24 protein-coding genes (2 of these 24 only partly in view) are annotated in these 57,671 nt (G+C 36.8%); all 24 read left to right on the forward strand.

From position 1 onward, the window contains the following. Positions 1–218, forward strand: the 3' portion of a protein-coding gene (locus tag QWY90_RS04935) for a PKD-like domain-containing protein (RefSeq protein ID WP_290284755.1). It extends 4,303 nt beyond the left edge of the window; 218 of the gene's 4,521 nt are visible here — the last part of the coding sequence; its start codon lies beyond the left edge, outside the window; it ends in the stop codon at positions 216–218. Positions 219–814: 596 nt separating this feature from the next. After that, positions 815–7,414 carry a T9SS type A sorting domain-containing protein gene (locus QWY90_RS04940; RefSeq protein ID WP_290284756.1) on the forward strand — a complete coding sequence of 2,200 codons (6,600 nt, stop codon included), beginning with the start codon at positions 815–817 and terminating at the stop codon, positions 7,412–7,414. A 633-nt stretch (positions 7,415–8,047) separates the two neighbouring features. Further along, on the forward strand, positions 8,048–14,569 hold the full coding sequence (locus QWY90_RS04945) for a DUF8693 domain-containing protein (RefSeq protein ID WP_290284757.1): 6,522 nt from the start codon (positions 8,048–8,050) through the stop codon (positions 14,567–14,569). A gap of 478 nt (positions 14,570–15,047) precedes the next feature. Then, the gene (locus QWY90_RS04950; RefSeq protein WP_290284758.1) at positions 15,048–20,162 is read left to right on the forward strand and encodes a beta strand repeat-containing protein; all 5,115 of its coding nucleotides are present in this window, start codon (positions 15,048–15,050) and stop codon (positions 20,160–20,162) included. Positions 20,163–20,370: 208 nt separating this feature from the next. Further along, a complete protein-coding gene (locus QWY90_RS04955) occupies positions 20,371–29,484 on the forward strand; it encodes a YDG domain-containing protein (protein WP_290284759.1) in 9,114 nt (3,037 codons plus the stop codon). A gap of 344 nt (positions 29,485–29,828) precedes the next feature. After that, positions 29,829–40,037: a lamin tail domain-containing protein gene (locus QWY90_RS04960; protein ID WP_290284760.1), complete on the forward strand. Its 10,209-nt coding sequence runs from the start codon at positions 29,829–29,831 to the stop codon at positions 40,035–40,037. Between the two features lie 585 nt (positions 40,038–40,622). Next, positions 40,623–42,998, forward strand: a complete 2,376-nt coding sequence (locus QWY90_RS04965) for a beta strand repeat-containing protein (protein ID WP_290284761.1) — start codon at positions 40,623–40,625, stop codon at positions 42,996–42,998. 303 nt (positions 42,999–43,301) lie between these two features. Then, on the forward strand, positions 43,302–43,760 hold the full coding sequence (locus QWY90_RS04970) for a UpxY family transcription antiterminator (protein WP_290284762.1): 459 nt from the start codon (positions 43,302–43,304) through the stop codon (positions 43,758–43,760). A gap of 139 nt (positions 43,761–43,899) precedes the next feature. Further along, a complete protein-coding gene (locus QWY90_RS04975) occupies positions 43,900–44,433 on the forward strand; it encodes an ArsR family transcriptional regulator (protein ID WP_290284763.1) in 534 nt (177 codons plus the stop codon). A gap of 145 nt (positions 44,434–44,578) precedes the next feature. Then, a complete protein-coding gene (locus QWY90_RS04980; RefSeq protein ID WP_290284764.1) occupies positions 44,579–44,989 on the forward strand; it encodes a sugar 3,4-ketoisomerase in 411 nt (136 codons plus the stop codon). Next, a complete protein-coding gene (locus QWY90_RS04985; RefSeq protein ID WP_290284765.1) occupies positions 44,982–45,404 on the forward strand; it encodes a sugar 3,4-ketoisomerase in 423 nt (140 codons plus the stop codon). The genes QWY90_RS04980 and QWY90_RS04985 overlap by 8 nt, the downstream gene beginning before the upstream one ends. Further along, positions 45,386–46,321, forward strand: coding sequence for a GNAT family N-acetyltransferase (locus QWY90_RS04990; RefSeq protein ID WP_290284767.1), 936 nt, complete (start codon positions 45,386–45,388; stop codon positions 46,319–46,321). Before QWY90_RS04985 ends, QWY90_RS04990 begins: the two co-directional genes overlap by 19 nt. Continuing rightward, entirely contained in the window at positions 46,321–47,241 is a 921-nt protein-coding gene (locus tag QWY90_RS04995; RefSeq protein ID WP_290284768.1) for a DegT/DnrJ/EryC1/StrS family aminotransferase, read from the forward strand. Before QWY90_RS04990 ends, QWY90_RS04995 begins: the two co-directional genes overlap by 1 nt. Then, a complete protein-coding gene (locus QWY90_RS05000; protein ID WP_290284769.1) occupies positions 47,234–48,109 on the forward strand; it encodes a formyltransferase family protein in 876 nt (291 codons plus the stop codon). The genes QWY90_RS04995 and QWY90_RS05000 overlap by 8 nt, the downstream gene beginning before the upstream one ends. Then, positions 48,106–49,224: a DegT/DnrJ/EryC1/StrS family aminotransferase gene (locus QWY90_RS05005; protein WP_290284770.1), complete on the forward strand. Its 1,119-nt coding sequence runs from the start codon at positions 48,106–48,108 to the stop codon at positions 49,222–49,224. The genes QWY90_RS05000 and QWY90_RS05005 overlap by 4 nt, the downstream gene beginning before the upstream one ends. Positions 49,225–49,408: 184 nt before the next feature. After that, a complete protein-coding gene (locus QWY90_RS05010; protein WP_290284772.1) occupies positions 49,409–49,864 on the forward strand; it encodes an acyltransferase in 456 nt (151 codons plus the stop codon). Further along, on the forward strand, positions 49,857–51,344 hold the full coding sequence (locus QWY90_RS05015) for an oligosaccharide flippase family protein (RefSeq protein WP_290284773.1): 1,488 nt from the start codon (positions 49,857–49,859) through the stop codon (positions 51,342–51,344). Before QWY90_RS05010 ends, QWY90_RS05015 begins: the two co-directional genes overlap by 8 nt. Then, complete coding sequence (locus tag QWY90_RS05020) at positions 51,341–52,309, forward strand: glycosyltransferase family 2 protein (protein WP_290284774.1); 969 nt, start codon at positions 51,341–51,343, stop codon at positions 52,307–52,309. Before QWY90_RS05015 ends, QWY90_RS05020 begins: the two co-directional genes overlap by 4 nt. Positions 52,310–52,315: 6 nt before the next feature. After that, positions 52,316–53,305: a glycosyltransferase family 2 protein gene (locus QWY90_RS05025; protein WP_290284775.1), complete on the forward strand. Its 990-nt coding sequence runs from the start codon at positions 52,316–52,318 to the stop codon at positions 53,303–53,305. Between the two features lie 4 nt (positions 53,306–53,309). Continuing rightward, positions 53,310–53,834, forward strand: coding sequence for an acyltransferase (locus QWY90_RS05030; RefSeq protein WP_290284776.1), 525 nt, complete (start codon positions 53,310–53,312; stop codon positions 53,832–53,834). Positions 53,835–53,933: 99 nt separating this feature from the next. Then, on the forward strand, positions 53,934–55,049 hold the full coding sequence (locus tag QWY90_RS05035; RefSeq protein ID WP_290284778.1) for a glycosyltransferase: 1,116 nt from the start codon (positions 53,934–53,936) through the stop codon (positions 55,047–55,049). 9 nt (positions 55,050–55,058) lie between these two features. Next, positions 55,059–56,285: a hypothetical protein gene (locus QWY90_RS05040; RefSeq protein WP_290284779.1), complete on the forward strand. Its 1,227-nt coding sequence runs from the start codon at positions 55,059–55,061 to the stop codon at positions 56,283–56,285. A 5-nt stretch (positions 56,286–56,290) separates the two neighbouring features. Next, a complete protein-coding gene (locus QWY90_RS05045; protein ID WP_290284780.1) occupies positions 56,291–57,424 on the forward strand; it encodes a polysaccharide deacetylase family protein in 1,134 nt (377 codons plus the stop codon). Next, positions 57,421–57,671, forward strand: the beginning of a protein-coding gene (locus tag QWY90_RS05050) for a polysaccharide (de)acetylase (protein ID WP_290284781.1). Its footprint extends 847 nt past the window's final position; only the first 251 of its 1,098 coding nucleotides appear in the window; its start codon is at positions 57,421–57,423; its stop codon lies off the right edge, out of view. The genes QWY90_RS05045 and QWY90_RS05050 overlap by 4 nt, the downstream gene beginning before the upstream one ends.

Here is a 57,671-nt window from a genome sequence, read left to right on the forward strand (position 1 = left end):
CGTTTGCTAATAACTTTATGTTAGATGTTAAAACGTCTAGCCAATCGGCAGTGAACTTAAAGGTTTACGATATGGTTGGTCGTTTGATAGAACAACGTGAGGTTAGGGTATCTGATTTAGAAACAGCAACTATTGGAGACAGCTACCCAAGTGGTGTTTACAATGTAGTTGTTTCACAAGAAGATGATATACAAACAGTACGGGTTGTGAAACGTTAACGGTTTCCAGTTTTCGGTTATCAGTTATCCGTTTTCTGTTAACTTTTATAAAAAAGACCTTCGAGAAATCGAGGGTCTTTTTTTTATAATTGAATTAAAACTGATTTTAATTATTCAACTTGTTATAGTTATTATAAACATGAAAAATAGTTTTGATATTTAGTATTTCTTCTTAAGTAAATGTTGTGTAAAAAGAAAGGAATGCTAATTTCATAATTATTTATTTCTCTTTTTCAGCAATAATTATATAGTAATTCGTAAATAAGTATTATTCTTTTTACTAAATGCGTGGAATTTGATTTTCTATTTTCAAGTCTTTGAATTTATTTTTTCCAAAATAATATAAATTTAATACAACATTACCACAACATTATATTTCTTCATTTATTGAATTAACTACAATAAACTATTTTTATACTATGCTATTATTACGAAATCGTTTTCGTAATAAGGGTTTACAGCTTTTTTTGATTTGTAAATTGCTGTTTGTATGGTTTTTATATAGTTATTTCAAAGTTATTATGGTATATGTTTTTTAAATTTATAATCCCAAGTCTATAAGAACCACAACAACATGTATTTAAAACTATTTTACCATGAAAAAACTATTCTTATTATTTTTCTTACTGACTACTTCACTAAGAAAATCCTTTACTCGATTTGCGTTTCTAGTCATTGGTTTTGTACTCTTTAGCATAAATGCTAATGCTCAGGTAACAAAAACTGTGGGAATCAGCGGTTCTGATTACGCAACATTAAAACTTGCTTTCGATGCGATTAATGCCGGAACCCTAACGGGTGCTATTCAACTACAAATCAAAGACAATACAACTGAAACGGCATCCTCATTAAATGCCAGTGGGGTCGGCAGTGCCAATTATACTTCGGTTCTTATTTACCCTACAGTCACAGGCAAAACTATTACCGCACAAATTTTTGGTACACTCATCGCCTTAAATGGCGCCAACAACGTAACTTTCGATGGACGATTACGGAATTCATCGGGAGTCTTAACTGGCTCCGCAGCTGATTTAATCATTAGTAATACAGCAGCCGATCCAGCGGCTACGACCATCAGGTTAACGGCAAATGCTTCAAATAATACGATAACCTATTGTACAATAAAAGGAAAAGGAAATAGTAATACTTTGGGAACAGTTACTTTAAATGCTCCTACTGTAGCTAGCGCTATAGGATGTGGAAATAATACTATCAGCAACAACACCTTTACTGGTACCGCGACAGGTACAAACAACAGACCCTGGACAGTGATTTACTCGGCAGGTATATCTGGCGCTGAAAATACCGGAAACACAATACAAAACAATGATTTTGTCAATTGCACACAATTGGCATCAACTGGTATTTGTGTTAATTTTGGTACGTTTAATAAAACTACTACTATTTCTGGTAATAGTTTTTTTGAAAATGAAGGCCTTGCTTCAATTACTGGAACACAGCCTTATACATTTATATCAGTTACAGGTGGAAGCGGCTACACCGTGAGCAATAATTACATTGGAGGAACTGCAACCCAATGTGGTGGAACTAATTTTATTAAAACAAGTGGCAACAATCAGGGCAATGTATTTAAAGGGATAGCATTTAGCTCCGCTATAACTTCAGGTTCAGCATCAGTCATTCAAAACAACACCATCAAAAAGATTACCTGGGCAAGTGTTGGAACTGGGAATGCTGCGTGGACAGGTATTGAACTTTCTGGAGCGCATGATGTAAGTGTAATTGGTAATACGATTGGAGATATCATTACAACTAACAATGCTACAGGATCAATAATAGCGGGTGTCGTAAAAGTAGACGGCACAACAAACCAAACCATAAAAAATAATTACATTTATGGAATTACAACGTCTGATAGTACTTCGCAACTATTTGGATTCTATATAACAGGTGGATTAAGTACCATTTCGAATAATATTATAAGTTTGGGTACAACTAATTCGACGGCAATTTTCGGTATATGGGAAGCAGTCACTGTTGCAGGTAAAAATAACTCCTATTACTTTAATACGATACGAATTGGCGGAACTTCTACTTCAGGTACTCCATTGTCGATACCTTTTGCTAGCAATTCAACTGTAAACACACGCATCATTCAAAACAATATTTTTGTCAATGCGCGAACTAACAGTGGAGCAACGGGTACAAATTATGCCTTTTATTTGTCCACTACAACAACAGGTACAAATCTTACCATAGGTTACAACGATTATTTTGTGTCTGGAACTGGAGGTGTTCTAGGGTTTTATGGTGCAAATGTTAGTAGTGGCACTGTAATAGTAACTGGTAAAGATGTTGGCAGTGTGAATGTTGATCCTGTTTTTGCAAATGCTACAGGGACAGCAGCGGTTGATTTCAAAGCTTCAGGAGCTACATTGACAGGAGTTGCAGGTACAGGAATTACAACTGATTATATAGGTACAACACGAAATATCCCAACCATGGGTGCCTGGGAATCAATTGCGGGTCTACCTACACTTGCTGCCACCACTGCTGCTACTGTCATAACTGCTATATCCGCATCAAGTGGTGGTAATGTTACAGCTATAGGCACGAGTGCAGTTACTACCCGTGGTGTTTGCTGGAGTACAACAACAGGACCAACAGACGCTTTGGCTACAAAAACAGTAGATGGGAATGGTTTAGGTTCTTTTACGAGCAGTATAACCGGGCTTACTGCAAATACAACCTATTTTGTACGTGCTTATGCCAGAAATAGTACAGGAGCAGCTTATGGTGCTGAAATTAGTTTCACAACACTTACTAATTTACCTACACTTGCTGCCACCACTGCTGCCACTTCCATAACTGCAACAACTGCATCAAGTGGTGGTAATGTTACGGCTATAGGAGCGAGTCCAGTTGATTTCCGTGGTGTTTGCTGGAGTACAACAACGGGACCAACAGTCGCTTTGGCTACAAAAACAGTAGACGGAAGTGGTTTAGGTTCTTTTACTAGCAATATAACGGGGCTTGCTGCAAGTACAACCTATTTTGTACGTGCTTATGCCACCAATGGTTCAGGAACTGCTTATGGTGCTGAAATTAGTTTTACAACACTTACTAATTTACCTACACTTGCTGCCACTACTGCTGCCACTTCCATAACTGCGACAACCGCATCAAGTGGTGGTAATGTTACAGCTATAGGAGCGAGTGCAGTTAATTTCCGGGGTGTTTGCTGGAGTACAACAACAGGACCAACAGTCGCTTTGACTACAAAAACAGTGGATGGAAGTGGTTTAGGTTCTTTTACGAGCAGTATAACTGGGCTTGCTGGAAATACAACATATTTTGTACGTGCTTATGCCACCAATGGTTCAGGAACTGCTTATGGTGCTGAAATTAGTTTTACAACTTTACTGCCAGCATCTCCAACACCAACTATACTTGCTGCAAATGTAAAATCAATTTATAGTGATACTTATACTCAAGCTGCAACATATACTTCATGGGATAATTGGTATAATACTCCCAATACAGGTGCGATATTAGCAGATGCTGGAAATGCAAGAATGTTTGCTGTAGCTACTGGTGGTGTTAGTGGAACATCTAATTTTATTTCACCTACTTCGCTAGATGTTAGTACTATGTCTTTTTTGCATGTAGATGTTTATCCTACTACTGCAACTAGTGTAGGAGTTACTTTAGTTAAACTTAGTAATGGTGCTGCTTCAACTTATGTTTCTTTGGGAACTCTTATTCCTAATCAATGGAACAGTAAAAATATAGCTATTTCAAACTATGCTGGTTTTTCAAATGATGTAAAACAAGTAGGATTCAACTCACCTAGTACAGGCATTTTTTATATGGATAACCTCTACTTTTATACTGTACCTGCTGCGCCAACGGGAGCATTAACTATTGTCAACAGTACTTGTGCTAGTGCTTGTACGGTTACAGGAGGTTCTATTGCTCTTGGAACTGTTGCTGGTCCCGGAGGGACTTTACAATATTCAACCAATGGTGGTGGTAGCTGGAGTGCAGCTTTACCAAGTTATTCAGGTGGTTTAACGATACTGGCGAGTGTTCTTGATGGAAATGGTAATCGTAGTGGTAACACAACAGTAGGAACCACCGTTGCAGGAGTTTGTACTACACCAACTGCCCCAACAGGAGCATTAACTATTGTCAATAGCACTTGTGCTAGTGCCTGTACTATAAGTGGCGGTTCAATTGCCATTGGAAGTGTAAGTGGTTCAGGCGGTACTTTAGAATACTCAACTAATGGAGGTACAACTTGGAGCTCGACTTTACCAAGTTATGCTGCCCCACAAACTATTATTGCCAGTGTAATTAATGCCAGTGGATGTCGAAGTGGTAATACAACAGTAGGTGCTACAATTGCAGGAACTTGTACTACACCATCAGTCCCAACAGGAAGTTTAACAATAGTAAATAGCACTTGTGCCAGTGCTTGTACGGTTAGTGGTGGTTCAATTGCCATTGGAAACGTAAGTGCAAATGGCGGTGGTACTTTAGAATATTCAACCAATGGAGGTACAAATTGGAGTTCAACATTACCTAGCTATAGCGCCCCACAAACTATTATTGCCAGTGTAATTAATGCCAGTGGCTGTCGAAGTGGTAATACAACTGTAGGTTCTACAATTGCAGGAACTTGTACTACACCATCAGTCCCAACAGGAAGTTTAACAATAGTAAATAGCACTTGTGCCAGTGCTTGTACGGTTAGTGGTGGTTCAATTGCCATTGGAAACGTAAGTGCAAATGGCGGTGGTACTTTAGAATATTCAACCAATGGAGGTACAAATTGGAGTTCAACATTACCTAGCTATAGCGCCCCACAAACTATTATTGCTAGTGTCATTAATGGTGGTGGATGTCGAAGTGGTAATACAACAATAGGTGCTACTGTTGCGGGTACTTGTACCACACCAGCTGCTCCAACAGGAAGTTTAACAATAGTAAATAGTACTTGTGCCAGTGCTTGTACGGTTAGTGGTGGTTCAATTGCCATTGGAAACGTAAGTGCCAATGGCGGTGGTACTTTAGAATATTCAACAGATAGTGGTTCAAATTGGAGTTCAACATTACCTAGCTATAGCGCCCCACAAACTATTATTGCCAGTGTCATTAATAGTGGTGGATGTCGAAGTGGTAATACAACAGTAGGTGCTACAATTGCAGGAACTTGTACCACACCAGCTACCCCAACCATTTCGGCAGGAAGTTCAACCACTTTCTGCTCAGGCGGAAGTGTGGTTTTAACGTCAAGTTCAGGAACGGGTTATTTATGGTCAACCGGAGCAACTACGGCAAGTATTACAGTAAGTACAGCCGGAAGTTATACGGTACAGGTTTCAAACGCTGGAGGATGTCTAAGTTTAGCGTCAGATCCAACAACAGTTGCCGTAACGGCGCAACCAGAATGGTTTGCCGATGTTGATAATGATGGTTATTCAAGCAGTTTAGCGGCATCTATTTTCTCTTGCACACAACCTTCTGGTTATAAACTAGCCAGTCAATTAGTAAATGGCGGCGTAGGAAGCTTAGGAACAGACTGTGTTGATATTCCATCAGATTTAACGGTTAATCCATTAAATGTTTTACCAGTGAATATTCATCCAGGACTTACAGAGGTTTGCTACAACAATGTTGATGACAACTGTAACGGTACTAAATCAGAAGGTTGTGCTGCTGTTCCGGTAACGGTTGTAAACGGAAGCCCTGCTAGTTTTTCTTCGTTTTCTTGTTCATTCTATAGTTATCCGGGAGCTACGATTGTTGGCTATCAAATAGAGATTGAGCGATTTGCAAATGGGGTAAGCGCAGGACCTGCTGTAACTCTTCCTGTACAAACTTCCCGTTTCTTCTCTATTCCAACGAATATGAGAGTGTATACTACTGATACTACTCTTACTACATATAAAATACGTGCTTCTGCCGTTATTAATGGAGAAGTGGTAGGCTATAGTTATGCTCCTGTTACTTTTGGCAGTTATGCAATACCAAAATCTCAGTTGTCTACGTGTCCAACGACACTTACAGGTGTATCAGGAAGTCTTTCGGCTAATGTAGGCTTTAATGCCACAGATTATTCGTTCCGTATCCGCTTGACAAGTGATAATGGTCCTAGTCCGACGTATTACTATATTAATAATTCGGCCTCTAGATTTGTTAACAGCAATTCTTTTGAAGGATTCCAATTGCAGTATGGAGCGAGCTACCAGGTATCCGTAAATTATCGTTTATTGAATAATGGAGTTCAGGAATCATCAGGTTGGGGATCAGATTGTACGGTAACTACACCTTCTATTCCGGTTATTGGATTGAGTGGCCCACTTTGTGGTTCAGAAGTTGCGTCTCTTGGTGCGAGTATTTCAGCTTATACAGCAACGTATGCAGACAGATATCAGTTCCGTATTCGTTTATCTAGTGATAATGGACCAACACCTACTTATTATACTACTGCTGAATTGCTAACCCGTTTTTCACAATTGAATGCTTTCCAGGGAATCATTTTTCAGTACAATACTTCTTATTCTGTTTCGGTTAGATACCGTCTTAGCGGAAGTTTAATATGGTCTGAATATGGAGCAGAATGTGAATTATTTACGCCAAATTACCCTACTGTTCAGATAGTTTGTAATTCCGGAATTACCAGTTTGACACAATCTATTACTTATAATACATTTGGTTCGGCTACCGGCTATAAAATTAAGTTAGAGGAGATTGACAGTAATAATGATATTATTCCAGGTACTGTTCAATACGCTTATCGTCCATCTAACATCTTTAACTTTACGTTGAGTTTGTTTACGACGAATCCACCAACGGTAGGTAAAAGGTATAATGCAAGCGTATTGGTATTGCTCAATGGTATTCCGGAAGTAGATGCTTACGGACGTATTTGTACTATTGAAACAGTAGCACAAGGCTTACGTCCTACGGCAGCCATAAAACAAACGTTTAAAGCCACAGCGTATCCGAATCCGTTTGCTAATAACTTTATGTTAGATGTTAAAACGTCTAGTCAATCGGCAGTGAACTTAAAGGTTTACGATATGGTTGGTCGTTTGATAGAACAACGTGAGGTTAGAGTATCTGATTTAGAAACAGCAACACTTGGAGACAGATATCCTAGTGGTGTTTACAATGTAGTTGTTTCGCAAGAAGATGATTTACAAACGGTACGTGTTGTGAAACGTTAACGGTTTCCAGTTATCGGTTATCCGTTATCTGTTATCCGTTATCTGTTATCCGTTTTCTGTTAACGGTTTATAAAAAAGACCTTCGAGTGATCGAGGGTCTTTTTTATTTACAATTTTGAGATGATGTGTTTAATTTTATCATTTGTATTCTCTGAATCAAGCTTGCCTATCAACTGTAATTAATAATTATTTTTAAAGATTTGTATGGATACATTTTCTATCTGATTAGCAATTTTATAATGTAAATTAAAATAATAGGAATACTACTTTAAAAATCATTAATAAGTGCCTTTCTCCTATACTAGTTTCTTTACTTTTTAATTTGAATTTTGGCACCTGAAAATGGTCAAAAAAGAGCATTATTTAGGCTGAAAAGTAAATATAATCTTGTTTTTTCTGACTTTTTATGTGTATTTCAACGAAGTATATTTACACTTTGTCGGATTTTAAAAACTCTAAAACCTCCTCTTTATCAATATTATACAAATCTTAAGTGTGTTTTTAAGCGTTTATTTTGTCAAAAAAAGTTATAATTTCTGAAGTTTGTCCGATTTATCATACTCTCAACGATTTTTTTTGTTTAAACCTAAAAATCTCAGATAACTTAGAATTAAATTAACACCTACACTTACTATGAAAACATTTGTACACAATCAATTAAATTTTGGTGGTTTGAGAACTTCCGAAATTAACTTCGAAAATGTTTATCAAAACAAAACGAAATTGCAACCAAATTGTTTTAGTGGTTTTAAAATTTCCACTGTACTTTTTATATTGCTGAACTTGTTTGCAATAAACAATGTTGTCGGTCAGACAAAAACATGGAATGGGTCATCAAGCACAAGCTGGACTGATAATGCTAACTGGACACCATCTGGAGTCCCAACTTCGGTAAATGATGTAATTATCCCAAACGTTTCTCAAGACCCAAGATATGATGGTTCCGGATTGACAGTTAAAAGTATTACAGTACAAAATGGAGGGAATTTGGTTTTTCAGAGAAGCAACAATTATTCATTAACAGTTACCAACAATGTTGATGTAAATGCAGGAGGGTTATTTGGTATCAGAACTGGAGGAAATAGTGCAACCAGTACTTTGACAATTGGGGGAAACCTGACTAATGCGGGTACGATGGATTTTACAGATGGCACAACCAGTGTTGTAAATATCACTTTTAACTCAACCAGCCAAACTATCAGTGGAGCTGGAACTTATGATTTAAACAATATTACAACTTCAGGGGCTGGTAGTTTAACGTTAAGCACTTCGAGTATTTTTATTAATAGTTTTTCCTTAAACTCAGGAAAAACATTTGCATTAGGAACTAATACGTTTACTGTTGGTGGCAGCTGGACCAATAATGGCGGAACATTAACCGGAACCGGAATAGTTACGCTTGATGGAACCGGAACTATCGGAGGAACATCTTCAACAACTTTTCCAAACTTAACAATTTCAGGTACAATAGCCCAAGGAATCAACACCATTGTTAGTGGTAATTATAATCAAACAGGAGGAACTTATACTCAAAATGCCGGAGCCACAGCGTATAGCTTAACTGTTTCAGGCGATTTTACATTATCTGGAGTTAGTATTTTTAATATGCAGACAACAAGTAATGGAGCCGGGGCTACTACAACCGTAAACGGAGCAACAGGAACAACAATATCAGGAACTGCAAGTTTAATAATGGATAGCGGAGGAGCAGCTGTTGCTAACGTTTCCATTTTTCAAACCAAAAACTTTACTTCTACAGCTACAACAAGTGGCACCGGTAAAGGTATAATTGATTTTGGTAACAGAAACAATACTAAAAATAATGAATTCAGAGTTTCGGGAAACTTTTCGAAAACAGGAACAACAGGGAGGTTTTATACTAATGCAACACCCGTTAATGGTGGTTTTGTATTCAATGGGTCAGGCACAACGCAAACTGTAAGTATTGTTGCTTCATCAAGTACTGAGTACTATAATGTAACTGTAAATTTTGGGGCAGTTGTTCAATTAACATCTGCATTAACATTAGGGACAGCAAGCAATCCGGCTAGTTCAATGACTGTAATCGGAACGTTGGATGCACAAACATTTTCAATAATAGGAGGAAACTCAGGAGTGTTTACTCTTGCATCAGGTTCTACCTTAAAAACAGCGAATGTTAATGGAGTGGTTTCAGGAACAATAGGAACTATTTCTACTTCAATACCAACCCGAACATTTACATCTCCAAATTATATTTTTAGTGGTTCTGCGAATCAAACCGCTAACTTTGGTAACACTACCATCAATAATTTAACCATTTCTAATACTGGTGGTTCAGTTACATTGAATGCGGCCATTACAGCTAACGATATTACAATTAATAGCGGTGGTGGTTCTTTGACAGTGGGTAGTTTTACTCATTTAGTTGCAGGTAACTGGACTAATGATGGAGGTACTTTCGTTCCGGGAACAGGAACCATAAGTCTTAACGGAACTGCACAAGCTATTGGAGGCACTTCCTCTTCTATTAATTTTAATAATCTTTCATTATCAGGTGGAACTAAAACGTTCAACAAGCTCGTTGCAGTAAGCGGAAACCTTTCTATTGCTTCAGGAGCACTTGCTAATCCTGGTGCACTTACTACACATACAGCCGGAACATTAACACTTGGAGGTATAACTACTGTGGCAGCAAAATTTGGTAGTACCAGTACAGCTGCTACACCAACTGTCTACAAAACCGATACTTATTTTACAGCAGGTACAACCGGTTATATTACAGTAAGTTCAGGAAATTGTACCACTGCGATTACTGTCGCTTCTATTACATCAAATAATGTTACTACTTCATTAGCTAAAAATGGAGATGTCATTACTGTAAGTTTTACGACTTCAGAAATTCCAAGTGCTACACCAACAGCAACTATAAATGGTTCAACTGCTACTGTTAGTGGAAGCGGAACTTCATGGAGTGCTACCAAAACGGTTAGTGGAGACACTAATGGATTGGCGACTTTTTCCATTTCAATCCAGAATGCTTTTGGATGTACAGCATCCCGTACGACAGTTACCAACGGATCAGCTGTTACGGTTGATACAGTTGCACCTACAATTCCATCAATTTCAATTGCATCTAATAACACTAATACTTCATTAGCCAGATCTGGAAATATCATTACGCTAAGTTTTACGACTTCAGAAACTCCAAGTACTTCACCAACAGCTACTATAAACGGAGCTTCGGCTACCGTTAGCGGAAGCGGTACTTCGTATACAGCTACAAGAACAGTGGCAGGAGGTGATACCAATGGCGTAGTGCCTTTTTCAATCAGTATCCGTGATGCAGCCGGAAATACTGCATCAGGAACTGCTACTACCAATAGCTCAGCTGTTACAGTGGATACTGCGGTACCAACCATTCCAACAGGAGCAATAGCTTCAAACAATGCTACTACTACATTGGCTAAATCCGGTGATGTTATTACTGTAAGTTTTACTACTTCAGAAACTCCTGCAGGGACACCATCCGTAACTATAAGTGGCGGTACTGCTACTGTTAGTGGCAGTGGTACTTCGTATACGGCTACAAGAACAGTACTTAGTGGCGATGCCAATGGTGTTGCTCCTTTTTCAATCAGTATTGCAGATGCAGCCGGAAATACAGCCTCTCGTACGACAGTCACCAATGGATCATCTGTTACAGTTGATACTGTTGCTCCAACTATTCCAACGGCCACAATAGCATCAAATAATGCTATAGCAACACTGGCAAAAGCGGGAAATACAATTACGCTAAGCTTTACAACATCTCAGACTCCTGCTGCAACACCTATTGTAACCATAAACGGAGCTTCAGCTACAGTTAGTGGTAGTGGTACTTCCTATTCAGCAACAAGAATAGTGGCGGGTGGCGATACAAATGGTATTGCTCCGTTTTCAATCAGTATTGCAGATGCAGCCGGAAATACAGCCTCTCGTACGACAGTTAGCAGTGGATCATCTGTTACTGTTGATACAGTTGCACCTACAATTCCAACAATTTCAATAGCATCTAATAATGCTAATATTTCATTAGCCAGAACTGGAAATATCATTACGGTAAGTTTTACGACTTCAGAAACTCCAAGTGCTACACCAACAGCAACTATTAGTGGCGGGGCAGCCGTAATTAGCGGAAGTGGTACTTCCTATACAGCTACAAGAACAGTGGCAGGGGGTGATGCCAATGGTATTGCACCGTTTTCAATTAGTATCCGTGATGCAGCTGGAAATACTGCATCAGGAACTGCTACCACCAATAGCTCATCTGTTACAGTTGATACATCGGCACCAACAATTCCAACAGCTTCAATAGCTTCTAATAATGCTTCAATAACACTGGCAAAATCGGGTGATATTATTACAGTAAGTTTTACTACTTCAGAAACCCCAGCAGCTACACCATCAGTAACTATAAGTGGTGGTGCTGCTTCTGTTAGCGGCAGTGGTACTTTCTATACGGCTACAAGAGTAGTGGCGGGAGGAGATACCAATGGTGTGGCGCAGTTTTCTATCAGTATTGCAGATGCAGCCGGAAATACAGCATCACGGACTAGTACTACAGACGGCTCATCGGTAACAGTTGATACTGCGGCACCAACATTTACAACAATTTCAATAGCGTCCAATAATGCAAATACTTCAGCAGCCGGAACAGGTGATGTTATAACGTTGAGTTTTACAACATCGGAGCTAATTGTTACTACACCAGTTGTAATTATTGAAGGTGCTACAGTGGCTGTTAGTGGAAGCGGAACTTCATGGACAGCTACAAAAACAGTGACAAGTTGTTCAGGTAATGTAGTAACATTTTCAATTAACCTAAGCGATCCAGTTGGAAATGGTGCTTCAAGTACTGTAACTACAGATGCTTCACAAGTTACCATAAATCCAACCCCTTCTGCTACTATTGTTAGTAATGGCGGAACAATTTGTTCAGGTTTTAATGCTACATTCATTGTTAATGGATCAAATGGTGCTACTTTGAATTATACTATCACTGGACAGGCCTTAACACAGCAACTTGTTTTGACGGGAAGTAATCAAGTTATAACAGCATCTAATGCTACCTCAGATGTTACTTTAACTCTGATTAGCATTGTTAATGCAAATTGTAGCAGTGCAACTTTTGCAACAGATTCTTCAACAGTGACAGTTAATCCATTGCCAATTGTAACTGCTTCTGATGCAAGTGGTTGTTCAGGTAGTTCTATTGCTTTATCAGGTTCAGGAACACCAATTGGAGGTTCAGGTAGTTATAGTGTTGCTAATCCATATGTAGGAACTGTTAGTACTACATATACTTATACTTATACCGATTTAAATAATTGTTCTGCTACTAGTGCTTTGGCTACTATTACAGTTACAGCACAACCACTATGGTATTTAGATGCTGATGGTGACCATTATTATAGTGTAGGTGTGCCATCATGTGACTCACCTGGTGCAGGATATACACAAACCGGGCTATTAGGTGGCGGTGATTGTGTTGATTCTCCATCAGATTTATCGGTTAATCCATTAAATGTTTTACCAGTGAATATTCATCCAGGACTTACAGAGGTTTGCTACAACAATGTTGATGACAACTGTAACGATACTAAATCTGAAGGTTGTGCGGCAGTTCCTGTAACGGTTGTAAACGGAAGCCCTGCTAGTTTTTCTTCGTTTTCTTGTTCATTCTATACTTATCCGGGAGCTACGACTATTGGCTATCAAATAGAGATTGAGCGATTTGCAAATGGGGTAAGCGCAGGACCTGCTGTAACTCTTCCTGTACAAACTTCCCGTTTCTTTTCTATTCCAGTCAATATGAGAGTGTATACTACTGATACTACTCTTACTACATACAAAATACGCGCTTCTGCCGTAATTAACGGAGAAGTAGTAGGCTATAGTTATGCTCCTGTTACTTTTGGCAGTTATGCAATACCAAAATCTCAGTTGTCTACGTGTCCAACGACACTTACAGGTGTATCGGGAAGTCTTTCGGCTAATGTAGGCTTTAATGCCACAGATTATTCGTTCCGTATCCGCTTGACAAGTGATAATGGTCCTAGTCCGACGTATTATTATATTAATAATTCGGCCTCTAGATTTGTTAACAGCAATTCTTTTGAAGGATTCCAATTGCAGTATGGAGCGAGCTACCAGGTATCCGTAAATTATCGTTTATTGAATAATGGAGTTCAGGAATCATCAGGTTGGGGATCAGATTGTACGGTAACTACACCTTCTATTCCGGTTATTGGATTGAGTGGCCCACTTTGTGGTTCAGAAGTTGCGTCTCTTGGTGCGAGTATTTCAGCTTATACAGCAACGTATGCAGACAGATATCAGTTCCGTATTCGTTTATCTAGTGATAATGGACCAACACCTACTTATTATACTACTGCTGAATTGCTAACCCGTTTTTCACAATTGAATGCTTTCCAGGGAATCATTTTTCAGTACAATACTTCTTATTCTGTTTCGGTTAGATACCGTCTTAGCGGAAGTTTAGTGTGGTCTGATTATGGAGCTGAATGTATTTTATTTACGCCAAATTATCCTACTGTTCAGATAGTTTGTAATTCCGGAATTACTGGTTTGACACAATCTATTACTTATAATACATTTGGTTCGGCTACCGGCTATAAAATTAAATTAGAAGAGATTGACAGTAATAATGATGTTATTCCGGGCACTGTTCAATACGCTTATCGTCCATCTACCATTTTTAACTTTACCTTGAGTTTGTTTACGACGTATCCACCAACGGTAGGTAAAAGATATAATGCAAGCGTATTGGTATTGCTCAATGGTATTCCGGAAGTAGATGCTTATGGACGTATTTGTACTATTGAAACAGTAGCACAAGGCTTACGTCCTACAGCAGCGATAAAACAATCGTTTAAAGCCACAGCGTATCCGAATCCGTTTGCTAATAACTTTATGTTAGATGTTAAAACGTCTAGCCAATCGGCAGTGAACTTGAAAGTTTACGATATGGTTGGTCGTTTGATAGAACAACGTGAGGTTAGAGTATCTGATTTAGAAACAGCAACACTTGGAGACAGCTACCCAAGTGGTGTTTACAATGTAGTTGTTTCGCAAGAAGATGATGTACAAACGGTACGGGTTGTGAAACGTTAATTTAGTATTAAGGAATTGAGATTTAGGATTTCAGTTCTGATTAATAAAAAAATCCCTGTCTTTAACAAGATGGGGATTTTTTTTATGAAAGAAAAAACTCTTTTCATCATAAGTTCCTATTTCGAAAACTTAGAGAGGATATAATAATTTGCGTTAAACTACAATTAATATTAAGTAAAGGATTATGCAGTTTTTAATTATAAAAAGTTAAAAATTTAAGTTAAGATAACGGTTAAATCACAATTATTTTAAAAAAAATTAATTTGTAAAAAGCGAAAACTCACTTTTTTACTTAATTTTAAGCTGTTTTTTTGATATAATACTATATATTATAATATATAATTCGTTTTACAATAAAATAACATTACTTTGTGTTCGCTCTAAAACTATTTAAGTAGTTTTGTAGAAATTTAATTAGGCGTATTCAAGTTTAAAATTTAGCATACTTCTCAATTAATTTGTTAAAAAATAATTCTTTATGAAGGCAAAATTTACTTTACTAATCAAAACGGTTGTTTTTACTTTTTCACTGTTTTTTTTAGCTACGTTAAATGTCAGTGCGCAAACTGCCATTGCCTCATGGACTTATGATAGTGTTCAAGGAACAATAAGTAATCCAACTCCAAATTTTGGAACAGGAACTTCTTCAGTTGTCAATTTAGTAACAACTCCGGCAACTGCTTCGGGATTGTCTTCAACAACAGGTTGTGGTCCTGCAAACTCGGGTTCAGGATGGCAGCATCCAACTTTTAATCCGGGGAGTTCTAATGAAGTGAATGGCGTTCAGTTTAATTCAGGAACTACAGGTTACACTAACATACTATTTACTTGGGATCAACGGTTTTCAAAATCATCTCCTAATACCGTTCGACTTCAATATACTACCAATGGTTCTACATGGACTAATTTTACTATGACTGGAGCCAATACCACTATATGTGCAGGTTCTATTAATGTAAATGGTTGTTTTGAAAATAACACCGTTGATTCTTATAGGAGAATAAGAGTTGACTTGTCCTCAATAGTGGCCGCTAATAACAATGCAAATTTTGGTATTCGGTTGTTAGCTTCTTATTATCAATCGACAGGACAATACAGACAAACTTCTACCCCGGCAACTGTAGCTACTAATACAGGAACTTGGCGTTTTGATAATGTTTCCTTTTTAGGAACACCTCCAACAGTAGGGGCAATACTATCAGGTTCATCAACTATTTGTCCTTCAAGTTCAGGCAACATCAACGTTACAATTACAGGAGGGACTTCTCCCTATACAGTTGTCTATACAGACGGAACTACAAATTATACTGTAAATAGTTATACTTCGGGTTCCAATATTACTGTCTCGCCGGGTTCTACTACAACCTATACTTTAATTTCTGTAAATGATAATGCCAGTCTTCCAATAACTCCAACATCAGGTTCCGCCGTTATTACTGTTGACGCAGGTATTTCTCCCTCTTTTATTTCATCAGCCGGAGCAACTGCTTGTGCCAACACCAATGTTGTTTATACCACACAAGCGGGAATGGATAATTATTCTTGGACTTTTTTAAAAGGAGCTTCCGCTGCCGTATTGGGTACAGATTACATTATTACTGCCGGATCAACAGCCACTGAAACGGTTACCATTCAGTGGTTACTTGCTTCAGGAACAGCTACATTTTCGGCCTCTGCAACATACAGTACTTGTTTAGGAGCATCGGCTACCTCAACTACGACAGTTTATGCTTTTAATACAGGAGCTATTACTACTACCGGGCAATCCATTTGTTCGGGTGGTTCTCCTTCTTTAATAGGTAGTGCAACAGATGCAAGTGGAGGAAACGCAGGCATTACTTATGAATGGCAAGCTAATGGAATTCCAATTTCCGGAGCTACAAGTTCTACATATACTCCCCCTTCTGGATTGACAGCTACAACTACTTATACACGATGGGTAAATGATGCAATTTGTAATACAACACCAACACAATCATCCGGTAGTTGGATTGTAACTGTTTATCCTACTTTTAGTGTTGGAGCGATTAATACAACAGGTCAAACCATTTGTTCAGGTGGTACGCCAACAATAATTGGTAGTGCCACAGCTGCAAGTGGTGGAGATGGGATTATTACATATAAATGGCAAGCTAACGGTGTTGACATTGCAAGCTCCAATAGTGCAACGTATACACCTACAGCCGGTCTAACAGTTACCACTACTTATACGCGATGGGTTAAAGACGGTACCTGTAATACTACGTTTACACAATCTACAGGAAGTTGGACAGTAACTGTTTATGCTGCTTTTACTGCAGGAGCTATAAATAGTACTGGTCAAGCAGTTTGTTTAAATGGAGACCCTGCTGTAATAGGAAGTACCACAGCAGCAAGTGGAGGAGACGGAACTATTACGTATAAATGGCAAGCTAATGGTGTTGATATCCCAAGTTCTAATAGTGCGACTTACGATCCTCCTGCTGGTATAGTAACAGCCACCACCTATACCCGTTGGGCTAAAGACGGAACGTGTAACACAACGTTTACTTTGTCTACTGGTAGCTGGTTTGTATCCATAAACGCTTTACCTACTGTTTCATTCACTGGATCACCACCTGGAGCAACACTATGTTCATCAGCAAGTGCTATTTATACTACCCAGGCAAGTCAATCAAATTATGTTTGGGTTGTTCCGGGGACTTCAGGAATAGATTACAACATAACTGCCGGAGGAATTGGGAGTTCTAACAATTCCGTAACTTTAACTTGGCTCACAGCGGGTTCAAAAACGGTATCCGTTAATTATACCAATGTAAGTGGTTGTACTGCAGCGACTGCTAAAACGAATACTACAATAGTGAGCATAGTTCCGACTATTTCGGTTCAACATTCTATGGCTGCTCAAACGGTTTGTCAAGGCACTGCTTTTACACCATTGTCAGTTACTACAACAGGAACGGTAACTGGTTATCAATGGTATGTAAGAACTTCATACGGAACTGGAGCTGCCACAGGAGGAGGACCAATACTGGGAGCTACATCATCATCTTATACACCGCCATCGGCTTCTCCAACTGTTTTAAGTAATTTTTATTATGTGGTGGTTTCAAATACCGCCAGTTGTACGACAAGAAGCACAAATTGTACATTAGCTTATACTGTTAATGCTACCTCAGTGGGTGGTTCAGTTGCGGGTAGTGCAACGGTTTGTACCGGAACCAATAGTACGACATTAACCTTAAGCGGTCATACGGGTAGCATTACTAAATGGCAATCTTCTACAGTAAGTGATTTTTCATCCAGCGTTACTGATATTGCCAATACAACTACAACATTAACAGCAACAAATTTATCAGTAACAACTTATTACAGAGCCGTAATTACCAGCGGGGTTTGTCTTTCAGCTAACAGTGCTATTGCTACTGTAACAGTGAGTCCCGTTTCAATAGGTGGTTCAATAGCAGGTAGCACAACGGTTTGCTCGGGCACTAACAGTACGACTTTAACCTTGAGTGGGCAAACGGGAAGTATTACTAAATGGCAATCGTCAACGGTTAGTGATTTTTCAGCTAGTGTTACGGATATTGCCAATACAACAACAACTTTAACAGCAACAAATCTAACGGTACCTACTTATTACCGAGCCGTGATTACCAGCGGAGCTTGTACATCAGCTAATAGCGCTACGGCTAGCATTACGGTGAATCCAGTTTCAGCAGGAGGTACAATTGCTGGTGCAGGAACCATCTGCTCTTCCACAACAAGTACCACACTAACATTAAGTGGACAAACCGGAACTATTGTAAAATGGCAATCGTCAACGGTTAGTGATTTTTCTGCCAGTGTCACAGATATTGCCAATACGACAACTACTTTAGTTGCAACTAATTTGACAGCCACCACTTATTATAGAGCCGTAGTTCAAAACAATCCTTGTTCTACAGCCAATTCTGCAGTTGCACAAATCACTCTTAAAACAACAACATGGGATGGTTTTACTTGGGATAATGGTGCACCCGATACTACTACCAAAGCTATATTTGGAGCTTTATATAATTCGGCAGGAAGTGGTGCCGGCGATTTACAGGCTTGTGCTCTTCATGTTTTATCCGGAGCTATTGTTACGGTAAAATCAGGTGATTCCTTTACCATTCAAAATGAAATTAATGTAGATGGTGCTCCATTACCGGCAGCCTTAATTATGGAAAATGCTTCTAATTTAATTCAGGTTAATACTGTAGTAAATACAGACTATGTGTATTACAGAAGAACCACAACACCCGTAAGAAAATACGATTATACGTATTGGTCATCACCCGTTTCAAATCAATTGCTGTCAACCTTTTCACCAAATTCAGCTTATTATTATTTATGGAATAATATAGCTCCTTCTACTTATAACTGGTCTTTTGTAGCACCTTCTTCTAGTATGGCAGTCGCCAGAGGTTATATTATAAGAACACCTGATATTGCGCCCTATAATACTGCCACAGCTAATACATGGAGTGGAGAGTTTTTTGGTGTGCCCAATAATGGAACTATAACCACTCCGATTGTTCTTTCAGGAGCTAATGATTTGAATTTGATTGGAAATCCTTATCCATCTGCTATAGATGCAGATTCTTTTTTAACGTTCAATAAACCATCTAATGGGGGAGTATTAGGTGGAACCTTGTTTTTTTGGACGCATAATACTCCAATCACTGCGTATAATTATTCTGGTAATGATTATGCCAGTTATAATTTAACGGGAGGAATAGGAACCAGGGCGGCTCTTAGTAGTCCTTGTAGCGGCTGTAATAATGCTATTCCAAATGGTAAAATTGGAGCGGGTCAATCCTTCTTTGTTTTAGCGGCCGGAACTGGTAATGCCACATTCAATAATACGATGCGCTTTGGTGCTAACAATCAATTTTACAAAACAAATTTGCTTGTTAACACTATAGAAAAAAATAGGTTATGGATCGACATATCTAATAGTGATGGTCTTTACAAACAATTACTGGTTGGTTATATTGAAGGAGCAACTAATGCTTACGATTTGGAGTTTGATGGAAATTCAGTAGATGCCGGAAATGCTATCATGATGTATTCTATTTTAGGTGATAAGAAATTAGGTATTCAGGGAAGAGCATTGCCTTTCGATACAAATGATGAAATTCCGTTGGGTTATAAATCGGCTACAGCTGGTAATTTTGTGATAAACCTGTCCGATTATGACGGTTTTTTTACTAATCAAGAGGTATATCTCGAAGATACTTTTCTTAATGAAATTCATAATTTAAAAACGGGAAGCTACAGTTTCGCAACTGAAATCGGAACTTTTGATACAAGATTCAAATTAATCTTTAGCTCAAGTGCTTTAGGTGTCCCTACTGTAAGCGCATCCTCGTTTATTGTTTACAATACTAATAATCACATAACAGTAAACTCAGGAAGTGAACCAATGCAAGAAATTGGAGTTTATGACCTAGAAGGAAGAATAATTGGCAAATATAACACCCATAATGTATCAGAATTCAGATTTGAGACACCTACTAAAAATCAAGTCTTGTTACTTAAAATTGTAACTGCCGATAATAAAGTTTATTTTAAAAAAGTATTTAGTTAAAAAAGAGTACTTACAAGATTTTCTGAATAAATTATGTAGGAAGTCTCAATAAGGACAAATAATTTACGGGTTTCATCGATTAACTATACCCAAATAGCGATGAAATACGTGTTAACAATTTAATAACTAATACATAATAATAGGGTGCAAACCAATATAGAGTCGAGATAGTAAATTAGTAGTCAAAATCATTTAAAATCGTTATTTAATGAAATCAATTTTACACACAATGTTTAATAAGTTACCTGGTTTCTTTTCAGCTGAAAAGCCTTCAACCTCCAAAAGCATTTTGAGTTCAGACTCAAGATTGTTTGAAAAAAGTGGCAACAACTTTCTAGTTGCTTTTCTGTCCACTTTGATGTATTCCTTTTTTGGATTTAATCAAAAAAACAACACTACGCTTTTCGGTTCAAGAAAGCTTAGCCAAGGACATCGTTTTAAAGTGAATGCATTAGGTGTTTTAACTTTGTTGCTATTCTTTGGAGTTAATGAAATGAAAGCCCAACAGTCATGGAGAACTGACGGAACACCAGCAACATGGACAGGAGCGAACTGGAGTAATACAGGAATTGCACCATTTACAACAGCATGGGTATCTGGAAGTAATGCGGTTTTTAATGCAAACTCTACAGTGACATTTGCGTCAACAACAGTAGGTAATATTACCGTGGCAGATGGTGTGACGGTTGCTATTTCAGCTGCTGGCACAGTATCTACGGGTGCTGCGGCTCGTACATTTAATATAGGTACTGGAAGTACCTTGACATGGACAGGGCAAAGCTGGTCAGCAGCGGCAAGTAATGCTGGCTTTATTAAAAGCGGAGCTGGTACTTGGAGTATTGGTGCACAAAGCAGTAGCTTTAATGCAACCAATTTTGGATTTACTTTAAATGCAGGAACAGTAATAGTAAGTGGAGATAATTCTTTTGGAGGTGCCAATAGTGTACTTACTTTAAATGGTGGGACTGTTCAATCTACAGGCAACAGAGCTTTTTTAAATAATATTACTATAGGGGGTAATTACACCTATGCAGGAACGGGTAATACGACATTTTCCGGTACAGTTGGATTAGGTGCCGCTTCAAGAACAATTACCAATTCACTTACAAGTGGTTCGAGAACCTTTTCTGGTGTAGTTTCAGGAACCAGTGGTTCAGGTTTGACATTTGATGGAGCGGGAGCAGGTCAAATTTATTTAGGTAACGGTAGCAATTCTTTTACAGGAACTATTAATATTAATGGAGGCGAGGTAGGTTTTACCAGCAATGGAGCTTTAGGAAATGCCAATAATACTATTGTTATTGATGGCGGTAGATTGACATCTTCTTCAACGGCCGGAGCAGCTGTTACAGCTTCTTGGGCAACTACACATGCAATTCAAGTAGGAGCAACAGCAGGTACAAGTATAAATGTACAAGCAGCAGCTGGTGATTTGACTTATGATGGTATCATTGCTAATAAACCTTCTAATGCAGGTATTCTTGTAAAACAAGGGGCTGGTATTCTTAGATTAGGCGGAGCAAGTACTTATACCGGAGCTACTGCAATTAATTTAGGAACTTTGCAATTAACTACAGGTAACGACAGATTGCCAACAGCCACCGTTTTAAGTTTAGGTCAAGCTGCAAGTGCAAATTTAGGTACATTTGATTTGAATGGGCGTAACCAAACGATTGCTGGTTTAAATACAACTTCAGGAACTGCTACAACAGGTAATAATACAGTTACCTCTATCGGAGCGGCTACTTTAACTATTAATAGTACAACAAACAATACCTATGGTAGCAATCTTGCTGCTAATCCGGGTACCATTTCAGGAGCAGTTTCTATTGTAAAATCGGGAACTGGCACACAAACATTTGGTGGTGCTGCCAATTATGCATACACAGGAACAACGACCATCTCTGGTGGTAAAATTGAATTAGGAAATGCCAATGTACTTCCATCAACTCAAGTAATTTTAGATGGCGGTACTTTTAGCACCGGAGCATCTGCAGGTTTTGATGATACGGTAGGTACTTTAAATTTAAATACTACAGGAACTATTGCATTAGGTACAGGTGTTCATTCTTTGACATTTGCAGCGAGTAACGGTGTTACATGGAATGGGTCTACGTTAACTGTTACAGGATGGACAGGTTTTGTGGGTACACCCGGAACAGCTGGTAAAATATTTGTTGGTACTGATGTTTCAGGTTTAACATCAGGTCAGTTAGCTAAAATTAATTTTACAGGATTCCCAAGTGGGGCTCAAATATTAAGTACAGGTGAAGTGGTGCCACTAGGAGCAATACCTGTTATTTCTGCTTCTCTAGTAACATTAGCTACAGCTTTACCTACAACTTATGGTACAGTTTCTTCAGAAACTTCGTTTGACGTATCAGGTACTGATTTGAATGCAGGAATTACAGTAACTCCACCATCAGGTTATGAAGTATCTCTAACGTCAGGTTCAGGTTTTGCTTCTTCAGTAGTTGTTGGTGCGGCAGGGACATTTGCTGCTACACCTGTTTATATACGTATAAAGGCTACAGCTACAGTAGCTTCCTCACCTTATAGTGGTGCTGTTGTTTTGTCAAGCTTAGGGGCTACTAATGTAAATGTGGCTACCGTTTCGAGTACAGTAAGTCCTTTGGGAATTACAAGTACAGGAGCAACTGCACAAAACAAAGTATATGATACTACTACTACAGCCACAATAACTGGTGCTACAGCAGTAGGAACGGTAAACAGTGATGTGATTACTATTGTTGGGGGTGGTACTTTCACACAAACTACCGTAGCAGACGGAATCACCGTAAATGCTGCCTTAACTTTAAGTGGTACAAATGCTTCAAGTTATACCTTGACACAACCTTCGGGATTAACCGCAAATATTACTGCTAAACCATTAACGATTTCAGGTATAGTAGGGGTAAACAAAGTATTCGATAACAATACCACTGCTACCTTAACAGGGACAGCCTCATTAGTAGGTGTAATTACTGCTGATATTCCAAATGTAACATTAGGAACAGCATACACTGCTAATTTTGATACTGCTGATGTTGGTACAGGAAAACCAATAACGGTAACAGGTTATACTATTTCTGGTTCGGCTTCAGGAAATTATTCCTTATCGCAACCAACCGGATTAACGGCTGATATTACTGCCTTTTCTCCTCCAACAATTAGTGTAACAGGTACTTTGGTAGCAGTAAATACTACTTATGGAACAGCTTCTGCTACACCAACATCTTTCTCTGTGTCAGGTGTTGATTTAACAGACGATATTACTGTAACACCTCCAGCAGGTTATGAAGTATCTACAACTATAGGAAGCGGATATGCTAACAGTTTAGGTTTAACACAAACAAGCGGAATCGTAAATGCTACCGATATCTATGTGCGTTTAAAAGCTACTGCTACAGTAGCAGGATCTCCTTATGCTGGTACTATAACATTGGTAAGCGCCGGAGCTGCTACTATAAACGTGGCAACAGTATCAAGTACGGTAAGTCCGTTAGCAATTACGATAACAGGAGCAGTTGCTTCTAACAAAACGTATGACCGTACAACTGCGGCAACTATTACCGGAGCAACTACTTTAGATGCCGTAAATGGTGATGTTTTAACAATAGGAGGAGGCGGAACTTTTGCCAGTGCCAATTTCGGAACGTCTATAGCAGTTACTACTGCTTTGACCGTTAGTGGTACAAACGCAAGCAGTTATACAATTACACAACCTACAGGTTTAACAGCAAACATTGCTGCAATAGCACTAACAATAGCAAGTGCTACAGCACAAAACAAAGTGTTTGATGGAACCACAACTGCTACCATCACTGGTACATTATCAGGAGTTATTTCTCCCGATTCTGTTAGTTTAACATTATCAGGGACTTTTAATGATGCCACAGTAGGAAATGCTAAACCGGTAACCTCAACCTCAACCATAGCTGGTACAACCGTAGATTTAGGGAATTATACCTTAACACAACCTACAGGTCTGACTGCAAATATTACTCCTGCTCCTACAACACTGACAGCTGGTGATATTGCTATTGTTGGGTATAATTCGAATGGAACACCTGATAATTTTGCTATCTTGGTTATGAAAGATTTAAATCCGGGTACCGTATTTTATGTAAATGATAACGAGGTGGCAGCTGCTGGCGGAACAGCTTTTGCAGATTTAGCAGAAGCAGAAGCCTCTTTTACAGTAAAAGCAGGACAAACAATTCTTGCTGGAACCGTAATTGTATTGCCTTGGGGAACTGCTGCGGTTTCTACTACAACCTATGATTGGAGTAGTACATCAACTGCTGGTTTTACAAACAATAATGATGAAATTTATGTTTACACGGCAGCCACAATTACAGCAACTACACCAACAGCTTTTATTTATTTCGCCAAAATAGGATCAAGTTCTAGTGCTATACCATCTGGATTAACGCTTGGATCAACTTCGATAGCACCAACGGGTTCCGCTTTACGTTATGCAACTACAGGCGCAACCTATACTGCATGTCAATCGGTATTATTAAGTGCTATTGGAACTACAGCAAGCAATTGGAATACTACCGGAGCGACTACCATTGCTGCGGGAGATTGGACATTTAGTGTTTCACCTATTTGCGCAACTATTTCAACTACAGGTACATTAACTGCTTTTACAACTACGTATGGTACACCTTCAACCGCTCAAACCATTGCAGTTTCAGGTTCTGGTTTATCAGCTGATATTGCAGTCACTGCTCCAACAGGTTTTGAAGTTGCAAATGACGGAGTAACATACGGAACAACGACAACCTTTACGCAATCAAGCGGATTTGCTAGTGGTACATTAAGTATTCGTTTAGCGGCTACAGCTCCTGTGACTGGGACATATAATTCTAAAAATATAGCCTTATCTTCAACTGCAGCTACAACCGTAAATAGTACTACTACGTCTTCAGGAAATACAGTTTCAGCAAAGGGATTGACTATTTCAGTATCAGCTAATAATAAAGAATACGACGGAAATGCTTCGGCTACTTTAACAACACCTTCCTATGTAGGATTAGAAAATAGTCAAACATTTTCGGTTTCAGGAACCGTAACGGCAAGTTTTGCAGATAAAAATGTTGGAACCGCTAAGCCGATTTCTTTATCGGGAACCTATGCTGCTCCTTCGACTAATTATACCGTTACACAACCAACGCTTACAGCTGATATAACTCCAAAAGACTTAACAGTTACTAGCGTTTCGGCAAGTAATAAAGTGTATGACGGAAATGTAACGGCTACTATTTTAGCTTCATTAGTTGGAGTAATTGCTCCGGACAACGTAACATTAGTAGCAACGGGTGAGTTTGAATTTAATTATCAAACGATATTCTTCGCAACACCTCACAATATTGTGAACTTATCTTTCACCTTAAATGGTACAGCAGGCGCTATTGCTAACTACAATCTTGTGCAACCAAGTGTTAGTTTAACGGCCGATATTACGCCAAGACCATTAACAATATCAAATCCATTAGCGGATAATAAAGTATATGATGGAACTACAGATGCTACTATTTCAGGAACTTTAGTTGGTGTAGTTACTAGCATAGACACGGTGACTTTGTTTGGTAGTTTTGGAACGTTTGCTTCTGCTGAGGTAGGAACAAATATAGTCGTAACCCCAACTTGGATGATTGATGGTGATACATTTAATTATACGTTAACCGAACCTTCAGTTACCTTAACTGCAAATATTACCACTCCAGGTTCTCCTGTTATTACTAGTAGTTTAGTAGCTTCTGCTAATTATGGAGATGCTTCAACATCTTATTTAATAACAACTGATATTGGTGCTATTTCTTATACAGCAACGGGTTTACCTGATGGTTTAAGTATCGATACTGGTACTGGAGAAATCACTGGTGCGCCAACAACTGCAGGAACATTTAATGTTTCGTTGAGTGCTGAAGGTGTTGGTGGAATAGGATATGCCACTTTAGTGTATACTATTGCCCCGATTACATTAACAGTTAGTGGTGCTTTTGCCAATAATAAAGTATATGATGGCAATACGTCAGCTACTATAAATGGAACTTTAGTTGGTGTTATAAATTCTGATGACGTATCTTTTAATGGTGTTGGAACTTTTGATTCTGCTACTGTTGCTTCAAATATTGCGGTTACATCAAATGCCACTTTACAAGGAGCTAAAGCAGGAAATTATATTTTAGAGAACCCAATAGGATTAGTGGCTAATATTACTCAAAAACTATTGACTGTTACTTTCACAGTTTCTGATAAAGTTTATGACAGAACTAATACGGCTACGCTTTCTCTAGCATCTATTACAGGTGTAGTTAGTCCGGATAACGTTACGGTACCAACATTTACGGGTACTTTTAATACGGTAACTGCCGGTAGCAATAAACCTGTTTCAGTAAGCGGTATCACTTTGGGAGGAACAGCAGTTAACAATTATTCGGTTGCCTCTACAGCATCAGCAACAGGTACTATTACCCAAAAACAATTAACATTTACTGCAGTCGCAAATAACAAAGCGTTTGATGGCACCAATGTAGCTACTATAACAGTTTCAGGGATAACTGGAGTAGTTGTGCCAGATGTTGTGACTATTTCAGGAGGAGGAACATTTGCTTCTACAGCTATAGGCAACGGTATTAGTGTAACGCCTAACTTAAGTTTAGGTGGAACTGATTTAGCCAATTATGCTATTACGCAACCTACAGGTTTAACAGCAAACATTACGGACACCGTTATTTATCAAAATGTATTTACCGGAGCTACTGGTTGTCCTACCAATGGAAATACACCAACGATGGTTACCAATGCTACAGGTACTCCTGTTACAAGAACTACCATTGCATGTACAGGTACGGCTAATGTATTTAACTCTACTACACTCAATGCAACAGCTAGTGTGAGTAATACCTCTTACATTGAATTTTCTGCATCAGCTTCTGCTGGCAATAAATTGAGTGTTAACTCCTTGTCTTTCTTCAGACAAGCTAGTGGAACAGCACCAAATAGATTAGAAGTTCGTTACAGTACAGATGGTTTTGTAACGTCCACTACTTGGGGTGCTGCTCCTAATACAACAACTTCAGGTACAGTAATAACATGGGATTTCACTGATTTTACCACTCCAACAGCAGGTACCGTTACTTTCCGTTTGTATCCTTATGGGACAACAAGAGCTGATGGCACAGCAACAGCAGCAGCTTCTACAGGAACATTCAGAATTGATGATGTTACCATTTACGGAAAAGTACTTACCGGACCAACAGGAGCAGCATTATCTTTAACAGGAAGTTCTTCTTTTTGTATTGGTACATCTTCTACAATAAAAGTAGATATTACCGGTGGTACAAGTCCATATACAGTAGCATATACTAACGGTTCCGTTTCTTCTTATATAAGTGGAACAGATATAACAGTTACACCTGCTGCTACATCCACTTATACCATAACATCGGTTACAGATGCTAATGGAATCACTTTAACTAGTAATTTAACAGGTTCTGCTGCATTCACTGTGTCTCAACCAACATGGTATCTGGATGCTGATAATGATGGTTATTCAAGTAGTTTAGTAGGGTCTGTTGTTTCTTGTACTCGTCCAGTTGGTGCTTATAAATCAGCTAGTGAGTTGTTTAATGGAGGAGTAGGTAGTATAGGAACAGACTGTGTTGATTCTCCATCAGATTTATCGGTTAATCCATTAAATGTTTTACCGGTGAATATTAATCCAGGACTTACAGAGGTTTGCTACAACAATGTTGATGACAACTGTAACGGTACTAAATCAGAAGGTTGTGCTGCTGTTCCGGTAACGGTTGTAAACGGCAGCCCTGCTAGTTTTTCTTCGTTCTCTTGTTCATTCTATACTTATCCGGGAGCTACGACTATTGGCTATCAAATAGAGATTGAGCGATTTGCAAATGGGGTAAGCGCAGGACCTGCTGTAACCCTTCCTATACAAACTTCCCGTTTCTTTTCTATTCCAGTCAATATGAGAGTGTATACTACTGATACTACTCTTACTACATATAAAATACGCGCTTCTGCCGTTATTAATGGAGAAGTGGTAGGCTATAGTTATGCTCCTGTTACTTTTGGCAGTTATGCAATACCAAAATCTCAGTTGTCTACATGTCCAACGACACTTACAGGTGTATCAGGAAGTCTTTCGGCTAATTTAGGCTTTAATGCCACAGATTATTCGTTCCGTATCCGCTTGACAAGTGATAATGGTCCTAGTCCGACGTATTATTATATTAATAATTCGGCCTCTAGATTTGTTAACAGCAATTCTTTTGAAGGATTCCAATTGCAGTATGGAGCGAGCTACCAGGTATCCGTAAATTATCGTTTATTGAATAATGGAGTTCAGGAATCATCAGGTTGGGGATCAGATTGTACGGTAACTACACCTTCTATTCCGGTTATTGGATTGAGTGGCCCACTTTGTGGTTCACAAGTTGCGTCTCTTGGTGCGAGTATTTCAGCTTATACAGCAACGTATGCAGACAGATATCAGTTCCGTATTCGTTTATCTAGTGATAATGGACCAACACCTACTTATTATACTACTGCTGAATTACCAACCCGTTTTTCACAATTGAGTGCTTTTCAAGGAATCACTTTTCAGTATAATACTTCGTATTCTCTTTCGGTTAGTTACCGTCTTAGCGGAAGTTTAATATGGTCTGAATATGGAGCAGAATGTGAATTATTTACGCCAAATTACCCTACTGTTCAGATAGTTTGTAATTCCGGAATTACCAGTTTGACACAATCTATTACTTATAATACATTTGGTTCGGCTACCGGCTATAAAATTAAATTAGAAGAGATTGACAGTAATAATGATGTTATTCCAGGCACTGTTCAATACGCTTATCGTCCATCTACCATTTTTAACTTTACCTTGAGTTTGTTTACGACGTATCCACCAACGGTAGGTAAAAGGTATAATGCAAGCGTATTGGTATTGCTCAATGGTATTCCGGAAGTAGACGCTTACGGACGTATTTGTACTATTGAAACAGTAGCACAAGGTTTACGTCCTACAGCAGCGATAAAACAAACGTTTAAAGCCACAGCGTATCCGAATCCGTTTGCTAATAACTTTATGTTAGATGTTAAAACGTCTAGTCAATCGGCAGTGAACTTGAAAGTTTACGATATGATTGGTCGTTTGATAGAACAACGTGAGGTTAGGGTATCTGATTTAGAAACAGCAACTATTGGAGACAGCTACCCAAGTGGTGTTTACAATGTAGTTGTTTCACAAGAAGATGATATACAAACAGTAAGGGTTGTGAAACGTTAATTTAAATTTAGGATTAGGGAATTGAGATTTAGGATTTCAGTTCTGATTAATAAAAAAATCCCTGTCTTGTTTTAACAAGATGGGGATTTTTTTATCAGTTATCTGTTATCGGATATCAGTTATATGCAATCTGTTATCGGTTATCTGTTTTTTCTATTTTCCGTGTTCAATTTTTAAGTAAAAACTGATAGCTTTTTTACGATTTACCCACAACTACATCGATTAAGTACCAAAAAAAACCGATAAAATGCTCATTAACTATTGTATAACAATTAGTTAATATCTTTTTCTTTCAGTTTGCTTTTTATGTATTAGATTTGAAACTCGAAAAAAATTAAATAATTATGAAAAACACTTTACTTTTTAGAAAATCGAATGCGTTGTTGTTTTGGAGTTTGGCTTTCCTATTCTTGCTGAATACACAGGTGAGTTGGGGGCAGACTACTGTTTTTAGCGATGATTTCAGTGCCAATACTAGTGCAACTTATGTAACCTCTGGGGCAATAAATACAACAAACTGGAGTGTAACGAGGTCAGGTGTAGACTGGGGTGCAAGAAGAAATGTTTCTACAACTGATAGATTAGAATTAACTAATGATGTAAGTGTTTCAGGTAATGCTGACGGTTGGGCTTTTGCTTCAATACCAGTTTCAAATTTTAGTTCACCTTATAATTCCACACCATCTTCAAATGTCGGTGATGTAACGTGGACATTTAATATGCGACAAATTCGTGCCACTCCAGCTGGATTTTCAGCTGTTGCAAGTTATGGAATGGCAGTAGTATTGGGAGGAACAAGTACATCAGCCAATACAACTGGTACTGGTTATGCTGTGACTATGGGCGCTAGCGGCTTTTTACGTTTAGTAAGCTATAATAATGGATTGCAAGGTACACAAGCAAGTATTATTGCAGGATCTACAAATGTGGGAACCAATTATTACAGCATAAGAGTAGTATATACCCCTTCTACAAACACTTGGCAATTGTTTGCCCGTAGTGATGGGGCTTCAGCTTTTACAGACCCAACAACTGGAACTGCTTTAACTCAGGTAGGTTCGGGAACAGTAAATAGTACCTTCACAAGTACATCACTTACTAATTTTGGTGTTTACTGGCAAGGATCAACAGCTGCAAATCAAACATCTTTTTTTGATAATGTAAAAGTTACTGTTACCCCGCCAACACCTACTGTTAGCTCAATTTCTCCTACTTCAGTTGCTGCGGGAAGTCCACAGTTTTCTTTAAATGTAACGGGAACCAACTTTGTAAGCGGACTATCTACAGTAACTTGGGGTGGTTCTAATCGTACTACAACTTTTAACAGTGCCACTTCACTTACTGCAACCATACCGGCTACAGATGTAGCTAGCACCGGAACTGCTCTTGTTGGGGTTACTACCACAGGCGCTGCTGCCAGTTCGGGTACACAAACCTTTACTATCAGCGCTGCTAATGCTCCCACTAAATTGGTAATTACCAATGTGAGCCCTGATACGCCTTCTAAAAACACAAGCTTTAGTGTTACTGTGCAAGCACAGGATGCATCCAATAACCCACAGGTTGTTGGCGGTAGCGGTATAACCGTTAACCTAGCTAAAACAACAGGCACGGGTACACTTAGTGGTACGGCAAGTGGCACTATTGCTTCCAATGCCAACAGTATCACTTTTACAGGCCTTACCTATAATGTAGCAGAAACGGGAGTTGTACTCACAGCCTCTGACGGGACTACTTCTTTGACTTCAGGAACTACTACTTTCAATGTACTGGAATCAGCTACTTATCTTACTATAGAGAATGTTCCAACGGTTGGTTCGCCAGCTACAAATCTTACTTCGTTTACTGTATCAGCAAGAAGACCGGATGCTTCAATAGACGCTAATTATTCCGGCAATATTACTATTAGTAAGGCTAGTGGTCCGGGCACTATTTCTGGAACCCTTACTAAAACTCCGGTTAACGGGGTGGCCACTTTTAATGATATTCAGTTTAATACTGCTGGTGTCTATACTATTAGTGCAGCCGCACCATCACCTAGTTTAACAGGTGTAACCAGCGGTGCTATTTCTATAAGCGAAAGTTTAGCTACTTATCCGTTTACTAGTAATTTAGCAGCAACCGGTGTAAATGCAAATGCAACAGCTACCAATGTAGCTCCAACAGTTATTACGGGAGCAATTAGCAGTGGTTATTATAATACCAGTGCTACTTGGGGCACAGTTATTAATACTGGACAATATATTGAGTTTAATATAACGCCTAATACAGGCTACCTACTTTCATTAACAACATTGAATTTTAATGCTTTATCAACTTCCGCTGGCGCTACCAATTTTGTAATACGTTCCAGTATTGATGGCTACAGCAGTAATCTTGGTATTGGAGAATACACACTTGCCAGATTATCGGCAGCTCCGGTAGCTCCAACCTATGCATTTAGTATTGCATTTGGTGGTTCTTTTACCAATTTAACAGGAGGTGTTACTTTCCGCCTCTATCCTTATGGAGGAGCTAGTTCAGGAAATTTCAGAATAGATGATCTTACGTATTTGGGTTATATGACTCAAAACACTTCGCCATATCTATCCAGTTCAGTTAGTTCTCTTGCTGATTTTGGTTCTATTGCTGTAGGAAGCAATGCAACAGGTGTTAGTTTTAATTTATCGGGTGGTAATTTAACCACGTCGCCGATTACAGTTAGTGCTCCATCTACTGATTTTCAAGTGTCGTTAAGCAGTGGTTCAGGATATGGTGCTACGGTTGATGTAACATTTACACCAGCAACACTTGCCTCAACTCCTGTATTTGTTCGATTTTCTCCACAAAGTGGAGGGGCAAAATCAGGTAATGTTACTTTTAGCGGAGGTGGTGTAACTACCAATCTTCCAACAGTAGCTGTTTCCGGTACTGGTATAGGTAGTATTACTCCGAGCACAAGTACTTTGTCTTTGGGTACTACTGTTCCTGTAGGGACCAATACAGAAAGCAGTTTTACGGTTTCAGCGGCCAATTTATCGCCTGTTTCCGGCAATTTAACAGTTAGTGTAGCGGCGCCATTTACGGTTTCAACCAGTGCTACTGGTGGAGCAGCGGGCAGTGCTTCTGTAACACTTCCGTATACAGCCGGTGCACTTAGCAGTACAACAGTGTATGTTCAATACAATCCAATTGCTGTAGGTTCCGCTAGTCAAACGCTTACCATTTCTGGTGGAGGTACGAGCGCGACCGTTTCAGTAACGGCCACTTCAGTTACGAGTGTGTTTTATTCAAAAAGCAGCGGTAACCTTGATAGTTTAGCTACTTGGGGAACCGGTACCGATGGAAATGGTACACAGCCAGCTAGTTTTACCAGTGGTAATGCTACTTTCACAATTGCTAATCAAACTGCTGCTACTATTGGAGCTGCATGGACCGTTAGCGGTACTGCCAGCAAAGTAATAGTAACCAATGGCGTAAACTTTACAGTACCATCCGGTTTTGCTTTTGTAGGAACAATAGATGTAAATGACGGTGGTACGCTAACCCTACAAAATACTACCATACCTACCTTTGGTACATTAGCAACTACCAGTACAGTAGATTACGCTAGTGCAAGTTCGCAAACTATTAGTGCGGCCAACTATGGTAACCTTTCTAATTCAGGAAATGGAGCTAGAGTATTGGCTTCGTCAGGAACTATAGGTATTGCAGGAACAAATACACCAACAACAGGAGCTAGAACAATTACAGGAAGTACCGTAAATTATAATGGTACTACGCCTCAAATTGTTGCAGCTACAACATATAATAATTTGACAGTATCAAATCCTGCAGGTTCAACAACGGGAGGGTATATAACCGTTAATAGAACATTGTTAGTATCCGAAAACTTAACCATTGCATCCTTTGATAATTTAACACTTTCAGGAACAAATACCTTATTAAATGTTGCCGCTAACAAAACAGTTACGGTTAATGGTAAGTTGATTAATCAAGCGAGTGCTTTAGCAATAACGTCTATTAGCTCTACCACTACCACTGCTACAGTAACAACAAGTACAGCTCACGGTTTAGCAGTGGGTCAAAGAGTATTAATTAATGGAAACGGAACTGCTAATTATAATATAAGTACACCAGTAACAATTCTTACAGTACCAAATGCTAATACATTTACCTATGCTATTTCTTCTTTTAATGGAAGTGGGACAGGTGGTGTTGCATCGGTATATCCTTTTACAACTACAACAGGTTCAGTTATAACTTTCCCTTCAAGTAGCAGTACATATATTCATGCCCAAAATGGAGGTTATATTTTAAATAGTGCCTTTACTACTGGGGTTACTTATAATAATGCTTCAACTATTGTTGTTACAGGAATTACTTCTACAATTGCATTTTTGCCAACATCATGTCCAAATGTTATTTGGGACAGTGCTGGGCAAACTCATCAAAGCAATTTTATTTCAGCAACACCTGTTACTATCAATGGTTATTTAAGAATTCTTTCAACAGGTACTGGATATATTGCCATAGGTCAGGCAGCAACTCCAAGAGTTTTAAATGTTACAGGTAATCTTGAAATAGGTTTTGGAAATTTATATGTAGTAGGCGCTGGAACTGCTGCTACAGCAAATCAAACTATTAATGTAACTGGTAATTTAAATTTACAAAGTGGTGCAGCTTCGGCTTCGATAATTAATTTAAATGCAGGAACAACTGCTGCAAGTACCGGTAAAGGAACCCTCAATTTAACAGGTAATATAATAATAGCGGAAGCTATTGAAACTATAATAACAGAAACGAATACTAATGCAACAGGGAATTTAGTTTTTAATGGAAGTTCGGCTCAAACGGTCTACACCAGTTTTTTCCCTTTGGTGGTGGGTGCTGATGTTACCATAAATAATGCAGCAGGCCTTACTTTAAATACTGATATGAGCGTGGGTGGTGCGTTGACTTTTACTGCCGGTAAAATTACAACTGGTTCTAACAAAGTAATTGCTAACGGTACTGTTAGTGGTGGCGGAACCGGATGGGTAATTGGTAATTTACAAAAACCAATTACGGCTACCGGAGCCAGAGTTTTTGAAATAGGTGGGGCTAGCTTTTACCGCCCTGTTAATTTAAATGTTGGTACATTGACTACACCGGGGACTTTAATGGCTTCAGTTTCTCAAGCAGATGGAAACCAACCTAATCTAGGGACATCAACATTAAATAGTGCGAAAACAGTAAAACGTTATTTTACACTTACTAGCGGTGGTGGGTTAGCTATGAATTATGATGCTGTATTTAATTATATAAATCAACTTCCTACTACTGAGGTAGATGTGCCAACAGCAGCCAATACGGCTAATTTTATTGTTGGAAATTATAATGGTGGTTGGAATTATCCTACTGTAGGTACTAAAACCACTACTTCAACTCAAGCCACAGGAATAAGCACTTTTGGTGATTTTGTTATTGGTCAGCAACTTAATCCAACGATAACAACTTCTCCAAATTCTTTTACTGGGCTTACCTATGTGGAAGGAAGTGGTCCTTCAGCTGAATCGGGAACTTTTTCAATTACTGCTAGCGACTTATCGCCAGCGTCAGGAAATATTACCTTGACACCTTCTAGCAATATAGAAGTTTATGATGGTTCAGCTTGGCAATCTACTGCTTTTACAGTGGGATATTCAGGCGGAGTCCTTTCAACAACTTCTATTTATAAAGTTAGATTAAAAGCTGGCTTGACAGCAGGATCTTTTAGTTCAGAATCGGTTGGGCTTTCAGGTGGAGGTACTAGTGCTACTGTAAATGTAAGCGGTTCAGTTACTTCATTATCATCGCCTATCTGTGCTTTATCTACTGCTGTTGCACCTGGTGCTGACCAAACAAGATGTCAAGGGTTTACTGCCGATACATTAACTGCAACCATTACGGCTGCAGGTACTACTGGGTCACCATCCTATTCTTATCAATGGTATTACAATACAACCAATGACAATACTACATTTACAAATCTTGTAGGAACAGGTGCTACTTTTGTACCGCCAACAACTGGTTCAGAAGGAACCCGTTACTATTTCTGTGTTGGCTATTCAAACAATGTTGAATGTGGCCCGCAAACGGCTACTACCTCAAGTTTAGCTTCGGCTACGGTTAAAGTAATCGTAAATGCGAGTCCAGTAGGGGCTGTAAGTATAGCAGAAACTTCGGGAACAACCAATAATGATGGTACAATTTGTAATGGAGCATCAGTTACTTTAACTGCAAGTGGTGGATCATCTTATTTGTGGTCAACTACTGCTACTACTGCCGCTATTACTGTATCTCCAGCTACAACCACATCGTATACCGTAACGGTAACTAATGCAGCTAATTGTTCTGTAGATGTTGCTAGCACTATTACAGTTAATGCGCTACCAACTACGCCAACAATTACCCCAAGTGGTACTGTAGCACTTTGTTTAGGTGAAACGACTACTTTAACTTCAAGTGCTAGTCCGAATACGTATCAATGGTCAAATAGCGGTACTACGCAAGCTATTACTTCTGTAGGAGCAGGAACGTACACCGTTCGTGTTACCGATACCAATGGTTGTCAAAGTGCTGCTTCTGCAGCTACCACAGTAACGGTTGCTTCGGCTTTAGTGCCAGGAGCGGTTGCGGCTTTTTCTTCAGCTCCTAATACTGGTACTACGGTAGTGATTAGCCAGGTATATGGTGGTGGTGGACTAACCTCTGCTACGTATAAAAATGATTTTATAGAATTATACAACCCTACAGCATCTGCTCAAAGTTTAGCAGGATGGTCAGTACAGCAAGCATCAGGAACAGGAAACTCTTGGACAGTTACCAACCTTTCAGGGTCAATACCTGCTGGAGGGTATTATCTTGTTCAAGGAGCAGGAGGTGCTACAGGGGCTACATTGCCAACGGCAGATGCAACGGGTACTTTTAATATGAGTGCTACAGCAACAAAAGTTGTATTGGCAAGTACTACTGTTGCTTATGGTGTAACCTGCCCATCTACTTCTGTAATAGACTTTTTTGGTGTTGGATCAACTACAAATTGTTCTGAAGGAACAGTTGCAACAGCACTTTCTGGAAATGTTTTGTCCTATCAAAGAAAAAATTCAGGATGTACTGATTCTGGTAATAATAATAATGATTTTACAAATAATACTACGGCTAGTGCCAGAAACAGTGGTTCCCCTACTAATTCCTGCGCTGTCTTACTAGAAACTATTTGTAGTACTGTAACACCAAGTGCTATGACCGTTGCTGCTGCTAGTGGCAGTACAGGACCATACACCTATCAATGGTATAAAAATGATAGTTTAACCACAGCACCATCAGGAAGTACAGTTCCGGTAGGATGGACCGCTGTTGGTTCACCTGGGTTATCTTATACCTCAGGAACGCTTTCACAAGACACTACTTTTGCCTGTTATGTAACCGCTACGGGTTGTGGTTCAGGAACCAGTGCCTGGGCTTCAGGGTATAGACAAGTTAAGGTAAATGCAGTACCATCTCAAACAATAACGGCTTTAAGTAGTACCGTATGTGCTAATTCAACAGGGAATACAGCTTCTGTTCCAGTAACAGCAGGCGCAACGTATAACTGGACAATCAGTGGTGGAACTATAACTGCGGGTCAAACGGGTTCAACAGTAACCTATACTGCGGGAACAGGAAGTTCATTAACGCTAAACTGCGTGGTTACTTCCAGTGCTGGTTGTGCCAGTGCCGGAGCGCAAAACACGAGTGTGACGGTAGATGCACCAGCAGCCCCAACAGGAGCCTTAACTATTGTTAACAGTACTTGCGCAAGCGCCTGTACGGTTAGTGGTGGTTCTATTGCCATTGGAGATGTAAGTGCCAATGGCGGTGGTACTTTAGAATATTCAACAGATGCAGGTGTAACGTGGAGTTCCACTTTACCAACTTATGCTGCTCCACAAACTATTATTGCTAGTGTAGTTAATGGTAGTGGTTGTCGTAGTGCTAGTTTCCAAGTGGGAACTACCGTTGCAGGAGTTTGTACCACACCAGCTGCTCCAACAGGAAGTTTAGCTATAACAGATAGTACTTGTGCTAGTGCTTGTACGGTTACTGGTGGTTCTATTGCCATTGGTACTGTTTCGGGTACAGGCGGTACTTTAGAATATTCAACGGATAATGGTGTAACTTGGGGTTCATTACCAAGTTATGCTGCGCCACAAACAATCATTGCTAGTGTAATTAATGCTAGTGGTTGTCGTAGTTTAACTACTTCAGTAGGTGCTACTGTTGCGGGTACTTGTACCACACCAGCTGCTCCAACAGGAAGTTTAGCAATAACAGATAGTACGTGTGCTAGTGCTTGTACGGTTACTGGTGGTTCTATTGCCATTGGTACTGTTTCGGGAACAGGCGGTACTTTAGAATATTCAACGGATAATGGTGTAATTTGGGGTTCATTACCAACTTATGCTGCGCCACAAACTATAATTGCAAGTGTGATTAATAGTGGTGGATGTCGAAGTGGTAATACAACAGTAGGTGCTACAATTGCAGGAACTTGTACCACACCAGCTACCCCAACCATTTCAGCAGGAGGTCCAACAACTTTCTGCTCTGGCGGAAGTGTTTTATTAACTTCAAGTGCAGGAAGTGGATATTTATGGTCAAACGGAGCTACTACAATAAGTACTTCGGTAACTACTTCAGGAAACTATACAGTACAGGTTCGTAATGCCTCAGGATGTCTAAGTTTAGCGTCAGATCCAACAACAGTTACCGTAACGGCGCAACCAGAATGGTTTGCAGATGTTGATAATGATGGTTATTCAAGCAGTTTAGCGGCATCGATTTTCTCTTGCACACAACCTTCTGGTTATAAACTAGCCAGTCAATTAGTAAATGGCGGCGTAGGAAGTTTAGGAACAGATTGTGTTGATATTCCATCAGATTTATCGGTTAATCCATTAAATGTTTTACCAGTGAATATTAACCCTGGGCGTTCAGAGGTTTGCTACAACAATGTTGATGACAACTGTAACGGTACTAAATCAGAAGGTTGTGCTGCTGTTCCGGTAACGGTTGTAAACGGAAGCCCTGCTAGTTTTTCTTCGTTTTCTTGTTCATTCTATACTTATCCGGGAGCTACGACTATTGGCTATCAAATAGAGATTGAGCGATTTGCAAATGGGGTAAGCGCAGGACCTGCTGTAACCCTTCCTATACAAACTTCTCGTTTCTTCTCTATTCCAGTCAATATGAGAGTGTATACTACTGATACTACTCTTACTACATATAAAATACGCGCTTCTGCCGTTATTAATGGAGAAGTGGTAGGCTATAGTTATGCTCCTGTTACTTTTGGCAGTTATGCAATACCAAAATCTCAGTTGTCTACGTGTCCAACTACACTTACAGGTGTATCAGGAAGTCTTTCGGCTAATGTAGGCTTTAATGCCACAGATTATTCGTTCCGTATCCGCTTGACAAGTGATAATGGTCCTAGTCCGACGTATTACTATATTAATAATTCGGCCTCTAGATTTGTTAACAGCAATTCTTTTGAAGGATTCCAATTGCAGTATGGAGCGAGCTACCAGGTATCCGTAAATTATCGTTTATTGAATAATGGAGTTCAGGAATCATCAGGTTGGGGATCAGATTGTACGGTAACTACACCTTCTATTCCGGTTATTGGATTGAGTGGCCCACTTTGTGGTTCAGAAGTTGCGTCTCTTGGTGCGAGTATTTCAGCTTATACAGCAACATATGCAGACAGATATCAGTTCCGTATTCGTTTAACTAGTGATAATGGACCAACACCTACTTATTATACTACAACTGAATTGCTAACCCGTTTTTCACAATTGAATGCTTTCCAGGGAATCATTTTTCAGTACAATACTTCTTATTCTGTTTCGGTTAGATACCGTCTTAGCGGAAGTTTAGTGTGGTCTGATTATGGAACTGAATGTATTTTATTTACACCAAATTACCCTACTGTTCAGATAGTTTGTAATTCCGGAATTACTGGTTTGACACAATCTATTACTTATAATACATTTGGTTCGGCTACCGGCTATAAAATTAAGTTAGAGGAGATTGACAGTAATAATGATATTATTCCAGGTACTGTTCAATACGCATATCGTCCATCTAACATCTTTAACTTTACGTTGAGTTTGTTTACGACGTATCCACCAACGGTAGGTAAAAGGTATAATGCAAGCGTATTGGTATTGCTCAATGGTATTCCGGAAGTAGATGCTTACGGACGTATTTGTACTATTGAAACAGTAGCACAAGGCTTACGTCCTACGGCAGCCATAAAACAAACGTTTAAAGCCACAGCGTATCCGAATCCGTTTGCTAATAACTTTATGTTAGATGTTAAAACGTCTAGTCAATCGGCAGTGAACTTGAAAGTTTACGATATGATTGGTCGTTTGATAGAACAACGTGAAGTTAGGGTATCTGATTTAGAAACAGCAACACTTGGAGACAGATATCCTAGTGGTGTTTACAATGTAGTTGTTTCGCAAGAAGATGATGTACAAACGGTACGTGTTGTAAAACGTTAACGGTTTTCAGTTATCCGTTTTCTGTTAACTGTTTATGAAAAGACCTTCGAGTAATCGAGGGTCTTTTTTTTGATTGTCTAAAAATAATCTAGAGAGCTAAAAAAGCCAACAACACCGTAACCATAATTTGGTTAAAAACAGAAAACAGAAAACAGAAAATGGATAACCAATAACTGTCAACTGATAACCGAAAATATAAATATGAAATTGCTATTTTTTTTAATTATTTATTAAAGATGAATTGGTAATTACCTATAATAAATGCCAAATACATTATTTTATTTTTAAAATGTTTGTTAAATTAGTAAATAGTTACCATTACATTAACACAACATGTCGTCTTTATTTTTACAATAAAATTTTTAAAAAGCCTTGTTTATCAGTCGTTAGACAGTGAAAACCCTCTATTCATCAATTAAATTAGTGTTGATCCATGTAAACGTTTTTTTGTATAGTTATTATATACTTCTAATATTATGTTAAGAAATATAACTTTCTTAATTTTCAAAGTTCGAATTTATCTCCATAATGCAAAATTAATTTATAGAGACAATTAGCTAAAGTTTACCCACTAAATATACAATCATGAAGTTATTTTTATTTTCAATATTTTTGTCACTATCCTCGTTTTTTGTAAATGCGCAAGTTGGAATTGTTACAATTACGCCGGCTGCAACATTAGATGTCACAGCTGTAAATCCAACAGGAGCTTCAACAACTGTTGATGGGATGTTAATTCCAAGAGTTGATAGACAAAGAGCTCAAAATATGACGGGTTTGGTTACTTCTACAATGATATATGTAAATGACGCAACTACCGGTAATTTTATAACTCCTGCCAAGGCAATTAATATTACTTCAACAGGTTTCTTTTTTTATGACGGTGCTGTTTGGCAAAAATTAACTACAGGTTCTGCTGGTTGGCTTACCACAGGAAATTCCGGATTATCCGGAACAACAAATTTTTTAGGGACAACAGACGGTGTTGATGTTGCCTTTAGAAGAAGTAATGCTGCTGCAGGGAAAATAGGTGCTACGAGTACTTCTTTTGGATTAGGAGCCCTAACTGCTGGGGTAGCAACTACAAGTACCGCTTTTGGAACTAATTCTTTAACCGCTAATACGGGAAATGCTAATACTGCTGTTGGAAATACCGCTTTATTCACTAATACCACTGGAACTGATAATACTGCCGTTGGTAATTTAGCATTAGCTGCAAATAGTACTGGAATATACAATACCGCTATAGGCTCTCAATCATTGCGTTTTAATACAGCAAGTGGTCAAACTGGCGTTGGATATGGTGCTTTGTACAATAACACATCGGGAATAGATAACGCTGCATTGGGATATTTATCTATGTTAAATAATGCTACAGGAGCAGATAACACCGCATTGGGATATAATTCCATGTTAACTAACACTGCCGGAAGTAATAATACATCTGTTGGTTCTCAATCTTTATATTATAATACAGCAAGCAACCAAACTGCTATTGGATATGGTGCTTTATATTCAAATTCAACTGGTTCAGGAAATACAGCAGTAGGTAGATCCTCATTACTACTCAACAGTACTGGTTCGAGTAATACAGCCCTTGGGACATTTGCTCTTGGGGCTAATACTACGGCAACAGGTAATACAGCTGTCGGGGCAAGTGCTTTGGCATCTAATACAACTGCACCAGGTAATACAGCAGTTGGTTATAATGCCTTGCTGGCTAATACTGCTGTAAATAACACAGCAGTTGGTACAGCTGCTTTGGGATCTAATACAACGAGTCTAAATAATGTTGCTGTTGGCTATAACGCATTGATTACACATACAACTGGTGTGGGGAATAATACAGCTGTTGGGAGTGAGGCTTTATTGAATTCTAACGGGGGTATTGAAAATACAGCAATAGGTAGAAATGCTTTGCGATCAAGTATTACTACTGCATCATGGAATACAGCTGTTGGAAGCAATGCACTTAAATCAATAAATGATGCTGCAGCCCAAAATAATGTTGCTTTAGGTTATAATGCAATGGAAAATTCAGCAGGAAATGTAAACCAATGCGTGGCAATTGGTTCTTTAGCTGCAAGAAATAGTACTGGTAATAATTGCACTTCTGTTGGCTTTAAGGCATTAGGTTGTGAAGGTGGTGCTAGTACTGGCATAGACAATGTAGCTGTTGGAAATCAATCTTTGAGGTTAAATACTAGTGGGTTTCAAAATGTTGGTATTGGTAGTTATTCACTAGAATTTAATTCATCTGGAACTAATAATACAGCCGTTGGTCATTTAGCAGGTAGAGGTAATAGTATTGGTTCTAACAACACCTATGTTGGGTTGCAGGCAGGTAGTGCTTCATCTGGGTCGAGTAACACTTTTGTTGGATATCAAGCCGGTAATGTTTCGTCAGGAAATAGTGTAGCTATAGGAAATCTGGCAGGTTCAGCTGATAATACCTCTAATAAATTATATATTTCAAATTCGGCAACAACAGCTGTCACCTCGTTAATTTATGGTGAATTTAGTCCAGCGCGAATATTGCGAACTAACAGCACTTTTCAAATTGGTGATCCTGCAGGAACGGGTTATCAATTTCCGATTGCCAGAGGAACTGTTGGGCAGGTATTACAAACTAATGGATCAGGAGTTATTTCATGGGCAGACCCTAATGTTAAATCCTATTTATATACAGGAGCTACCATAGGAACTTATAATGTTTTGCTAACGGATTATACTATAAGGGTATGGAATAATCTTACGACTGTTAATCTTCCAAGTGCACCTGCTAATCTGGGTAAAATTTTTATAATTATAGGGAGTAATGGTATTGCTACAAAAAACCTTACTTCAAGTGCAGGAGGAATTTATGACGATGTAACCAATTCAACTATAACAACAATTAATGCTAATCAAAGATACATGGTACAAAGCGATGGAACAGATTGGATTGTTATTGGCAACTAGATAAATACTTTTTAACAATAGATCTTATTATTTCAGTCTTTTTTTCATTTCACAAAAACTCTTCCGAGGTATTGGTTTAACTCAAGTCCAAATTGAGATAAAATAAATGGATGTTTTTAATAATTTGATTTCAAGAGTTATTACCCAATAACTACCCAATATTTTCTGAAGTAATTACTACATGATTGCTATATTTTTAGCAGTGAAACCTATTATTTTTTCATTCAAAAGTTATTAATTATTTGTTGTTTTTGAATTTAAAGTAGTACTATTGTTTTTATAATTATAAATATAACTTCAACAATGGCTTGGTATGCTTTATATACAAATCCGAGACAAGAAAAGAAAGTAGCTGCTAAATTGCAACAAATTGGTTTTGAGGTTTACTGTCCCTTAATTATTCAAGTTCGGCAATGGTCAGACCGCAAGAAAAAGGTGGAAGTTCCTCTATTACCTTCTTATGTATTTGTTAAAGTTGAACCCAAAGAGAGAGACAAAGTTTTTCAGGTTTCGGGTGTTGTTCGATACCTTTATTGGCTTGGGAAACCTGCTTTAATAAGAGACGAAGAGATAGCACTTATGCAAAATTGGTTGCAAGGTACAGTAGCTTCTTTTGAAGTTAATAGTATCCAGCCAGGCGATAATTATGAAATTCCTTCAGGTCCTTTTGGTGGAAAAAAAGGAATCGTTGAGAAAATTAGCAATACTCAAATTACTATAGTTTTAGAACAGTTGGGAGTTAAAATTACTTTACATAAATAATCTTTCAGTTTTTTGAAAATATATTGAAAGAGTTAAGCTATTTTTTTAGTTTCTCTTTTTAATAAATTGTAAAATTTCAGATATTTTTAAGAATGTTTAAAAGTAATGAGTACATTTGTTACTCAGTTAATATCTTTTAATGCTTGAAAATTTAATAACTTCTAAAACTCGATTGCGACTACTTGTCAAGTTTTTTATAAACGTTGCAAACGAGGGTTATTTACGTGGTTTAGCTTCTGAAATGAACGAATCAACTAATGCGATTCGAAAAGAGTTAAATAATCTTACCGATGCTGGTTATTTGATTCGTTATGAGGTTGATCAAAAAATCACCTATAAAGCGAATCAACACAATCCTTTTTTTAGTTTGTTGCAACAGATTGTCAGAAAACATATTGGTCTCGACACCATTATTGAGATGGTCTTAGGACGTATGGGTTCGGTACATAGGGTGTTTATTATTGGTGATTATGTAAAAGGGATTGATAGCGGTAGAATAGAAGTAGTTTTGGAAGGTACTGATTTGAATGAAGAATATATTTTGAAATTATCAGATAAGATTGAAAAGGAGATTCATAAAAAAGTCATGTTTTATCTTACTAATAAACATGACGAAAGCGGATTGTTAGTTTTTGAATATCAATTTTTAAACCAAAAAGTACTTACGACATAAGGTTGGTTTGACTAAATTTTATTGTTTTGTTAGTTTGCTTATGTGACTGACGGGGCGAAGCCATTAAAATTAAGTATCTAAATATAAGAAATAGCCTTTTTATATAAATATAAAAGACTTGATTATTTAATTATAAAGTTCTATTATGAATAAAAATTCAGTAAAATTATTAAATTTTCCAAAAATTACTGACCCTAGAGGCAATTTGACCTTTTTGCAACATTCTAGCCAAATACCTTTTGAGATTAAACGGACTTTCTGGGTTTATGATGTGCCAGGAGGAGAAGTAAGAGGTGGACATGCATTTTATAAACAGCAGGAAGTTATTATTGCTTTGAGTGGTAGTTTTGATGTAGTGATAACTAAGACAGATGGTACAATTGAAAAACACTCTTTAAATAGAAGTTATTATGGTATTTATTTACCCGCTCTCACCTGGAGGCATATTGAAAATTTTTCAACCAATGCTTTATCTTTACACATATCGAGTGATTTTTTTTCAAAAGAAGATTATTTAAGAGATTTTAATGATTTTAAAGCTGTAAATCATGAGTAGTAATGTGACAGTTTTTGAATGTAATTTACTTCATTTAAACCAAATAGGTGATCGAAATGGTCATATTACAGCTGTTAATAATAATGATGAGATTCCATTTGACATAAAACGAATATTTTATTTGTATGATATTCCGGGTGGTGAATCAAGAGGAGCACATGCCCACAAGAAATGTCATCAGTTTTTGGTAGCAGCTAGTGGTTCTTTTGAAGTTTTATTGGACGATGGCAAAACAAAGCGATTGATATTATTAAATAAACCTGATATAGGTTTGCATGTTCCTCCAGGAATTTGGGCATCAGAAATTAATTTTTCTAGTGGTTCCATTTGTTTGGTTCTTGCATCTGAATTGTATGATGAAAATGATTATTTTAGAGATTATAAAAAATTTATGAAATGGAAGTTATTGAAATAGATTCAAAGTCATACGCTGAAATTTTTTCTAAACCTTCTCATGTTTTTAATTCGGCTATTTTTAATTCTTTTAATGCCTATAAATGCGAGAACGTTTATTACTTAATTTTTAAAGATACAAAAGTGCGTTTAGGAATTATTTTAGGATTGAGAGAAGGAGTTTTAATTTCTCCATTTTCAGCCCCTTTTGGAGGATTTGAATATCTGAGAGAAGATATTCGTTTATTTCAAATTGACACGGCTTTGGATGCTTTGAAAAATTGGTCTAAGGCCTATGGTTTTAAGGGAATTAATATAGTATTACCTCCATTTTTTTACAGAGAAAATTTTTTAAACAAATTATCTAATTCCCTTTTTAGGGCTGGCTATTTGTATTCTAATGTTAATCTTAATTATCAATATTATTTATCTAATTTTAATGATAATTATGTATCAACCATTTGTCATAATACACGGAGAAATTTAAAAATTGCTTTTAAATCTGAATTATTCTTCGAGAAAATTAATGTTGAAGAGGGTGATATGGCTTATGATATTATTGTCCAAAATAGAAAAGAAAGGGGATTTCCATTAAATATGACTTGGAAGCAAGTTTTGGAAACAATATCGATAATTCCAATTGACTTTTTTGTTGTAAAAAAAGATAATATTAATATTGCATCAGCTATAATTTTCCATGTTGCTGATGGGATTGTTCAAGTAGTTTACTGGGGCGATTTACCTCAATTTTCAGATAATAAAACCATGAATTTCCTAGCTTATAATATTTTCAAACATTATAAAGAGAGCGGGATTAAAATTGTAGATGTCGGGCCATCAACAGAAAATTCTATTCCTAATCATGGTTTATGTGAGTTCAAAGAAAGTATAGGATGTGATTTAAGCCCAAAATATAGTTTTTGTAAAAAAATAGAATAATGTTTGTAATAAATCCAGACTCTTTTTTAATGCCTTGCTATCGAATTAGTCCTTTTACAACTGAACATATAGCCAGTAATAATGAGTTGTCAACTAATGATTTTGCTATAGCTTATTTTAATAAAAAATTTGGCAAAGGCAATTGGCAGTTTACTTATAACGGACGTGGAGCTATTAAATTGGCTATAGAGACTTATAATTTAGCTCCAACCGATTTGATTACCATACTTACCACTTCAAATAATTTCTACATCAGTTCCTGTGTTACAAAAGAAATTGAAAAGGTATGTCGTTGGAATAGAGAAATTCTGCCAGAAACCAAAATTATATTTGTGAACCACGAATTTGGTTATCCTTTTCCTGATATGGATACCTTAGTTGCCACTGGATTGCCTATAATTGAGGATTGTTGCACCACTTTTTTTAGTCAGGACGCAAATGAAAAGATTGGTCAATATGGTGATTTTTCAGTATATAGTTTTCCAAAATTTTTTCCTATTCAAATAGGCGGTCTATTAGTTAAAAATGTTGATGTAGTCATTGAAAAATCAGTATTAAATAAAGAAGAATCAAACTATATAGAAAATGTACTTTCTTATCATTTAGCAAATGCAAAAGATTTATTGCAAAAAAGAAAAGTAATTTTTGATTATGCCCAAGAGCAATTTTCAAATTTAGGTTTTACATTACGATTTAATACAAGTGAAAAGGTTGTACCCTCTCTTTTGTTATTGAACAACAATAGTATTATTCATGATTTAAATGCATTAAAACTATTTCTTACTAATAATGGTATTCAAAGCAGTGTTTTTTATGGAGAAGATGCTTTTTTTATACCCAATCATCAAAACTTAGCAATCACTCAAATCAAATATTTTTTTGAAGTAATTAAATTTTATTTGGAAAACAATAATGAATAGAATAGTAATAGCAGGATTTGGTCAACCCGTTTTAGACCTCATCACAAATTTTAGTCATACATTTGAAATTGTAGGTGTTTTTTTAGACTATGAACGACGAAGTAAATTTCCTTTTTTTTATAGTGAACTGGAAAGTAAATCGATTCCTGTTTTAACTTTAGATAACTTAAATTCTCTAGAAGTTGATGCAATAATTCTCATCAACTTTAACAAGATTATTAATATTCATGAAATAAACACTCCTTTGCTGTTAAACATTCATATGGGTTTATTGCCAGTTTACAGAGGAAATAACGCTAATGCTTGGTCAATATTGAATGGAGATAGAAATGTTGGTTATACGCTTCATCAAGTAACAACAGAATTAGATGGAGGAGCAATTTATTATAAGTTTGAGTATCTTATCAAAGAAAGTGAAACTTATTTTGCTGCTAAAAATGCCATTACGTATGATTTAAAAAATAATTTACCTAAGATTATACAGAGCATTTTCGATGGTAAAATTGAACCTGTTTCACAAGAAGGTGAAGAGTTTATTTATGCCAGTAAAGTTATTGCAGAAGATGGTATACTTGAGAATTGGAATTATACTACTACTGAAATTATAAACAGAAACATTATTTTTTCAAAGCCGCTTGGAACAGGATTGAAAATGAAATATAAAAATGATTTGATTGAAATTAATAAACTTAGAACAATTCCTAAATATAAAAAAGCGACTGGATTTGCGGGTGCTGTGGTATTGAAAACCGATAACGGAGCTGTATGGATAAAAACAAAAGATACCGCTATTGCCTTAGAAGAAATAATAATAAATAATAAAATTATCAAGCCAGCCGATATATTTAAAATAGGTGACCGATTATGATTAAATTTTTAGACTTACAAAAAATCAATGCGCAATATGCCGAAGAACTTAAACAAGTTGCTTCACAAGTCATAGACTCTGGATGGTTTTTACAAGGAGAGCAACTACTTACTTTTGAAAAAAAATTAGCTGATTACATCGGTGCTTCTCATGCTATTGGTGTTGCCAATGGGTTAGATGCATTACGCTTGATTTTGAAAGCCTATATCGATATGGGAGTTATGAACGAAGGCGATGAAGTAATTGTTCCAGCAAACACCTACATAGCCTCTGTTTTGGCTATTACTGACAATCGATTGCAACCTATTTTAGTTGAACCAAATCTAAGTAGTTATAATTTAGATATTGATTTGATTGAAAGTCATATTACAGCCAAAACCAAAGCCATTATGGTGGTTCATTTATATGGGCAAGTTTGTTGGGACGAAAAGCTTGTTGCATTAGCGAAAAAGTATAATCTCAGAATTATCGAAGATAATGCTCAGGCTATTGGTGCCGAATGGAATGGAATTAAAACGGGAAACCTAGGTGATGCAGCAGGGTTTAGTTTTTATCCCGGAAAAAACTTAGGCGCACTTGGAGATGCTGGAGCTGTAACTACTAATGATACGGAATTAGCCACCAGAATTCGAGCTTTAGGGAACTATGGAAGTCAAAAAAAATATGTTAATGAATTTAAAGGATTGAATAGTAGATTAGATGAAATTCAGGCTGCTTTTTTAACCGTAAAACTAAAGTACATTGATACTGAAAATCAATATAGAAGAAGCATCGCAGCATTGTATCTCAATAGAATTAAAAATACAGCTATTCAACTTCCTATTCTTGTAAATGAATCTTTTAATCACAATGAAAACAAAGAGCATGTTTGGCATTTGTTTGTCATTCGATGCAAAGAAAGAGAAAAACTTCAAGAATATTTGACAGCTAATGGCGTTCAAACTCTGATACATTATCCAATACCACCACATAAGCAATTAGCTTATAAAGAAATGAATACTTTAGATTTACCATTGACATTGGCAATACATGAAGAAGTTTTGAGTTTACCTATAAGTCCAACAACAACAGAAGATGAAGTTATTTTAATTTCTGAGTTGATAAATAAATTTTAGATTAATTAAAGTGAAACAATTGATTCATAAAATTTTAAATTCAATAATTTGTAGAATTCTCAATTTTTGGAATAAAATAGTAAGATATAAAATGCAATTTTTTAATTTCCATCTGGCAAATAGTAAGGCTTTATTTCATAACAGAATACTAGTTAAAAATAATCTCAAATGCAATCAAAAAGTATTGGTAACAGGTAAAGGAACTTTAAAAGTGGGCAGTAATTGCATTTTTGGATTTAAATTAGGTGGTGGCTTTTATGGAGGATTGATTGAAATACAACCCAGATATAGTAATTCTAAAATAGAAATTGGAGATAATGTTTCAACAAATAATAATTTATTTATTTGTTCTGCTAATTTTATTTCTATTGGTGATAATACTTTGGTAGGGTGCAATGTTTCTATTTTTGATCACGAAGCTCATGGAATAGCTCCTTCACAAAGAAATACTATTGGTACGATAGGCTCGACAACTATAGGAAAAAATGTTTGGATTGGCAATAATGTACTTATTTTAAAAAATTCTGTGATTGGTGAAAATTCAGTAGTAGCTGCTGGTGCTATTGTATCGGGAGTTTTTCCTGCTAATGTAATTATAGGAGGTATTCCTGCTAAAATATTGCGGTCGATAGATGAGTGATTCTAAAGCATCTTTTAAACAGATTTTTAAAGCTACTTCTATTTTTGGAGGTGTTCAGGTGTTTAACATCATTATAACCTTGATTCGAAGTAAAGTTTTGGCTATTTTGATTGGGACAGTAGGAATGGGGCTGAATGGGATGTTCATGTCAAGTTTAAATTTAATAAAAACATTATCTGCACTAGGAATATCAGAGAGTGCTGTCAGAGATTTGTCCAAAGCACACAATTCGGGAGATACTGTAAGAATAGCAAAGACTTTTACTGTTTTTAGAAGATGGATTTGGATTACAGCATTTTTGGGAGTTCTTTTAACAATTTGTTTTTCACCTCTTTTAAGTCATTTTTCTTTTGGAAATTACGACCATACAAGCTCTTATATTTGGCTTTCAATTACATTTGTTTTTGGGGCTTTGTCAGGAGGAATATATACTTTGTTACGAGGTACTCGACAGTTAAAATATTTGGCACAAGCGAATATTTTTGGAGGAGTACTTGGTTTGTTTGTAGCATTACCTATATTTTATTTTTATGGTATAGAGGGAGTTGTTCCTGCAATTATTGCAACTGCTTTTGGGAATTATTTGGTTTCTGTCTTTTTTACCAGAAAAATTCACTTTCAAAAAGAATCTATAAGTTGGCAAGAGACTTTTTCTCTAGGTAAACCAATGGTGACTCTAGGTATCAGCCTGACTTTGATAAGTTTATTGGCTGCCGGTATAGCTTTCATTTTGAGTGCCTTTATTTCGAGTACCGGATCATTTAAAGATTTAGGGTTATATAATGCAGGAGTTGCTATAGTTGATGGCTATGTAGGTATGGTTTTTACGGCAATGGCAACCGATTATTTTCCCCGATTATCAGGTTTAATAGACGATGAAGTACGATGGAAAGAATTAGTTAATCAACAAGCAGAATTGGTTTTGATTATTTTGGGAATTGTACTCGTTTTGTTAATTTCAACGACTCCTTTTTTGATACATTTGCTATTGAGTTCCGAGTTTATAGGTGTACAAGATTTTATATTTTGGTCGGTTATTGCCTTGCCTTTAAAAGGTTTAATTTGGGTTATTGGATTTATAATATTAGCAAAAGGTGATAATAAACTTTTTTTGATAATTGAAATTATAGCTAATTTAATTGTGCTTACATTTAATTTGTTTTTTTATAAATTTCATGGTATTTCTGGACTTGGAATATCTATGATTGCCAGTCATAGCATTTTTTTAATAATTATGATTATTGTCATAAAATCAAAATACAATTTTAAATATTCAAAAGAAGTAATAGTGCTAACTTCAAAAATATTTTTGTCTTTATCCTTATGCTTAATTTGTATAAAAGTTTTAGGTTACCCAAATGCTTATTACCCAGAAGCAGTAATTGTTTTATTTACAATTGCTTACTGTTTATTTGAATTGAATAAAAGAATCAATTTAAAAGGTATTTTAAGTTATGTCAAAACCAAAGTAAAACGATGAAAGAGTTGGTTACAGTTGCTGTCCTAACTTATAATTCTGGACTTTATGTTTTAGAGACATTAGAGAGCATATACAATCAAGCATATCAAAATTTAGAGTTAATTGTCTCGGACGATGCTTCTACAGATACTACTTTAGATGTTGTAAATCTATGGCTGTCTGAAGAGAGAAATCGGTCACGATTTTCGAAAGTAACCGTTTTGACAGTTCCCAAAAACACAGGTGTTTCTGCCAACTGCAACCGATGTACAAAAGCATCACAGACGGATTGGATTAAGTATGTTGCTGGTGATGACATCTTATTGCCTAATTGTATTACTGACAATATGGATTTTGCAAAGCACAATCCAGAGGCAAAAATCATTTTTAGTCAAGTAATGATTTATCAAGATGATTTTAATCCTTCCCATTATGTTAGGACTACTCCATTGAATTTTCCAAGTCATTTGATGGGTATTTCTTTGACTGCTCAAGACCAATTCCAATTGTTGCTTGTTTCAGACAGAATCCATTTTACACCGTCTTATTTTTTTAATAGAACTGCGACTCAAAAAGTTGGAGGTTATGATGAAAGTAATCGTTTGGTAGAAGACTATCCCATGTGGCTTAAGTTGACACAGTCTGGGGAACGACTTTGGTATTTTCATAAAGCTACTGTTGGGTATCGTATCCATTCTAAAGCATTAAATAACACGGGTGATAATGTTTTGTTTAAACCATCCGTTATTAATTCATATAGCATTAGAAAAGAGTTTGCACACCAGTATTTGCCTTGGGAAATGGTTATGTCTGAAGGACACGTATTTTATATATCGAAACTTTTTCGGCAATTTGAAATGACCAAAAATACAAGTTTCAATCGCTTTTTATACACCGTAACAACGTATTATCTAAATCCTTTCCAGTATATTTTTGCCATAAAAAAAAGATTGCCATCCAACCAAAATGTATTATTTTATAAATAAAAAAGTATGCATTTAAGTATTATCATTCCTGTCTATAACGTTGAGGATTACATTGAAAAATGTATTAGAAGTTTGGAAAATCAAGATATTCCAAAAACTGACTTCGAAATTATAGTTACCAATGATGGCTCGCCCGATAATTGTAAAGCAATTGTTGAACGTTTACAAGTTGAATTTTCCAACTTAATTTTGGTTAATCAGGAAAACCAAGGCGTTTCTATGGCTAGAAATAATGCCATAGCGCTTGCTAAAGGGAAATATATACTTCCCATAGATCCTGACGATTATGTTTTGCCAAACACTTTGGGTAGTGTTTTAGATTTGGCCGAACAGCACCAATTAGATGTTTTGTATTTAGGATTTGAAATATTCAACGCTTCAGGAAAGAGTGTATGGCATACGGATTATTCTAACCAGGAAGGGACTATTTATGATGGTGTTGAAGGTTATTTTGTTTCAAGAGGTTATGCGGTTAGAGATCCTGATCGTTCATGGGCTATGTTATACAGAAGAGAAATGTTGCAACATTATTCCATTCATTATCCTAAAGACGTACCTTATTTGGAAGACGGGTTGTTTTTAGCTAAAGTATTTACGGTGGCTAATCGAGTTGGATTTGAAAATAAAAAGTTTTATCAAAGAACCACTCGTGCAGGCTCAGCAACCAATTCGCGCTTATTTTATTCAGAAAAAGCGATTCAAGGTTTTATAAAAGCCGTTCAGGATGTTAAACAATTTTCGAAACAGTTTGATTTTAACCAAAAGCAAAGAGGGTTGGTCAATCATGTGGTTGCCAAGTTTGTTTTTTTATCGTTGGCACCTAGTACTTCCTCTTTTCAATTTAGGCGTTATTTTGCCATATTAAAAATTTTAAAACAAGCAAATTTAAATATTTTAGACGGTGATGGTGTGCGTTTTTTATATAGAAGCTATGTGAAAGTTTATAATATTTCGAAACTAATTTTCCTGTTTTATTTTAGATTTTATAAAAAATAATTACATGTTTTTAGACAAATACAAATACAAAAACTGGAAAAAACCAGAGCCCTCAAATGTGATTGAATATCTACTTTCTCCTGCATTATTCAATTTGACTATAGTTAATTTTTTCTTTCAAAAAATACTAAGAATTAATGCTGAAGTACCTTTTATGGTTCATTTTACCTCTCGTGTTAGTAAGACTATTTTTATAGGCAGAGGTGTTGCTGAATATTTTGCTAATTCTGGAGGATGTTATATACAAGGAATTAATAAAGTTTATATTGGAGACTACACTATTTTTGCCCCTGGCGTTAAAATTATTTCTGCTAATCATGATAAAAAAGATTTTAAAAAACACGATAAGTCTATTGGACCTATTGTTATCGGAAAAAAATGTTGGTTAGGAGCTAATTCTGTAATTTTGCCAGGTGTACATTTGGGTGATAATGTTATCGTTGCGGCAGGAGCTGTTGTTACAAAGTCGTTTCCGAGCAATGTGGTTTTAGGAGGTGTGCCTGCTAAGATTATTGGTAAAAATGAATAATGAAGATTATTAATTGTATTTGCTCCGGTTTTTTTGCATTTAGCAATACTTTTCTTCCCATGTTCAAAATAGCTTTTAATGATTATTTAAAATACTGATTTGAAAAATAATATTTCTACAAAAAAAATTCTTATTGTAACAAATGGTTTTTATCCCGAAAACTCTCCTCGTTCATTGCGTGCTACTGAGCTTGCTAAAGAATTTGTTAAACAAGGTCATAGTGTAAAAGTAATTACACATCATAGACCGGGAGTTGATGCATTTTGTAATGAACAATCGATAACCTACAAAGATATGGGAGGGTTGACTTGGCCTGAAATAACTATAAAAGGAACTGGTGTTATTAAGTTGTTTTGGAGGGTCGCTTTGCGTTTTTCTAAACTGTTGTTTGAATATCCTCAAATTCAAACTATTTTTTTGTTAAAAAAAGCTTTGAAGAATGAATCGGGATATGATTTATTAGTTTCTGTTGCGGTGCCTTATCCTATACATTGGGGAGTTGCATCGTCGCGAACCAAGAAACATCGTATAGCAAAAGTTTGGGCTGCCGATTGTGGGGATCCTTATATGGGCCAAAGGAATGACACCTTTAGACCTCCTTTTTATTTTGGATGGTTGGAAAAGAATTTTTGTAAAAAAGCTGACTATATTGTAATCCCTTTTGAAGGTGCTAAAACAGCTTATTATCCTGAATTCCTAAATAAAATCAAAGTCATACCACAAGGTCTTTCGTTTCCACCAATTACTGTATTACCTCAAAAGAATGCAATAATAACCTTTGCATACGCAGGGAATATTGGTAGTTATTTGCCTTATGCTATTCCGTTTTTAAATTATCTGAATAGTCTGGAAAAAGATTTCAGATTTATTATTTACACTAAAGAAAAAGATATTTTCAATTCTAATCTTAATCCTGAAACACTTCAGAAGTGCGTGTTTTATGAATATAAAGACCGTTCTGTCTTATTAAACGAATTGTCTACTGTTGATTTTTTATTGCATTTTCCTTATAGAGTAGCTATTCAAAAATCATTAAAATTAATAGATTATTTTTACATCAAAAAGCCGATACTTTCATTTACAAATGATACCGAAAGTTACGCTACATTTAATGCATTCTTGAATTATGATTTTAGTAATCAAATTGAACATAGTAATGTAGATGACTATTATATAGAAAATGTTGCCTCTAATTTTTTGAACCTAATCAATTAAACGAATTTTTTGAAAACCTCAATTTTATTTTTTATTTTCTCTCCATTTTTTGGTTTGATAAAAGCCTTTAAAAATTATAAAGCTGTATGGGCAAAAAATGCCATTTGGTTTTTTGTTATATTTTTTGGGTTTACTATGTATTTCCCGCCAGGTAGTGATGTCGACCGTTATAACGCGAAGTTAGAAAGCCTATATTATTCTCCCGTAAACTGGGATAATTTTTCCAGCAGCTTTTTTTCTGCTGATTATGACGGAGAAGTTTCTTATGATATCTATGCACCTATAATATTATATTGTGTGTCAACGTTTACAAATAATGGAAATGTATTATTTGGCATTTTTGCAATTGTTTTTGGTTATTTTTTTTCAAGAAATATTGGTTTTTTATTTGATTTAGTCCCCAAAAATAAAATGAATATCTATTTATGGATACTTCTTATTTCATTTACTGTTACGGTTGGTTTTTGGCAATTGCCTACTGTTAGAATGTGGACGGCAGCACATATTTTTTTCTATGGAGCCTACATTTACATTATCAAAAACAACTATAGAGGGCTTCTAATTGTTTTGTCGAGTATCTTAGTTCATTTTTCTTTTGCACTGCCTGTAGCCATCTTCTTGTTATACTTTTTTGTAAGGATCCCTTATTTTATCTTGTATGTATTTTTTATTACTACATTTTTTATTTCAGAAATTAACGTGAGTGTTTTGGGAAGTAGATTGGAATCGATTTTACCTACTTTCTTATTACCAAAAGTGAAAGTATACACAGATGAAGATTATGGAGATGCTTATGTAACTTATTACTCAAGTTTTAGTTGGTTCATGGTCTACTTCAGAAAGGCAGCGGGATGGTTTATTACTTTTTTCTTAAGCTATATCTTCTTTAGTGGGAGAAAATTTTTAGCAGCAAATTTAAATTTTCGATTTTTTTACAGTTTTACTTTGTTTTTTTTGGCTATTGGTAATATTATGAATTTAGTAACATCTGGATCTCGTTATTTACTAATTGCCTATTTGTTTGCATTTGCTACAATATTTTATTATGTGCAGTCAAATTACAATACTGTTTTAGAAAAATGGATGCGTATATTGTCTCCTTTGCTAGTTTTTTATATAATAGTATCTATTAGATTATCTTTAGATACAATAAGTATTTCTACAATTTTTTTGAATCCTTTTTTAGTATTCTTTTTAGATTTGCCTGTTGTTTCAATATTAAATGCTATACAATGATGAGTTTGAAACAAAAAATTTTAAGAAACCTTTCCAGTGTTCCGGGCGCATCTATTGATCGCAAGATTGTTGTTATCGAAAGTGATGATTGGGGAAGTTTGCGAATGCCTTCGAAAGAAGTCTATGCTTTCTTGGATAACAATAAATTAGACGTTAGTTCAGGAGATTCTAAACGATACAATGAAAACGATACTTTAGAATCAGCCGAAGATTTAAACGCTTTATATGATGTTCTGACTTCAGTTAAAGATGCTAAAGGTAATTACCCCATTTTTTCTCCAATAACCATAGTTGCAAATCCTGATTTTGAAAAAATTAAGGCGAATCATTTTGAGCACTACTATTATGAGCCATTTAATGCAACTTTGAATAGGTACAACCGAACTCAAGCGTTTGCTTTATGGAAAGAAGGAATTGACAACAAACTTTTTTTACCGGAGTTTCATGGTCGTGAACACTTAAATGTAGCAACTTGGATGAGGGCTTTGCAAAATAAAGATGCAGAAACTCATTTGGCCTTTGACAAAGAGGTTTGGGGATATACCAATAAAAATAAATTTAATGTGATGTATCAAGCGGCATTTGATTTAGAATTTAAAGAAGATTTGCAAGTTCAAAAAGAAGTAATAACTTCTGGATTGGATTTGTTCGAGTCTCTTTTTGGTTATAAAGCACGCTATTTTGTTCCACCTAATGGTAATATTAATAATGCTTTAGAGCAAGTAGCTTCAGAAAAAGGCATTGATTATATTTTTGCAGCTAAGATTCAAAAAGAAGCTTTGGGGCAAGGTAACGTTAAAAACAGATTTTATTGGTTAGGAAAGAAGAACGCTTTTGGACAGATGTACACCACTCGAAATTGTTTTTTTGAACCGAGTCAGGAAGGTAAAGATTGGTTGAATACTTGTTTGTCGGATATAGAAATTGCCTTTCGATGGAAAAAACCTGCTGTAATAAGTACGCATAGAGTTAATTTTATTGGTGGATTACGCCCGGAAAATAGAACTAAAGGTTTAGCCGCTTTTAAACAATTATTAGATACTATTGTAAAAAAATGGCCTGATGTTGAATTTATGTCGAGTGCTGCAGTAGCAGATAGTATTGCAGGTAAAAATAGAGGAACAGCAAAGCAACTATGATTCAAAGAATAAAGTCCTTCCTTTCAGCTACAGCTATTAATAGAAAAGGAAGTTGTTTAAAAGAAAAACTTATAATTATTGAATCTGATGATTGGGGTGCGATTAGAACACCTTCAAAAGAAACGATTACTTATTTTGAGAAAAAGGGTTTTGAAGTTGCCAATAGTATATACAAAAATGATTCACTTGCTTCTCAAGAGGATTTGGAAAAATTGTTTGAAGTACTGCAATCTTATAAAGGCTGTGA

Origin of the sequence: Flavobacterium paronense, assembly GCF_030409795.1 — a bacterium.
Lineage (GTDB): Bacteria > Bacteroidota > Bacteroidia > Flavobacteriales > Flavobacteriaceae > Flavobacterium > Flavobacterium paronense.

Bases quoted from the DNA above. Each gene is read 5' to 3' on its own strand.
- QWY90_RS04940 (WP_290284756.1), top strand. From the start codon at position 815: ATGAAAAAACTATTCTTATTATTTTTCTTACTGACTACTTCACTAAGA.
- QWY90_RS04945 (WP_290284757.1), top strand. From the start codon at position 8,048: ATGAAAACATTTGTACACAATCAATTAAATTTTGGTGGTTTGAGAACT.
- QWY90_RS04950 (WP_290284758.1), top strand. From the start codon at position 15,048: ATGAAGGCAAAATTTACTTTACTAATCAAAACGGTTGTTTTTACTTTT.
- QWY90_RS04955 (WP_290284759.1), top strand. From the start codon at position 20,371: ATGAAATCAATTTTACACACAATGTTTAATAAGTTACCTGGTTTCTTT.
- QWY90_RS04960 (WP_290284760.1), top strand. From the start codon at position 29,829: ATGAAAAACACTTTACTTTTTAGAAAATCGAATGCGTTGTTGTTTTGG.
- QWY90_RS04965 (WP_290284761.1), top strand. From the start codon at position 40,623: ATGAAGTTATTTTTATTTTCAATATTTTTGTCACTATCCTCGTTTTTT.
- QWY90_RS04970 (WP_290284762.1), top strand. From the start codon at position 43,302: ATGGCTTGGTATGCTTTATATACAAATCCGAGACAAGAAAAGAAAGTA.
- QWY90_RS04975 (WP_290284763.1), top strand. From the start codon at position 43,900: ATGCTTGAAAATTTAATAACTTCTAAAACTCGATTGCGACTACTTGTC.
- QWY90_RS04980 (WP_290284764.1), top strand. From the start codon at position 44,579: ATGAATAAAAATTCAGTAAAATTATTAAATTTTCCAAAAATTACTGAC.
- QWY90_RS04985 (WP_290284765.1), top strand. From the start codon at position 44,982: ATGAGTAGTAATGTGACAGTTTTTGAATGTAATTTACTTCATTTAAAC.
- QWY90_RS04990 (WP_290284767.1), top strand. From the start codon at position 45,386: ATGGAAGTTATTGAAATAGATTCAAAGTCATACGCTGAAATTTTTTCT.
- QWY90_RS04995 (WP_290284768.1), top strand. From the start codon at position 46,321: ATGTTTGTAATAAATCCAGACTCTTTTTTAATGCCTTGCTATCGAATT.
- QWY90_RS05000 (WP_290284769.1), top strand. From the start codon at position 47,234: ATGAATAGAATAGTAATAGCAGGATTTGGTCAACCCGTTTTAGACCTC.
- QWY90_RS05005 (WP_290284770.1), top strand. From the start codon at position 48,106: ATGATTAAATTTTTAGACTTACAAAAAATCAATGCGCAATATGCCGAA.
- QWY90_RS05015 (WP_290284773.1), top strand. From the start codon at position 49,857: ATGAGTGATTCTAAAGCATCTTTTAAACAGATTTTTAAAGCTACTTCT.
- QWY90_RS05020 (WP_290284774.1), top strand. From the start codon at position 51,341: ATGAAAGAGTTGGTTACAGTTGCTGTCCTAACTTATAATTCTGGACTT.
- QWY90_RS05025 (WP_290284775.1), top strand. From the start codon at position 52,316: ATGCATTTAAGTATTATCATTCCTGTCTATAACGTTGAGGATTACATT.
- QWY90_RS05030 (WP_290284776.1), top strand. From the start codon at position 53,310: ATGTTTTTAGACAAATACAAATACAAAAACTGGAAAAAACCAGAGCCC.